Raw genomic sequence first — 40,679 nt, 5'->3', positions numbered from 1 at the left:
GCATCCGGCTAACACAGCCTTACCAAGCGGTCCTATAAGCCTTAATTTAGTTCCCACCTAAAAACAAGTGGGGACTTAATCCATGAACATGGATATATATTCAGCAACACCTCCTGTTGCTAAAAAACGCAGAACATACAGCAAAGAATTCAAACTCAGTATTGTCAATGCCTGTAAAAATCCTAATACCTCGATCGCTTCGGTCGCACTGCAACATAGTATTAATGCCAACCTTGTCAGTCGTTGGATCAGGATCTTCAGCCATCATGAGGGTGCCGTGCAGGATCCTACTCATGTGAATCCAGCATTTATTGCTTTGCCTTACACTGCTGCAATCAGCCAACCTATTGATGAGAGGATCACGTTGTGTATCACCGTGCCTCATACGAATAATGATATTCAGCTAAAATGGCAGACATCAGAAATACCTGCCTTGGCAGAATTACTCAAGGCACTGGCAACATGATCCGTATCAATGAAATTTGGCTCTCTACCCAGCCCATGGATATGCGAGCAGGAATGGATACTGTCATGGCTCAGGTGGTGAGAGCCTTTGGCTACATCAAACCGCATTGCGCCTACCTGTTCTGTAATAAACGTGGTCATCGTATGAAAGTGTTGGTACATGATGGACTGGGCATCTGGCTGTGTGCCCGGCGTTTGGAACAGGGTAAATTTCACTGGGCTCAAGTTCACCAAGGTGAAACCGTGGCCCTCAGCCCGGAACAGTTACAGGCATTAATCCAAGGTTTGCCCTGGCAGAGAATTGGATTGCAGCAAGTGGTGAATATGCTCTAAACCAAGCTCGACCATTCTGCCATCCTCCAAACGTTCTATTTCATTCTCTTCATGACCTCAGGCATACTGCGGTCATGAATACGCTGCCTGACTTAAGCCAACTGACCCATGAACAACTGCTGGAATTCACCAGACAGTTGGCGATGCAGCATCAGTCTCTAGCACAATCAAACCAACAATTGGATGCCAAAGTTCAACATCTTTCTATTCTCAATCAAAAATACGAGCATGAACTGGCGCTGTTTAAAAAGCACAAATTCGCCCAAAAGAATGAACACTTAACGGCAAAACAAATCCACCTATGGGATGAAGCGGTTGAAGAAGATATTGCTGCTGTTGATCTGGAATTAGAACGATTAAATGCAGATAAAACCGATGCAGCGACACAGAAAGCCAAAACCAATAAACCTAAACGTCGACCACTGCCAGATCATCTACACACCATCCGTATTGAGCATGAACCTGCATCAACCCAATGCACTTGTGGATGCCAACTCCGTCGTATCGGCGAAGATGTCAGTGAGAAACTGCATTTCAGACCGGCACAGTTCTATAAGGAACAGCATGTGCGTGGTAAATGGGTCTGTGATCAGTGTGACACTCTGACTCAGCAAGCGATGCCCGCCTATGTGATTGATAAAGGCATTGCTTCACCTGAATTGCTCAGCCATGTGCTGGTATCGAAGTATGCCGATCATTTGCCGCTGTACCGTCAACGTCTGATCTATCAGCGGGCGGGAATCGAACTTTCTAGATCAACTTTATCTGACTGGATAGGTCGCTGCGGTGTAGAACTGGAACCTCTGGCCAATGCCTTAAAAGAGGTGGTGCTGCAACAGCGGGTGCTGCATGCAGATGAAACACCGGTCACCATCATGCGGATGGGTGAGAATGAGAAAAAACCGAAGAAAGGTTATGTCTGGGCCTATGCCACCACACAGTACAATCCAGTTCAGGCGGTGATCTATGACTTTCAGGATAGTCGTTCAGGCCAGCATGCTGCAGAGTTCTTGAAAGGCTGGCAGGGCAATCTAGTCTGTGATGATTACAGTGGTTATAAAGCACGCTTTAAATCAGGCCAGGTCATAGAGGTCGGCTGCATGGCCCATGCACGTCGTAAATTCCATGAACTGCATGTGACCGGGAAAAGTCAGGTCGCTGAACAGGCATTGGTGCTGATTCAGAAACTGTATGCGATAGAAGCAGAACTCAGGAAAAAGACCGATGGTACAGCGGAAGACCGCCGCGAATACCGACAACAGCATAGTCAACCAGTGATGCAACAACTATATGAATGGCTCAACCAACATCATCTGACAGTGCCATCGAGTTCTCCCACCGCCAAGGCCATCAATTACACTCTGAAGCGTTGGCCAGCCTTAAGCCGCTATCTGGATGATGGCAATCTACCGATATGCAACAATTGGGTAGAGAATCAGATGCGTCCCTGGGCGTTGGGGCGCAAGAACTGGCTGTTTGCAGGTTCGCTGCGCAGTGGTCAGCGAGCGGCAAACATCATGACTTTAATCCAGTCAGCAAAGCTGAATGGGCTGGATCCGTATGCCTATTTAAGTGATGTGCTGAAAAGGTTACCGACACATAAAGTGACCCAGATTGAAGAGTTACTGCCGCACTGCTGGAAACCTAAATCGAATTAAAAAATAGGTATGGATTCAGCGACGCTTACGAAAAAATGGCATAAATGAGGTGAGCTCATGTAAGTCTTTGAGCTCTTTTAACAATTTAGAGCATTTAATTCAAAGTGTTCATAATGGCGAAACAATTTACATAATCGATGTTGGGCGAACTTCTTGGGATATTGAGCAACTAATGAAAAATCATATTAAATGAATATCATCTTTTATATGAATCCATTATTTTAGATAGAAAAAAGCCTAGTATATGAACTAGGCTTTTTTTATACATCATTATTTAATCAGGAATTCACTCAGCTTTAACTTGCTTTCTTCCATTTCACTTTTCAACCATCTTGGCATCTGTCCTCGTCCTGTCCAAGTGTTCTCCGGATCAGCCTTACTTCTATAACGTGGCTCAACAGTCTTTGTTTTTTTCTTTTTATTATGGGTTTTCCCAAATTCAATGAGCTGGTCTAAAGTCAGTCCAACACTTTTGGCAATTTCCTCTAATTGGCCAAAGGCTGCCACTTTCTCTTCAATTTCCCTTTTTCCTTTTTCAAGACTTGCAGCCTTGATCAAATCCTCTAGTTCTATTGATGAATAACCATCTAAATTAAATTCTTTCATCATTAATACTCAATATGTTTTAAAGTAAATATTTTAATGGAATGTTAAATTGATAATTGAGATTTAAAATATTTAATTAAATCCCCAACTACAATATTAACCGCAAGTTCGTTATTTGCTAAGTTTGTACTATAGGCTCCAGATCGAATAGGATCACTAATAATCTGAGTATAGTTTTGCATCGCAAAATTTACACTAAATAAATAAGGATAGAGTACTTTACTCTGATTACTTTGATTCAGTAAAGAATTTAATGCATTTTCATTTCCAACAAAGAATATTCGCTTGACCATGTCAATAACATAATCATTTTTGAATGAATCAATATTTTCGGAAAAATAATTAAAGTACTTCAAATTATTATTGGTCAATTCGTCAAAATTCTCTTTAGAGATATTTTCAAAGAACGTTGTTTTAGATCCTTTGATAGCTAAAGTAGAAATCAAAGTCGCAACAGATTTAGCAATTTTATTCACTGGATTATTGTAATCAGACTCTTGTGAAGTTTTGGGTATATCGCCTTTACCAACGGCACTTTCGTAGTTTGTTCTACTAGCCTTCACAACAACATCATCGACTTCTTCGCCTAAAATTAATGATGATTGCCCTTTACCATTTTTAGAATCAATCCAGCTCTTATCTTTAAATGCTGAACGGCATGCCCCGACAAAGTTAATTGTCTGGCCCTTTTTCTTCAATCCATTTATCCATTGTTTAAGACGCGATAGAATCGTATATATAGAATCATCTGTTAAACTATCGATATCATAATTTTCCGGCACTAACTGCTTAATACGGATTCGTAAATTTGTTGTATTCTCAGGTGGACTATCTAAGAGTGATTGCCATGCATGAGCAGCTTGTTCATTATCAACAAACTTATATTTTTTGAATAGTTTTATCGACTCTATTTTTTGACGCTTACCTCTTATAAAGTCTGTTTCAACTTCATATTCAAGCAATTCGTTTGCATTAAAATTTTTTAAAGCTGGTTTAAGAGTATCACGCAAGAAATAACGATTTTCTTCTACATCACCATAGCCTAGATACTGTTTGAATGTTTCGTATGCCAAAGTAATTGGCTCATCAGTTCCTTCCAGTAATTTATAAATTAATAATTCAATTTTTCCATTTCTTCCTGTTGATGTACTTAAAGACTGTATTTGTGTCCAACTAAATAAACGTTTTACTTTTTCAATCGATATAGAATCAGTAATAATTGAACTAAAAAAAGGAGGTAATGAATATACAATTTCAAGACTTTGGTAGTCTGGTTTGTTATCAGCTTCCACCTCTTCTCGATTAAGCATCATATTTTATTATAAATCGCAAAATCTTGAATAAAGCTGAATTGTGAGGAAGATGACTTTAATCCTTGTGCATTGAAGATATCGATTTGTATTTCAGCATCTCTTAAATTACTTAGTGATTTATTAATCTCCTTAAGTCTGTGTTGACTATTTGTTTTGAATCTTAATAGATCAAACGGTATTTTAAAATTAACAATAGGATGAGAACCATTATCTTGAAAATTTTCAAGAATTTCACAAGCATGATTCAAGAGACATAACCAAATCTTATGTTCAACTAATGAACATTCATGAGTCACATGAATTAATGAAACTGGCAATTTAAACTCTGTCTCATACTTAAAAGAGGCTAAATTTGGGTGCCCTTGACTAAGACTATTAGCTTGACTATAGCCCAGATCAGCAGGAGACAAGCTCTCTGCGTCAGAACTAGTCAATTCTTGTGATTGTACGTTCATTTGATCTAATAATGACGTTTGTTAGTAATGACAAAGTTATATCATAAAGAATGTGTGAGTTAAATAGAAATACCTCACATTTAGAACACTCAATGTGTGAGAAAAGTAAAAAAAACTCACATAAAAAAAGATCCCATGTTTGGGATCTTCTTATTTACACAACTTGATCTAAATAAAGTTGTGATTGATTTTTCTTATGTAGGTTTTCTTTAAACATCGTTTCAAAGAAAGGTGCATAATTAAAGCTGTAGAAAATCTGCCCATCTTTATCAAAAGAAACGTATTCACTAACGAGTTTGGTAGAAAACATATGTACAAATCTAAAAGATTCGCGGCCGGTCTTTGTATGACGAAGTAAGCGGTGTTGATGAGCACTCAAAGAACAGCTTGCTAAGCTTTTCATTCTTTTTTCAAACTCATCTAATGAAATACCAACAACTTTGGAAATTTCACTTGCATTGATAGTATGAGTCAGTTTGCTATCAAATGAAGTAAGCAAAATATTTTTTGCTTATAAGCCATTAAAACTTCATTAATTAAACACACAAAAGCTTGATCGGCTTTATCAATTTTAGTTTCAATAGTAAATCGATCTGATCCGACCATATATTCATATGACTTAGTATCAAAATCGAAATCTAAAAATGAAAACAATTTAGAAAATCTTTTTAATGGTAAAGCAGGTAAAGAACGTTCAACTACAGAAGGCTCTTGTACATCATCCAATAATGATAATTGAACAGATGACTGTTTTTCCACTCTGCCGGCTCATTCAAATATAATGAGTGAGCATAGGGCATAGATGCTAAATTAGTCATATCCTCACTCCTTTTAAATTGAAAATAATTTGCCATATTAATTTGAATATAAATATATCCATACCAAATTTTAGCATAGGCACATAGCGAATACTATTATGTTTACAAAAAATGCAAAGTTAACTCTTTGAATAGTTTTACAAAAACATAGTTTTTTTTAACTTAATTGAAATAAAAAAGCCGAACCAAAGATGTTTTCCAGATATTGAGCATATTGGAAATGAAACCTCACATATATATAAGACTTATCCACAGGCTTTGAAATGAAACCTCACATATCGGAAATGAAACCTCACATATATATTTTAATAATTAAATTTCAATACTTTATTGTAGGTGCCTTAATTGAAATGAAACCTCACACATCGGAAATGAAACCTCACATTTGTTGAAATGAAACCTCACACAAAATTTAATAATTTAACATTTTAAGACTTAAGTTATTGAAAATAAATTAAATAAATGAAATCTCACATTATTTGAAATGAAACCTCACACATTGGAAATGAAACCTCACATTGCAAGATAAAAATTAATAAAATCAATGAAATACAATTACCCCTATATAGAATAAATTTAAATTTATATTTATATAAATTTATATATATAGGAAGGACTTTCTTAGGTTTTTTGAATGTTTTATTCTTTAAAATACGGCTATATCTTTTTTTAAAATCATTTCCATTTTCCTTTTTTTGTTTTAAAATCATATTTCGCTATCCACTATTCTTTTTGACACCAGCTCATACAACAGAGCAATATAGTAGGTATTAACATGATTAAAAACAATGACTTGGATAATCTAAAAAATTTGAATAGAAATATTATTCAAAATAAACCTAATTCTGCTCCAGCTACTCCTCAAAGGCTTTTCGTTTATCTTGATGGTATCGCACAAAACAACGATGGCCATGATTATGCTTATGGAACAAACGTCCTAACCAATGAAAAAGTGAAAGTTAGACTAACAACAATTGATGAAAGAATTGATGACTTAGTTGACTCTGGTAGAGCAAAGAACAGACAACAAGTTGCCTCTCAAGTAACAAATCAGTATCAAAACTCTGCCAATCCTCGTCAATCTTTAAAAGCGCGACTGAACAGCAATGTAGTTGTACTTAGTTTTGATCAATCTTTTGAAATAAAGAGTGAAGATAATTACCGGTCATATCGTAGCCATTGGGCAGAATCAGTAACAAGCAATCCTAGTTCACAACTAATTACAGCTCCCGTTCATATCCAATTTGTAAATAATCAAAGACCTTTCGGACGTGTCGAAATTTTAGAAGAGAATTTTAAAATAGATATTGGATCCTCAAAGGAAAATATAAAAGATGCATTTTTAAAATCTCTTGTACATCAAGATGAGTTCAGCGCTGAAAGATCCGGATCTTTAAATTATATACTGCGTTATAAAGATACTAATGAACCAATCTATCAAGGTTCTTTGCAAACTTTTTTACAACAAGTATCTGTAGGTCCTGACCGATCTATCCGGATACCAGCGGATATTAATACTACTCTCAATAATTTAATGAGTAAGCCTTTAACCACGCAGGATTTCACACCTGACGATAGTATGATGTTTAATCATGATTTAAATCGAATATTGGTAAATAGATTTCTTGGTGTTGAATTTTCTCAAAAACTAGAAACTTCTAATCCACAATTACAAGATAACCTACGTCTTATTTCTGGAAAGTTGAAAAAGGGTGAAATTTATCTGATGCTTATTCAACTCAAAATATCTTTTTGGTAGAGATACACTTAAGACATATCAAGCTAAAGCAAATAGAAATAGCAGTCCATTAAAAATCTATACTGTTACTGAATGCACAATGAACAACCAGTTTATCAAAAAGGTTATATACATTCTTAGTTGCATTGATAGACATTCAGACACTTTAGCTCCTTTTGTCACATTTAGTTCTACTACTGATCCAATGCAGTATCAAAGAAAATTCAAGATTTAAATATTAATGAGGAAAATTTAAAGCGAACCATTTATCTAAAAGAAGATTCCAAAAGCATCCATTACCTAATAGTGCTGCTCCAGTTGTGGATAAGAAAGAGCAAGTATCAATAGAATTCGGGAAGAAATGCAAAATCAATCTAATAACTCAAATAAATTTTAATAATATTTAAAAGGATTAGATGATATGAGCGTTTTAGATAAAAAGGTTTTATTTGGGTTAATTTAGAATCTTTTGGATATTTAACTAGACCATCACGACGTAAAGAAAACAACCAAATCGGTATTGAAAAGTTGATCTCAATAATCAACTAGATATCGATAAATTAAGATCCTTTAATGTTCATGTTGAAAAAGTGAATAAATCAAGTGTTCTTGATGTTTACTGGTCAAGCATTTCAATTAAGGACTTTTCTAATTTTATTGGTGTTGATAACAACAATATTCCCTTTCAATCCATTACATTGGCTCAGCTTAATGCTGAGTTCAATAACTCTGTTCGTTCTCTTGCCCAACAAAGAGTTGACTATGCCATTAGACATGCGACATTAATTGGTCAAAACCTGAATAAACAATATGTTTATGCTACACAATATTCACGATTTTATTTGGATCAGCCTTTAACTGAAATTGCTAAGAATGGAACAATCTCAATTGATCCCGCGCAATTTGAAGCACGATTACCTCAAGAAGATTATTGGAAAATACTTAAAGTTGGCAATCAGCCAAAGTTTAAGCGAGCTAATATGGCACATTGTGCAAAAAGCTTTGCTAGTAGCATAGTTGAAGGAACAACAAACATTCATGATTCAGATGTTGAGTTGTTTTTAAAAAAAATATTAAACGACAACCATGATAGATCTTATTTGAATGAAATAAAGCCGACAATTAAGCAATTTTTCTATGAACAGCTTGAATGTTGTTTTAATAGTTTAAGTAATCAATTTAACGTACATAATTTCAATTCTTTTGAAAAAATTATTGAAATCCATAACAAACAACCAGTTAAACCGATCATTGGTATTTCTGAGCTGCAACTGCAACAATTTTCAACTCCTATAACAATTTCAGCAATATGTCAGAAATTATTATTCAATCCTGAAACTCTAGATACTGGAAAAACTCTACTTGAACCTACTATTGGTAATGGATCCTTAGTTGCTCATTTCATAAAAAAACCGCAACTTAAAATCGTTGGTGTTGAAATTGATTCGAATCGGGTGAAAAATACCCAGCTCTTTCTCGACGCAAACATTGAACAATCAAATCTAAGAGTAATTGAGGGAGATTATTCAAAGATTAAATTGAAGCAATTAAACAATAATGAATTATTTGATTTTACTATCGCAAATCCACCTTTTGGCAAAATCGATAAAACTTCACTTACTTTGAATCAAGCGGGATCATTAGAACGTTTAAATTTTTCTACTCAAAGGTTAGATCATAAAATTTTATTAGAGACACTTTCTTTGAGAAAAGACAAAGGAAGAAGTGTTTTTATTATTGGTTCAGACAGCTTTTATGAAGCTGGCGTAGTCAAGGGTGGAAGTAAAAATTTATTAAATTATCTCTATGATAATTACAATGTTGAAGCGGCCGTAGAGCTCGACGGGAGTTTATATAAGAAACAAGGGACTCGCGTCAATGTTCGTGTTCTTGTCATTGGTGATCTTCTGGAAAATAACCGTACTTATGAAGTTCCTCATGAGTTGCCCATCATAAATAATGTTCAAGATTTATGGAGATGGTCGGAAAATGTCCTACAGAAAGATTACAACCTGAGTTAAGTTACGATGGCCCTCCCCTTCTATTAATCAAAGTGAATCAGTTATATCGAAGCTAATTTGACCAGAATTTAGATGTGGTAGACGATGCTGATTTCTTAACAAGTGCATTGGATTCATATTTAAATGATCAAATAGTTCCGGATGAGTCCGGTAATGTTGGGGACTTGAATAAACCTGATGATGACGACTTCTTTGGTAATGAGGAAGAAGATACGGCTGTTAAACCTCTTTCTACTGGAGATGAACACCAGAACAATGAGATTCTTGATCTAGAAATAGTAGAGGATGAATCTCAAGCTCAGGAAATTATTTTTGAATCTAAATCATTGCAAGTTGCATATGTGCCAGTTTCACAACTAAGCTTGCCAGAAACAATGTTGCCAGCAGATCAAGCAATACTATTAAACAAGCGCAAATAATCAGATAAGAAGATCTTGCTTTTAGCTGAAGTAATCATGAATTGCAAAATCTATCGATTTAGCCAATAACAATCCTTTCGACGGCTTTCTACTTTACAAGCTACAGTATTCAGATCTTTCATCTCTTCTAAAGCTTCAGTGCTGAACAGGTTGATGCTGTTACTTCCGCAATATTAAGCATTGAAAATGACCGCTCTTATATTCTTGGTGATCAAACAGTATTGGTAAAGGTCGCTCTTTAGCTGGCATGTTGCGTTATTCTTTAATCAATGGGTTAGACCAGTATTTTTCACAAGGAAAGCACAATTATTTAATGATTTATGCGGATATCGTAGATACAGGAACAGATAAATTTATTTCTAATCCTTTTATCTGTAAGCATCCGGCTAACACAGCCTTACCAAGCGGTCCTATAAGCCTTAATTAGTTCCCACCTAAAACAAGTGGGACTTAATCCATGAACATGGATATATATTCAGCAACACCTCCTGTTGCTAAAAAACGCAGAACATACAGCAAAGAATTCAAACTCAGTATTGTCAATGCCTGTAAAAATCCTAATACCTCGATCGCTTCGTCGCACTGCAACATAGTATTAATGCCAACCTTGTCAGTCGTTGGATCAGGATCTTCAGCCATCATGAGGGTGCCGTGCAGGATCCTACTCATGTGAATCCAGCATTTATTGCTTTGCCTTACACTGCTGCAATCAGCCAACCTATTGATGAGAGGATCACGTTGTGTATCACCGTGCCTCATACGAATAATGATATTCAGCTAAAATGGCAGACATCAGAAATACCTGCCTTGGCAGAATTACTCAAGGCACTGGCAACATGATCCGTATCAATGAAATTTGGCTCTCTACCCAGCCATGATATGCGAGCAGGAATGGATACTGTCATGGCTCAGGTGGTGAGAGCCTTTGGCTACATCAAACCGCATTGCGCTACCTGTTCTGTAATAAACGTGGTCATCGTATGAAAGTGTTGGTACATGATGGGACTGGCATCTGGCTGTGTGCCCGGCTTTGGAACAGGGTAAATTTCACTGGGCTCAAGTTCACCAAGGTGAAACCGTGGCCTCAGCCCGAACAGTTACAGGCATTAATCCAAGGTTTGCCCTGGCAGAGAATTGGATTGCAGCAAGTGGTGAATATGCTCTAAACCAAGCTCGACCATTCTGCCATCCTCCAAACGTTCTATTTCATTCTCTTCATGACCTCAGGCATACTGCGGTCATGAATACGCTGCCTGACTTAAGCCAACTGACCCATGAACAACTGCTGGAATTCACCAGACAGTGGCGATGCAGCATCAGTCTCTAGCACAATCAAACCAACAATTGGATGCCAAGTTCAACATCTTTCTATTCTCAATCAAAATACGAGCATGAACTGGCGCTGTTTAAAAAGCACAAATTCGCCCAAAAGAATGAACACTTAACGGCAAAACAAATCCACCTATGGATGAAGCGGTTGAAGAAGATATTGCTGCTGTTGATCTGGAATTAGAACGATTAATGCAGATAAAACCGATGCAGCGACACAGAAAGCCAAACCAATAAACCTAAACGTCGACCACTGCCAGATCATCTACACACCATCCGTATTGAGCATGAACCTGCATCAACCCAATGCACTTGTGGATGCCAACTCCGTCGTATCGGCGAAGATGTCAGTGAGAAACTGCATTTCAGACCGGCACAGTTCTATAAGGAACAGCATGTGCGTGGTAAATGGGTCTGTGATCAGTGTGACACTCTGACTCAGCAAGCGATGCCCGCCTATGTGATTGATAAAGGCATTGCTTCACCTGAATTGCTCAGCCATGTGCTGGTATCGAAGTATGCCGATCATTTGCCGCTGTACCGTCAACGTCTGATCTATCAGCGGGCGGGAATCGAACTTTCTAGATCAACTTTATCTGACTGGATAGGTCGCTGCGGTGTAGAACTGGAACCTCTGGCCAATGCCTTAAAAGAGGTGGTGCTGCAACAGCGGGTGCTGCATGCAGATGAAACACCGGTCACCATCATGCGGATGGGTGAGAATGAGAAAAAACCGAAGAAAGGTTATGTCTGGCCTATGCCACCACACAGTACAATCCAGTTCAGGCGGTGATCTATGACTTTCAGGATAGTCGTTCAGGCCAGCATGCTGCAGAGTTCTTGAAAGGCTGGCAGGGCAATCTAGTCGTGATGATTACAGTGGTTATAAAGCACGCTTTAAATCAGGCCAGGTCATAGAGGTCGGCTGCATGGCCCATGCACGTCGTAAATTCCATGAACTGCATGTGACCGGGAAAAGTCAGGTCGCTGAACAGGCATTGGTGCTGATTCAGAAACTGTATGCGATAGAAGCAGAACTCAGGAAAAAGACCGATGGTACAGCGGAAGACCGCCGCGAATACCGACAACAGCATAGTCAACCAGTGATGCAACAACTATATGAATGGCTCAACCAACATCATCTGACAGTGCCATCGAGTTCTCCCACCGCCAAGGCCATCAATTACACTCTGAAGCGTTGGCCAGCCTTAAGCCGCTATCTGGATGATGGCAATCTACCGATATGCAACAATTGGGTAGAGAATCAGATGCGTCCCTGGGCGTTGGGGCGCAAGAACTGGCTGTTTGCAGGTTCGCTGCGCAGTGGTCAGCGAGCGGCAAACATCATGACTTTAATCCAGTCAGCAAAGCTGAATGGGCTGGATCGTATGCCTATTTAGTGATGTGCTGAAAAGGTTACCGACACATAAAGTGACCCAGATTGAAGAGTTACTGCCGCACTGCTGGAAACCTAAATCGAATTAAAAATAGGTATGGGATTCAGCGGACGCTTACTTTTATCTTTAATAGTGATGGATTCATTACGCATAAAGACAAGGTTGTTTATTCTCCTATGAAAACCAGTGATATCTATAATCTAGATAGAATTGGTAATCAGTTTGATATTATCTTTAGTACATACAGTCAATTTTCTGGTAGAAGCGGTAAGAAAGAAAATCTTTTTCTATCAAGTATTGATAAGAATACCCTATTATTTTTAGATGAATCGCATGTGGCTGCAAGTGGCGAATCGAATATTAGCCGGTTCCTTTCAGTCGTTAAAGAGCGTACAGGTCCTACTTATCATTCTTCAGCAACAGATAGAAAGAAAGCAAACAATCTACTTTCTATTCTGATATTTTCCCTGCATCTTTTAAAGGGCAATTGAAAAGCTTAATCGAAATAAACCATCTAATGAATTACTAGAAGCTATTTCTATGGCTTTGGTCAAAGACGGTGTTTCTTAAGACGTGAACATGATTTTTCTAAACTTGAATTCCGGACATATCACGCATCGACTCAGTATCAAACTGCTTCACGTGAGTTATCCGATCAATTAGCTCAGGTACTTTCAAAAATGGCATACCTTTCTGGTGATGTAGAAGAGAAAGTTGCCAAAATGAATAGTGAGATTAAACATAATCTTGAGCACATGAAGGAGGGAAGTTGGCAAGAGAATCGTATGCAAGTGAATTCGATGAACTTTGCTTCAAGAATGCACAATATAAGCCGCCAAATCCTTCTCTCAGTTACTACCCCTTTGATTATTGATCAAGCACTTGAGTCTCTCAAAGAAAATCGGAAGCCGGTTATTGGTTTGGAAAATACCGGTGAATCGTTGCTTAAATGTTGCTTCTAAAAGATTCAAAAGCATTTGAATTGCTGGACCAGATTAATGAACTCAAGGATTCTTCAGATTATGATCGAGCACTGAGTGACCTAAACTCAGGGAAAATGAATCAAATTGAATTTGATCAAGAGCCAATTATTGTAAAACTAAAAAAATTAGAACAGGATCTAGCTCAGTTCAAACAAGAAGATACTATTCTTGCAAAACCACCGACGATAGCTGACTTACTTGAGAATATGGTTCATAAGTTAGATATTATTCAAGTTCGTGACCGATATGGCCAAGTACGAAGTGAAACCATTGATGACGAAATCTATTCTGATTTCAAACAAGACATCTTGGATAATATTCGGAAATTACCAGACATTCCTTTATGTCCTTTAGATCTGATAAAAGCTGAGCTGGAGTCTCGTGGTATAAAGTCGGGGAGATTTCTGGTAGAGAGTATCAGCTCAAAAAAATTGATTCTAATCAAGGTTCGGTTTTTAAAGTTGAAGTACGTCAAGAAAATAATCCGACAGCAAAGACGAAAGCTTGTAATGAATTTCAGTCTGGCATTCTTGATGCAATGATTATTACGAGAGCTGGTAGTACTGGCCTTTCATTACATGCTATTCCCGTTAATGATGGTAGTCCTAGCCAATCAGATCATTTGAGGCAACGTGAGTTCCTTACAGGCCAGTCACCTCAAGCAATTGATGAATTCCTACAAATGATTGGACGTGTTGATAGAAAAGGCCAAGTTAGTGCGCCGATTATTTCCCAATTTGATACTGGGCTTCCAATTCAACGCAATTTCTAATGATGCATAATGCTAAACTTGCCGAATTATCAGCGAATGTCACAAGTAACCGTGAAAATGTTAATAAGCAGGTAACTGACGTCGATTTACTTAATAGTTATGGTGATGATGTTGCTCTGGAATATCTAGTCCAGAATCGCTCTGTAGCTCAAATGCTTGTCATAAATTTACCTAAAGAAAATGATAAAAATGGCGCTGAAGGTATGGTTAAGAAAATCTTTAACCGTCTTAATTTTGTTTCCATTTACCAGCAAGAGAAGATTATCGATGATTTAACTTTGCTTATAACGAAAAGATTCAGAAACTTAATGAAATGGGAATTAATCCATTCGTAGTTCAAGTATGTGATTGGAAAGCTCAAACTATCTCTAAACAAGAGTACAAAGTGGCTTGGGCATTATGTCGCATGTTTCTGATAGTGCATTTTTCGAACCGGCTTATTCCAAAAAGTTAGCTATAAATCTGAAACAAAACCTTTTCATGGCGATGATGTTATCTCTTTAATTGATAAGTCGAGACAGCTTACACGCCAGCAATTGTTCAAGCATTTATGTAATTTGATGATAATTTTGCTTCTACTATGGAAGGAAAGGATCAGGAGCTATCTTTATCTAGTTTAATTAAGTTCTACAATGATGCTCAAAAACAGATTCTCGAAAGAGAATTAAGAGAGTCAATTAAATACTCAGCTTCGCAATCTTTTTTCAAATCTAAAATTGATAAATATGAATTTACCGAGATTGAAAACTTTATTCTGAATAAACCCAATCTTGATGAAATCAAAGAATTCTTGAAAATATCTGCTGAAAATAATAATTTTCTTCATATTTATCAAGGGTTAAATAAAGCTTTAACTGTGGTGGAATTTGTAGAAAAGCTTCAGATCTTAGAAGAACATCAGAGCTTTAATATAAATTTCGCAATAAGCATGAAGGAATCACTTTGGGATCAGCATTACCATCGTGAAACAAATGAAAATGCTTTGATACGAGTTATGTTCCCGAAATTAGGCGCTTCTAGTCTTTTAGCGAGTAATTATGAAATTCGTTACGTTTATCCAAGTTCAGATTTTGTACACAGTAGTAAGCTCAAATATTTAATAGAAGATGCTGCTTTAACTCCTACTCTATTACGGAATGTTGGTACTCATTTATTTATTGATGGAAATAAAAAGGAAGAAGAGTTTTCATTTATGAAAACTTTAAATGAAATAGAGTACTTAAAAACTAATAGTCCCCTTTGCTTTCTTTCGATAAGTACGAACCAACCGCTATTGAGCGAACTGCAACCCTTTTAACTGGCAATATTATCAATGCCCTTAATGCTGCCTCAGTAGCTAAATTATCTTCTCAAATGATTAATTACACCGATGCTAGTGGAAATAGACAACGAGCAGTCATGCTATATGACGACTGTGAGTTGGAAGAAGTTTTAGACAAAGTTAAAGGTCTTTCAACAATACAAGAGGCGATTACTTATTTTGAACGTGTAAATGATGCTATAGAGATGAATGAAAAACCTACTCTTCCGGATTTCTATATTGTTCGTTCAAATTCAAATGGGAACCCAACTATTGAACTCAATCTAAAACCTCTAAATGATGAAACATATAACTTTGTTATTACTGGTAGCAGAAAACATTTAAAACAAGTTGCTGAGATGGATTCTATATTTGTACAAGCTGGCTCAGGAAATAGATCAGATAGTTTGAATTTAGTCCTTAAGGGAGATCTATCACAAGGAGCTCGTTCTAGCCAGACAGTTCAGGTCCCTATTGAAAAAGTAACTAAACTGCTAACCAACCTTTCCACTGAATTTTCTACTGTGAAAATTAATAATCTTGATCCAGACGTCTTAGATCAACTTAAACCGAATACGTCGAATAAACTTACTCAGAATCTCATGTATTAGAGAGGAAAATATCATGGACAATAAAGAAGAAATGAAAGCAGCTCCACAAGCTTTAAACGAAATGGACTGGAAAGATGAAATCGTCTTTGATGATCTACTATCTAAAGTAGGTCCCATAACACCACCAGACACCACTTTAAAATCGAGTGATTTGGAAGCTTACGGTTATCAAAGCCAAGTGATGCTACCAGTTAGCGAAGCAAGAGCCAAAGAGCTATATGAAAAAATTGAATTATATCGATTATATGAAGATGGAACAGAAGCGTTAGTAGAAGATCTTGCAGACCTTAATAGTCATGCACAGAAAGATGGACTATTTGGTGTTCAGGAAAAAGATTGGAGAAATTATCAATTAAAAATAGAAAAAAACAATGATTCCGAAAATAGTAATGATCTTGAAAACTATCAGTATTTTTCGTATCCAGCTTTAGCTCAATCTATAATTAAGCGTGAAGGTGACCAATTTTTTGCAAATTATGAACTATCTCGAAGCTTGGGTTCTGATGAAGATAAAACGATTTTGAATAAAGAGTTTTACGAAGAACACAAAGCAGACTTAGACATTTTGTTAAACGAATTAACTATATCTGAGCAATATGAACATCAAGGCTATGCTGTTTTATATGCAACCAAGAGTAATTTATCTGCCCTAAATAGTGATGAAGAAATAGAAGCAGAAGCAAATGAGATTAAATTATTTTTAGAAGGAAATAATGATGATCCAAAATATGCTTATGTATACGATACTCTTTATGAATTGAGCGCAGAAAACGTGTTCAATGAATTTAAGGCACTTGAAACTAGAATTGAAAGAGACATGGATTTAGAAGAAGGCAATTTTGATTTACCATTCCAGCATGCTGTAGAAAAGACTATGGAAACTTTTGATAATAACGCCCCTATTTCTAACCTTCCCTTTGATAGTTTAAAAGAGCCCGAAGGATTTATGGAAGATATAGAGCAGTACTCTTATGCAGAGGATCAAAATTTTAGTTCTTCATTACCTATCAATAACGAAGAAATGATCCAAAAATCTGAAGTAAAGGAAGAAAAAGAAAAAATTGATGTTAACGATGTGGGGGTGCCAGAACAACTCATAATCAATGGTAAAGAGTTCAACTTTGAACAATTAGATCCTAATGATATAGAAAAGCATGAGCAATTAAGAGCAGCTTTGTCGCAGTTATTGGGTAATACCAATGCTTCAACTTTTCAAAGTCCAAGCCAAATAAATCCAGTTACTTCCACTCCTTTGATTCCTCCATCAATGCCAGATTTTAACGAAAATTCGGCACAGCCTTCTACTGTTAAAAATTATTCGCTTTTTCCTAGTTTTGCGAATCTTAAAAAGGCGACTCCGGATAATGCATTATCGTTATTACAAGCTGAACAACTTCTACAAACATCACAAAATATACAAGCTCCAGCTTCAGAAAATTCTGGTGCTCATATGAACACACAAAATGTTCAACATATGCTTTCAAGTCATTTAGCAAGCTCAAAATATAATGATTTGGTAAATTCACATAAAAATTATTCAGACTCAATAAATGAGTTCTGGAAATTTGACAAATTTGAGGATTTTCGTGGAACCCTAATTGAACGTGGACAAAAAGAAAATAAGGATTTGAAAACATTGATTAATGAAATGAATACAGATCCTAATTCACCATATCGCAAAGAGTTTCAAGATCTTATTGTTAATGTTGGTAGTACTGAGAAAGGCAAAGCTTTATTGAGTAAATTGAATAATTCACATCAAGACTTTTTGTCGCGCTCAGATTCAATGTTTGAAGTTATTCAAAAATCAGAGCTTTCACCTGATGATAAGACAAAATTTGAAAATAAGCTAAGTGAGGTTGTTGAAAACCAAGCTGAATTATCCTCTACCCTACCTAATTATATTAATGATGACGGGGTACGTATTAGTCTTGCGGATGAAATGAAGAAGTATGCAGAAAGTCTCAAGAAGGCTCTACAAGTTGTTGTGGACTTTGTTAAATCTAAAGTGGGTTTATCTGTAGATGGCCCTACAGAACAGTCCTCTAGCTCACCGTCACCTTAACAATGTATTGATATAGAGGTTTTTATGAACATGAGCACTTTCCCCCACCCTAACATATATGAAGATGGTTGTTTTGCTGGGGCAGCAGAAATGAACTGGCTAAAACCAATTTTTGAAAAACAGATATATGTTAAATTTAAAAAAATTCCTTTTCTCCTTTTTTTCTTGATAAGGTTAAAAGTGATTATTACTGTGAAGCAGACATTTCCGAAATTGAGAAAGATGAAGTTTATATTGTCTATATAAATTATGGAGAAACAAAGCTTTATGAGAAGGAGAATCAATATAGCCTTATATTAAAAGTAAAAATTATTAATGGAGAGTATAGGGAATATGTAGAAGGTTGCTCACTCAGGGGTGAACAGATGCCGCTTGAATCTATAAATTATAGCTTGAGGGCAATTTTCGACTTTAATTGAATATAGTCGAAAAACCCTCTAAAATTAAGCCTACTGATAATGCAAATACCCCTGCGGGGATTTGGGATAATAAAATGGAAAGTTTAGTTGAAAGAAGTGCCAAACAAGATTTGGATACTTTCTTACGTTTTATATGCACATATGCCTTAAATGATACATATGTGTCTAAAGATCTTATAACGGAAAGTCTTAAAGACTTACCGCAATCCGTTGTGACGTTTGTATACTTACTTGAGTTTTCTCCAAACGATCAGATCAGTTCTATCACTTCTATCTCAGATAGTGTTTTAAAAACATTGTCAGAGCTTATTCATAATTTTAGAAATGAAAGAATTAATTCAAACGGTTACTCAATAATTTTTGATTTTTTTTCCGCAAATCCTTTCAGTTATTTCATTTATTTTTTACGTAATGTGATTACAGCAAATATTGATGAGTTACCACTTGTTGTTAATTTGAATATCACAGATTTCTTTCAGTTTTTACTAGATCGTAAAAGTTCAGTATTTCACTCAAGAATTTTTTATTTTATACGGGCTTGGCAAACTGTTTCTGTATATAACGAAGCAAATATCAGAGAGCTAAAAGAAACAATGCTGTATGCCAGTCAAAATAAAGTCTTTCCAAACATTTCAGTTTCATCTTGATCAGGTGGTGGTGGGTTATGCATAAACGTACATCAGCTTTAAATAAAAATCCGCAGAAATTAAACTCTGTAGAAAAGAAACATTCGTTTAAACCAAAATTAGGTTTTACAACGGGTATTGTTCTTGGTGTGTCCTCAGCAATTGCATTGTCGACCACTGCAAGTGTCGGTGATGGTTTATCAACTATTCAATCCTCATTGAACCAAACTTCTAATACCTCAACAAACATTACGAATAGTTATACGAATACAACAACTTCTACTATTCCGACCTTATCAGCTTCTCCATTTGCTGCTAGTAGTAATGCTACTGCTGCCCAATCTGCAATTGAAGCTTCTAGCGTGGGTTGTGGTGATGCTTCACAACAAGGTTCAATTGCTTGGACTCAACAAGAAGTAATTAAGAATCGTCAGATTTTAAATACGGCACCAGTTGACATCGATGCATTGTTCAACGGATCTAAGGGTTCTTCTTCTGGTAGCTGTTTTTCAGATATCACGAAGATTATTGACTTGAGTGTAGCAATTCCCGATTGGGGTGGTATGCGAGCTGCTGCTATTGCTGCTTTACGTCAATATGCACAACGTAAAGTATGTACTATGGTTAATGAAGCAACCAAAAAAGCGTTGGAGCCACTCAATAATGCTATTGATATTATTAATAAAAATGGAACCATTGATTTGAATGGAGCTGTACAAGGGGCTATAACTGGTGGTTTGGGTAAGTTAGATCCAGATTTAGCAAATATATATCAAACACAAGCACCTCAAGGCGAAACTGTTAACATTTTGATTCTAATCAGACTACTTTTAATACTGATGTTGCTAAAGTTCAAGATCAAGTTAATGGTGCTATTAATCAAATTGGCACAATCGGAACGAATACCGGTAGTACTGGTTCAACGAATCCTACTGGAACTTCGGGTACTACATGGTCTAATAATACATCTACGCAATCTATACCAAATTTGAGCGCTAACACTTCTAATCAAACACAACAGAAGGCTCAACCACAAGAAGCTTCTCGTTCTTCAATTTTTGATGCGCTTTTTGGCGGTAGTTGAGGTGGCAATGAGTAAGCTTGTTAAAGTTGCCTTGAGTACTGCGATAACAATGAGTTTAATTGGTTCTAGTTATGCTCAGATTGCTCATACAACGTACAACCAAAATACGAGAGATTTAACATCTGCCATAGGTGTTTTGACTAAGCAAGAAGGTCTGAGCGCCCAGCAACAGGCAGAATCCGCAATGATCTCTTCTAAAGCACTAGCTACTGCAATTGGTGCGATAAATATGTCTGATCGTGTATTACGCTTTATTGTTGACGATGCTGGGAGACTCGGTAGTACGCAAACCACTACTTGTACTGTTTTTGCTGAACAGCAAGCGGAAAAAATAAAGATTCTTCAGTCATCTATTAATGCGGCCAATATGGTTAGTAATTATATGAAAGTTATGATGTCTAATTCAGTTGAGTCTGAAAAGGACAAAATACTTCGTCATGAAAATTACTGTTCTATTGCCGAAGCAGCAATGGGTACATGCACACTTCTACCAAATGGTTTACAAGCGGCTGACTCAAATTATGCATTAGTTTTCTCAAAATCTAAGCTACAAGATGACACTTTTAATGCGGCTACAGATTATATAGCGAATATTACTGATTCGCGTTTTTCTGCTCAAGATATCTGTTCAAACACTCAGTGTATGACTAAACAAATCGATTTTTTAAACAAGACTTCAGGTAATAGTCTTGCAGCGTTTGTATTGAGTAATCAAGTTAGTGATCGACTTTCTTATTCATTGAATGCTAATTCATCTGGAGCTAACTAAATGAAATATAAATATTTATGTGTAGTTGCTGCCCTCCCCTTCTTGGGTCTTAGTTTTAAGGCATGGGCTGCGGCAGATGTATTGTATGGAAGTGTTGCACCTACCTTCCATCAAAACGTTCAAACACTTAATAGTAAGATGGTTTCAGAATTCGCTTCTACTCAAGCAAATTTGTTGAATGCAATTCAAGAAAATACTCGTCAATTGCAGAGTGCACTTAGTGTTTCTATTGCTCAATCAAGTGCTGGAACAACACAAGTAATTGATGCACGTAAACGAGCTGGACAAGCTCTAGCAACTGCTTATCAAGCAATTGAAATGCAAGATAAAGTGATTGATACGGTATTGAACTATGGATCTACTGGACAAGGTTACAATACATGTAAAGTACTAGTTAGTAACGCAACACTGAGTAAAGGTAAAGAAGTTTCGAGACAAACTGCTGCCAAAATGGTGAATGAAACTAGTACTGGTACTGGTCGTGTAGTACATGATTTAAACCAAGTTCAAAAAGAAACGGTTCAAAAGCACCGTGAGTTATTTTGTACCCAAGCTGAGGCAAGTCTAGGATTATGTACGGTAAGTAAGCTGGCTGGTGGAGATACTAATGCGGCTTTACTTTTCCAACCTGCTAAGCCTAATTCATTAGAGGCTGAAGCGAGACGTACATTAAGAGGAAATATCTTAGGTTCACCAGATGTCGCTTTAAATGCTGTTAATGGTATGACACCTAGAGGTCAACAATATTTATTTGCTTTAAACCGTAAAACAGCTTTACAAGCCTTCCCTGCTTATTCATTGGCTGCTATTGATGCAGCAAACTTACAAACAATCAAGAATGAAGCTGGTGAACTGCGATCACCTAATCAGATGATTGATGAGACTATTGGCCGTTATTACGGTACTGACGAAGCCAAAAAGTTTCAGGCAACAATGATGAACCAGTCAGCTCGTGGATTGCTAGTTGAGTTGGCAAGACAGCGTGGTGCGGCTATTTGGTTACTCAATGAGGACTATGAACGTGGTTTACGTCTTGAAGGTAATTTAGCCTCACTTCTCTTAATTAGTGCTGAAGAATCAAAGTCGAAAATGCGTGATTCTTATCGCACAATGGCTGGCCGGAGCTAATTATGAAAAAGAAAACGACGTTTTTACTATTATCAGTTTTTAGTACTTCTGTAATTGCTGCTTACTGTCCTCCTTTTTCAAATCCATTGATACTCAGAGATTTTATAAGCGGTTTTCAGCAATTAAATGCGACATTCACGACTGGACTTAATACTTTGGATCAAAGTGTTAGTGCAGCTTTAACTACAGAACGCCAATTACTTTTAAATGCAATTGCTTTGAAGACAACACAAGAAGCAATGAATGCTTCCTCAATTGCTCATGCGGACCAAGAAATTGCAAAGGCGACTGCTAATGCTATTGGCGCTGTTAAACAATCAGAGCGTTTAAAAGAAACAGCTATTGATTTTGGAGCTGCTGGACAAGGCTATAACCCATGTAAGGTTCTAAATGAACGTAGAACAATTACTGAAACTCAAGTAAGGGATAAAGAAAATAGACCAGATTTAATTTTTAAGGAAATTTCAGCGGGAACGGGAAAATATGCAAATCCTGTAGTTGCTCAAGAACAAACACTTAAGCTTCATCACGATTATTTTTGTACATCAGAACAAGTATCAGCCGGCTTATGTATGAGCGTAGGTGAAATGTCTGGTGCAAATTTGCAAGCCTCTACTTTATTTGAGTATTCATCAGCGAATGATAAGTATGCTATTGCAAAAACTAGCTTCATTAACAATATGGTTGGTTTGCCGGATGCACCCTTATCTGCTAATGCAGCCAAAACGCCTCGTGGTAAAGAATACATGAGACAGAAAGTTGAAAATGATGCAGTTATTTCACCAGCTATTAATAGTTTAATGGCAATCAAATCTGAATTTACTGAAAACCCTAATGGTGGTGAGTTTGGTCAACCTGTTAAACCATTGCGACAACAATATCGGGAACAAGTAGACCGTTATCTTGGTCATGGTGAAGAATATAAGAATTGGAATAGAACATTAGTTGCTGCACCTGAGCGTGGGGTACTTGTAGAGATTCTTAAAGAAGGTGCATTAGAGCTTGCAATCATGGGAAATAAACATGCTCAAAACGAACGTATTGAAGCAAATTTAGCTTCTTTAGTTGCATTAGAAAATAAAAAGGCAAACTCGCTTAATAAATCTAATATAGCTGGTTCTGCTAAAGCTAAATAATACATAGTTTTCATAAATGAAAACTTTTAGTTTGAACTATTCTTGCTAGAAGTTTTCATAAATGAAAACTTTTTTATTGGGTAAGTTTTCATAAATGAAAACTAATCTAAAAGTGGTGATGATATGAAATGGTTGAATTTATCAGAATTCGGACTGCATCTAGGGTTTCGAAAAGCAACAAGCTTTAGAGATAAAGTTGCCGTACTGACTGTCAATGATTTAAATACTTTATCACGGTTCATTCATTTAGTTGATTTAAGTGAAAAACTACAAGCAATAGGATTTAACCGTGTCAATTCAGATGACGGGAATGCAAAGTTTGTAAAAGCTGATAATTCAATCAATCCAAAACAATTAGCTTCAATATTGCCAATCACAAATAAACATTTACAAGAAATGCCGGAGAATGATGCTAGAGCGAAATTTCATGTAGATAAGCAAGCATGGATAGATTTGACTGCAAAACTAGCTCAACAAGGTTCAGTTTGGAAACTAGATGAAAATTATTACAATGAAGCAGGTATACACTGGAAAAATAAAATTAGTGAAAACTACCTAGATCTATCTACAAAGCAAGATGAAAGATACATAAATTTAGCTTTTGAAAGCCCTTTACCAGTAAATTTGTTAGAAACTTATAAATATGATTCAAGAGCATTGGGTGTACTAACTACTAATAAGGAAATACTGATAAGAAAAGGCGTGCCAGAAGAGGCTTTTACAGAAGTACAATTAAACTTTATGTTGCCATTATTATCATTAGAAGATGAAGTTCATATAGTTCTAAATGATATCCGTGAAGTACCAGAAATATTAGAGTTGCATCCAGATATATGGCGTCAATCGATCAATAGTTTTGAATCCTTTTTAACAAGATCAAAATTATTAGAAAAAATAAATAATCTTTTGATAAATGATGAATTCTTGGACAAATCAAATGAAATTGTAAATGATATAAAAGTGTTTTATGACACGTATAACAAATGCTTACTAAGTAAAGAAGAATTTTCAAATGATGATGATTTAACAAATCACCGTATTCAGTTGTTGAAAAACCAAATTATAAAGCTCGATAAATTTGGTGTGATTAATGAAAATTTATTACCAAAGCTTGATAACATCTATGACTCTTCAATTGAAGAAACTGTACTAGAACCTGAAAAGGAAAATAAGTCCCTTAATGAAAGAATTGAGGACTATGGAGAATATGTTTTCGGAGCTAGAAAACATTTTTATCAGAAATCTAAAAATGCACTTTTCGAAGAATTGAATAGTTCAAAAGACCTATCTTTAGATGTTCTCATAGATAAATTCCAAAAACGAAATTTATGGTCATTCAAAAATGAAACCATGAGCCAGATTGAAGACAACAATGTGATCTTTTTCTTAGCTCAATCAGTCTACAACATGATTCCTTCTAAAATCTCTTTCTCCAAAGATGAGAGAAAAGACTCTGAAGAATGCATTGATAAGTTAAAAAGCTATATGTATTCAGTTAACCATTTTAAAGAAATGGTCCATACGGCTATAGAATTAGACAAAAATGAAAGAATGCCTATAGCTAATTTTGTCAATCAAATGGTTAACTATAGAAACGTCTTAAGAGGTTATGCTCAGGATCCTCAGCAATTCTTATTTGATGAATTAGATGAGGACCGTTTATTAGCAGATAGGATATATAAGGTTGTAAAAGGTACGACTCTTAGAGGAAGTCCTTTATTTCAAATTATGAATAATTTGGATACTGTCAAAACACAGTATTGCAAAATGATGTTTAATGAAGTCTATCCAGAAACTAAAGAAGTCTCATATGATCAATTTCAAGACTATGTTGAGTCCGGCGGTCACATATATGATGGTAGTGCAATAAAACAATTTATAGACGCAGCTAATGGTAAGTTAGATTACACATATCTTTCGCGCCAATTTGAGCGTTTAGAAGATAGCTTGGGTCAGGAATTATTCCTAAACATGATTGTTACAGGAAATAAGCCATTTTCAGATGCTTTATTTAAAAATGTTGAAAAGATTTTAGAAAGCGATAAAAGCATTAAAACACCTTTAGATTTCGAAAAAGATGATTCTAAACTTAATTATCTACTTTCTTTATATCGTTTTAAATTCGATTCAAAGTATTCAATTCCTGATATCTATATCAAAGATGAAAACCAACATACTCAAGTTATCACTGACTTGAGTTCAACTGATAAATTTGATGGCTTAGTTAGAAAGATATTAAAAGACCAAGAGCCTAATCGACTTGATTTACGCTATCCATCAATTGTATCTGGTCTTGCACATGAGACATCAAAAAATTTTCGGCATGGTGAAAATGTAAATCCAGAACAATTTAGTAATGTATTTGGTTTTCGAGCAATACAGTTTGGAAACTGGGTGACACAACAAGAAAGACAGCATTTATTGAATATCACATTTGATGGTCTAAGTGAGCTAAGAGATGCTCTCGGATTTGATTCAAAGAATATTTCTTTAAATGGTACTTTAGCTATCGCTTTCGGTGCGCGGGGGCAAGCTGGACGAAATGCAGCATCAGCTCACTATGAATATGCTAGCAAAATTTTTAACCTAACCAAACAAAATGGAGCAGGTTGTTTAGCACATGAGTGGTTCCACGGGCTTGATGCATATATGGCCCAACTAGTAAGAAAAGATGTAGAGAAATTGATTTATAAAAGTGGAAATTTTGAATCTGTAGAAAACAACTATTTTTTAACACATTTAATGTCAGACGTTGACTATAAAACATGTAAAACAGTTATAGATAACAATCCATTATTGAAAAGTGTTTATGAGCTTCAATTAAAACTGAATGGAAAAATGCATAGAGATGAAATTTTTAGTGAAAATGGAAAAGAGTTAATAGTAAATCGTATACATGAGCTAGTTGATAGCAATTTAAAAAAAGTAAATGTATTAATGGATGCAATTTCAAAGTCTTTGGAAAAGCAAGGTCTTAGTAGAGTAGCATCATTGTTAGATGGAGTGACAACAAACCATGTAGACAATGTAAAAAAATTAAAAAATCAAGAATTAACGAAGAATATTAAGAATTACTTGGTAGATAATGATCTGCATATAAAAAGAGACCAAATGTATAGTGCGGTGAAAACAATCTATAAAGAATTGCAAAATAACAATGCGCCAGTTGGAAAATATACAATTGCGAATCCAATTACCCGTGAATTCAATTCATTGGTTCGTGGTTCACAAGTCAATGATGATCTTGCGAAATCAGAGAAGGAAATATTGAAACATCTAAGATCACATAAGATTATTAAAGAAATGGAAAAGTTACTTCATGAATCAGTATTCTATTTAGTACAAAGACAAACATTACCTTTGTTTATAGATCAAGTGAATTCTATAGGTGGAAATAAAATAAGCATTCTAAAAGGGGTTGCGCTAGATCACTACCAGTCTTATATGGAAAAATCATTTCAGACAGGGAAGGGGGTAGCAAATAAACTTGATTTAGACCTTGTCTTTAATAATAACAATTTTGCAAGCCAGTCAAAATTACTGGATAAAGACAAGAAGCAATATTTTTCATTAGTTGCAGAAAGGTTCGCACGATGTGGAGAAGCGCTGGTAACAGATTTACTTGCTGAAAAAAGCGTACAAGTAGATTACTTAGTAACTTGCATGGAGGATCCACAAACAGTAGGGCAACGAGCTGGTATCACTCCATCTGGTAATGACCGAACTGAAATTTTAAAAGCTTTTAAATCAGTGATTGAAGCTTGCCGTAGTTATGCTTTTAATCTGGATAAAGATATCAAAGAGGAAAATGAAGTTAATCAAAAATTGTCTACTACACTGTCATTTGGAGCTAATTGATGAAACTTAACAATACCTTTGTACAATTAAAAATATGCTTATATTCATTTTGCAAAAAAAACGATTTGGATTTTAAGTATATGAACACGAGTCTAGATCACCAGACTGCTGCTGAGTATATCTATCCGTTAATTTGTCACTTGTGTGAGTCTGAGTTTATTTATTATTTCCATAGAGAAAAGCTGGAGGATTTAGAAGCCCTTTTTATGTATAGTAAGAATACTACAGGGTCAATTTTTCAACCTTATAAGGTAGAACCTACAAGTTTACTTTCAACCATTTCATTTAGCCTTATTTCTCCTTTTTTCTTCTTTTGGATGAAGAACTTAATTGAAAATTATGCGTCACAACTTGAGCTAATGTATATACATTTTCCAGACTCATTTATTTTTAAAAATTGACAGTTTAAAATTTTTAAAATACGATGAATTATAGCTTTTGCGAGAGTTGTACCATGAATGCATCACAAACTATCCAGACTGTACAATTTGGTTTGGATCAATACTCTAAATTAGTAAAAGATCTCAAAGTCTTATCCGGCATTGATGCATTCTATACAGCTAAATGCTTGATAGAATCATTTCCCAATGTAGTTAATGATGAATTTTATGGCTATGATTTTTATGCTGATGAAAAGATCTTAGATATTTCAAGCTACATACATATTGATGAAAATAAGTGGTTTAACTTAAATTGTCTAATTGATTTAGAAGAAAAGATTGTCTCAATAAATTTAGCTTCAGAAATGGAAAATGGTGAGATTTTTCTCTTTCGCACAGATAAAAATTATCAGGTGGCTGTAAATTATAATTATTCATTCGAAAATTTCTTCTCACTCCAAAGTAACTTCGAATATAGTCTATTTGATTTAGTTCTTTCATCGATGGGTTTATCTTTACTGCCGAAAAAAATATTTAACAGCTTTGAGCTGAAGGATATATTCTTGTTCTCAATGTCGATAGTTACTGGCAGATATAAAAACTATATTCCAGATCAGCTACTTTTTAACTCAATACACAAAAATATTGTTCTAGATTTAAAAAGTGATGAATTAGAATTACCATCACGATTAATTAATTACAGAGATGAGATAGATCTAAAATGGTAATCAGTGATGAAAAAACTTTTTTAAATTATCTAAATTTAAATCAAAGTTCGGGTTTGTCATCGAATGAATACAAACAGCTTCTTGAAATTAAATCAGTAATAGATAAGAAAAATGATAAAATAAACTATGTTTATACTTCCATTTTAAAAGACAATTTCGTTAAAATTTTAACCCCTTTAAATGATAATGTATTTCAGGAAGTAAAAAAGCAGAAAAGTGTGATTAAACATATTAGTCTTTTTTTTAATTCTGAGGTGATGAACTCATTATTTATCAATAACCTTATAGATGAGTTGTTAAAATTTAAATTTGTAGATCTGTTATCAATGACTAATACATTTATGAGTAAAGTATTAGATTCCACAAATACGTCCGGAATAAGATTAAAGATCGAATTTAGTTATGAAGGGGAAGAGTATAATTTTTATCTTATAACAATATTACAAACACTTAATTACCTCATCGAAGACAAGAAAGATGTTTCTTCTCTTAAGAAAATGATTCTTCTACCTGAATTCAAGCTCATAACATATTAATATTTAGATTAATTACAAATTTTCTCTAATTTTTTTTTGCTCCTATATTATCTTCTATAGGCTATATTGTAGAATTAGCAGATAAGCTAAAGATTTGGAATTTATGATGAAAAAATCAATGAGTAAGGCTGATTTTGAAAGAATTAGAGCTCATGACTTTGTAGTTCTAAAGGGAGTCAACAATAAGCTTATTGTTGGTCAAGTTTCGTTTGATAAAAGTTGTATATTCTTATCTCTAACAAATAACGAACTTAGTCGTTTAGCTATGATTCCTGAATTAATTTTAGAGAATTTAGGTAGTATCGTTGAACTCATGAAGAAATACAAAGAAGTTTTTTTTCGGTTAAATGATGTTATTGAAAAGTCCAATTTGCCTGAATTAAATGAGTATAAGAATGATTCACTATTTAAAATTAAAGCTTTATATGCTTTGAGAGAATTATTGGATTCTGCTGAAGTGAACGAAGATGTAACAACTGAAACATTAGAAATAGCTGTCAAAAAGGCATTAGATGAATGTGTTTATATTCAAGATGTTCAGTTTACACTGTCTTACTATATTTTAAATCGACCTAAGCAAAATACACAAATGATGTAGTTTTCAATATAAGCGAGTAGGGTGGCAAGAATGCGTATATTCAAATATGAGCTCGAAGATGCTCTACAATCGCTTGATAATAGTGTTAGTTATGCAGGTTTTATTAATAAATTATTTCCAACGTTTATATCTAAAGATGTTGATAACATCAATACCATTACCATAAACATTCTTCTGAAGAAAATTCAAGATTTATTATCTTCTGGTTATTACTCCGTATTTATTAATTATAAAAACTATATGACCAATGGCGAGAGGGTATGGGGTATACATCATTTTTGTATGTGTATTTACTTACATGAAAATTTTGAACCATTTGGTACTTATTCATGGGATGCATCTTCACATCCTCAAATGATATTAGATTTTTGGTCCTTGACATCTTCAAATAAATACGAATTACATGAAGTGGGTTTAACTTATAATCAAGTTAACAATTCAGATCATACAGAAAGGATGAACATCGATATTGAAATGGCTTGGGAAGAATTAGTTATATTAAATCCAACTTTTAATTTTCCTTTCTTTAGGAACTTTTTTTACTTAAGTTGTTTATCAATTTTTAATATTTCGGAGTACCAAAAGTTTGGCAAGTTGCTTTCATTAAATTATAGCATTGATCATTTACTTGACCAGTTGAGACATAATTTATTTAATTTTTTAGACTTACTTGATGACTATATGCTTAATATAGATTTAAGTGAGTCAACATACTCTTTTACTGATAGCACTAGTTTTACAATGTTTGCTGAAGTAAGTGAACAGGACTTACTCAATTATGACTTCTCGTTTGTTTCTGACAGTTCTAGTTCTGAAGATTCTACAGCTCAACAGAGCCAAACATTTTCTACATCAGATACACATTCGGCTCCTTCACGTGTAGACAGCTCTTATCTATCTTTTCTTTCAAAGCAAGATATTCACGAAGAGATCACTTCTAACTATGTTCGTGAGCTTATAAAACAGTTCTTTTATAATTATTCTAAAGTCAGCTTTTCTATTCATAATACGTCGATACCAAGTGGATTCGTCGCTGATTTTCTTGATTACTTAAACCGATCACTAGAGCAAATATTTATTAAGGTTGAAAGTTTAAAAGTCAATTATTTGAAGCTTCAATGGCAGAGTAAAACTTGAAGTGCGACATAAACCACCTAATTAATTTAAAGGGTTTATGGAGTATATAAAATTGTCATACCATCATCTTAACTTTGAAGATCGTACTGCATTAATGCTTGAGTCAAGAAAAGAAGGCTTTTCAGCCAGAAAATTTGCTGAACTTATTAAAAGACATCCTAGTACGATCTATCGTGAGCTTAAAAGAAATAGCATCAATGACGTTTATCAAGCTCAATATGCTTCTGATAACACTTTTGCTAGACGTAGACGTGGTCACAGAAAACTCAAAATCGATTCAATCCTCTGGAAATTTATTGTTGAAGCGATCCGTTGTTTATGGTCTCCTCAGCAAATAGCAAAGCGTTTAAAGACATTTCCTGATTTGGATCAAACAATGAATGTAAGCCATACAACGATTTATTCAACGATACGAGCATTACCCAAGGGTGAGTTGAAAAAGACTTATTATCCTGTCTACGTCATGAAAATAAAAAGCGAAAAGCTAACGGTGAACCTAAAAAAGATTCTATATTACAGGATATTAAAACTATTCATGAGCGCCCAGCCGAAGTTCAAGAAAGAAAAATACCGGGTCATTGGGAAGCTGATTTAATTAAAGGTAAAGACAATAAAAGTTCGATAGCAACACTTATTGAACGAAATACACGGCTCTGTATCTTGGCAACATTACCTGATGCAAAGGCAGAATCAGTGCGCAAGGCTTTAACTGAAGCTCTGAAATATTTACCTGCAGAACTGCGTAAAACGTTGACCTATGACCGTGGACGTGAGATGTCAGAACATAAAATACTCGAAGAAGATTTAGGCATAGATGTATATTTCTGTGACCCACATTCACCCTGGCAAAAAGGCACATGCGAAAATATGAATGGTTTAATTAGGCAATATTTACCTAAAGGGATTGATTTAAATCAGGCAGATCAGCATTATTTAAATCAAGTTGCCATGTCACTGAATACTCGTCCTAGAAAGGCGTTAGATTGGCTTACACCATTAGAGAAATTTGCTCAGCTTGTTGATTATCATATGGCTTTTGAAACTGTCGCACCTCATGTTTGAATTCGCCAATTTATTTACCAGACTTCTCATACTTTATCGAGTATGTATTTTTATAAGTATATAGTTGATAACTATACTTCTATTTTTATCAATATTTCTGTACCGGAAAGCCTAAAAAAAGAAGTTTTAGTTAAGGTGAGATCTTTATCAATTTTTATTAAAAATAAGATTAATAAATTAAATGATGTTCTCGTTCATGATCCACTTTTCATAAATGTTTACTCTTTAGTCTTTTTTTACCTAGATAGTTTTTCACAATCTTTAAACTATATTCGATGTTCTGGAGGGGAGCTAGACAAAGATAGATTAGATTTAATATATAATAATGAATTGGAGTATATCGATGCTTTGGATTTTAACTTTTTTCAATACTTGGCGCGAAGATTACCACGCCAAGTATATAGATTGCCTTAATATTTAAAAGAAATTATTTAAATCAATTTCATTCGTTTTGTTGTTACTTTCATTTTTCTGCTGGTTAAACTCCTGCATAGATTCTGCCGATCTTTGTTTGATTTCCTCAATGATCTGCTTTTGAATGTCACTCTGAGGTTGGGTAACTGTATTCATGGCCAGTGTAGAAGGGGAAGGTTGTTTTGGATCTGTAAATCCATACTCAGGCATAGACATCTTGCGAATAAGTTCTTCAGCTTTTTGAGGAAAACTGCTAGTAAAGAAGTTATTTGCTAGTTCACTAAGTACTTCTTTATTTAATTTCGGTTCACTGATAATTACTTGCTGAATATTATCTATTCCAAGTCTATTAAAAATATTGCTTAAAGCTCTTCGTTGGTTATTAATTTCAGGAATTTCAAGCTTTACACTTTTGTGTAATGTATTTAATAAAGGACTTTGATTTAATATTCCCGTTAAGGGAATGATCTTTGAACACTCAATTGAATTTTCACTTTTCATGGCGATCCTCATTTTTTTATCATGCTGTCCAGCAGTCATGATTATCTTGGATTGAAGCTGTTAGGAATATTTGATTCTAATACTACTTTATTTGATTGAGTAGCTGTACGTTCAATTTCACGTTGCTTACTAATTATTACTCGTTCAATATCATTTCTTTGTTCTTCTGGAACAAACGTAAGTACACCTTCTTTCATGTTCCGGATTAGATCAATTTTTAGCGAACGTTCGCAATGCAGATTTTTGATTGTATTTAGAGAGCTCTTTAATTTTTCTTCATTCAATTCGATTTGATCCGGATTGCGCGAAAATTGTAATGCTGTATCAATGATGATGCTGTTAATGTCTTGGAGAGTGGCACGTTCTCTTTTAAGATTCATTAGAACTTTGTCATTAAAAATTTCGTGCTTCATTCCCATATTTTCAATATTGAACCCTTTAACACCATTAAGTATTTGGTCTTCTAGAAGACGATTCAGTTTGTGATCAGGACCATTCTTCATTGCATGGTTAATGATTTGATTCGCTTGTAATTCTTCAAGAGATTGGTGCTCTTGCATATGAACAATAGAAGCATACAAATTGCTAAACGATTTTGTGCTACTATACATACATACCTCGAAAACAGCGATATATCTATCAAAATCAAAGGAAAAAGTTAACGTTAACTTTTTACATTAAACACCATAATTAATGTGCTAACAATGCATTCTACCTTTATTTTTTTTGCGAATCTTAATTTATTGTTATATGTGTCCGAATGATAGTCAATTGCATTTTGTTTTTTAAAAATTGTCTATTTCCATTTTTTAAATTAAAATTAATTGTGCTTTGAAAACTAATATTTTGACAGCATTCCGAATAATTTAAGACAAGATAGTTGAGCTACTTGTTTAAAAACCTAACAGACCTGTGGTCCTTGTTAGAAATAAAGGATAAGAGTAATGAGCATATTTTGCCCTTCGCAGACTGACAGTACATGTCAAAACGATGCAGCAATAGACCTGCTGGGAAAAATTTTTGGTGATGGGTTTATTCAAGCATTCGTGCTGGGTAAGTCCGCTGCTGCAACTGCACCTGCTACGGGTGAATTAACGCCTGTACTCTTTGGTGCATTAGGTCATTTAGCCTTAGTGTTTGCCGCTTTTCTTTTTCTCTTTCTAGTTTTTACTTCCGTATTACACACTGCACGAGATGGTGAAGTCTTTGGTGCTGGAAAGAAAAAACATTGGGTAATACTTCGTATCTTGATGTCTGGTGTCATGATTCTACCCACCACATCATTATATTCAGTTTCCAGTGTGGTACTTATGATGGTGGTATTAGCCTCGAATGGTGAAACTAACAAGGCATACAGAGAATTTTTAAATACTGTTGTTATGAACCCATCGCCATCCTTTGCTTCAGTAGACGGTTTAGATCCGTATGGCTTTCGCGCATACGCAATCCAAAAGCTTCGGCAATACACATGTGTACGTGTTTTGAATCAGAATTTTGCGGCTGAAGGTGTTTCTGTCGGTGAAAAAAAATATTCGGATGGCCAAACTTATTATGTTTCTAATATTGGAGGAGAAAGACAATTTAACAGCTCTCTAGTTGACAGAAATAATGTCTTAGATCAGGGATATTTCGGAGCAATATGTGGTACATCCTCTTACATTGTAGCTAATGCTGACTCTGTTGATTCGAATTTTAAATATTTAACATCTGAAAATCCGGATTTAGAATCATATAAAGATTTCAAAAAACGCTTATTACTCAATATACAAAATCTTAAATTTCAGGGTATTGTTCGATTAAATGAAGCAGTACTTGCATATGTAAATAGATTGCCATCTGAAGCGATTAGTCCTGAAGAGTATGCACGTAATTTTAATCAAGCTTTTAATAATGAAGAATTTGATAAAATTATTACTGATGAAATTAGACGAACTGATGCGTCTATTAACTCCCACTTACAGTCAAATCAAAATAGTTATATTAATAAAACAATTCAATATTTTGCTGAACGTGGTTGGACACAAGTAGCTCTCACTAAGAAGAAACTTGGTGAATTCCAGCGTGATATTTATGAGGCTCGCGCAAAAACCATTTATGAAGGTACGAATCCAGACTTACAACGTCTTAACAGAGAAGGCGTTGCCAGTGAAAAAGAACGTATGATTTATAACGTTCTAGTCACACAGATGGACTCTACTGTAAACAATTACCTCAAGACACCTCAAGTAGTAACAACCCTATCAACTAACGATATTCAGAATTTAATTCCTGAAGATATAACTAATTCAGATGTTTCATTTAAGCAGATCTCTAAAGATGTTGAAGCTGCAAATACCACACTAGTTTCAAATACCATGAGAATCTTTATTGAGACTTTTACTGGCACTGGACAAGCTGATGGCGTAGATGCTGTAACTCGTATGCAGAACACGGGTAATGTACTTCACATTGCTTTAACGGCTGTAGATACTACTCTAACTGGTGTGAGAACTGGTTTATCTGCTGCTGGCGCCACTGGTGCTGTTTTCTCAGATAATATCGGTACTGCTGCTGAAATTGTCATTGGGCTTGTTGACTATTATTCTGAAAAGCTAGGCAAAATCATGGTGATGGGTAAGCTCGTTGCCTATTATCTTGCTGTAATTATCCCGACTTTACCGTTTGTATTCTTCTTCTTCGCTGTTATTGGTTGGATTATTCATATCATTCAAACGATGGTTGGCTTAATTCTTTGGTCAGTAATGCATATGATCCCTGAACAAAGTTTTGTCGGTAGCCAGACACAAGGTTACTTAACGGTAGTTGCCTTATTCTTTAGGCCGATGCTATCGCTAGTCGGATTCTTCTTGGCTTTTATTATTTCTGATCCTTTATTAACATTTACTACTGATGGTTTCTTCGCAATCATGGGAGCTGTACAGTTCACTAATAATGGGTTTATTGCTGCTTTAGCTCAGTTCTTCTGGCTAATGGGTTGGGTAATTTTATATTGCTTAATCCTTTTACCAATTATTTATTTGATTTTTGGATTACCTAGTTCGCTTGCGGATAGTGTATTAGCTTGGTTGGGTACTAATTTATCTCGATCACTTGGCGAGACAAATTTAGGTCAGAATGTAGGTCGTGCTGCAAATCCGGCTGCTGGTTACTATAATACCTCTGGTGGTGGACGAGGTGGCTCTGGCGGTGGTTCCGGTGGTAACGGTGGGGGTGGTAGTCCTGCTGGTGGCGGTGGAGCCGGTACACGTGGTGATGGATCAGTATTGATGAATAAAGGGCAGCCTAATGAACAATCATCGGGAGCTCAAACTCACTTACCTAATGCTACCCCAAGCTCAAGTAATTCTAATTGGCAGTCTGCGGCTGCTGCTGGAGCTAGAGAGGGCGGTATAGGTGGTGCTATTGCTTCGGGTGTTAGCTTCGCGGGTAGACGGGGTCTTCAGAATGAAGCTTCGGCCGGAACAAGCGTCCTTTCCGATGTAAATGCTGGTGCTAATCAAACAGGTTATGTTCCTACAGAATATCGTATTGTTCCAGCAACTACCTCCGGTGCAAATAGCGTTGTACCAGAACCAAAAGATCCTAAACGGTAGTTAATACAAATTGAAAAAGCCATTTCTTTCGAAATGGCTTTTTTTTTGACATATTAAACTTTTTCGTATTTTGATAACCGCGCTTCAAGGTCATCAATAAGTCCATCTAATCGTGTAATCGTACTATTACAAGTATGTATATTACTAATAGCTTTTTGCAAATTTGAATCTAAGCTTTGGTTTTGTTGCTCTAACTGCTTAATGTAATTGACTAACTGAATAACATATTCTTGAGAGTAAGATTTTTGCTGTACAGGTGTATTAATATTTCTTGTGAAATTACGAATACGTGCAACGGCAGCCGGAGTATGATCCTTCATATATTGATCAAAATCACGGGCATTTCTGTCTAAAACATGTGGAGCAAATAAGCCATTATCAATGCCGTCATTTGAATATCGCATATTTGACATACTCAAACTCCTTTAACATTCTTATATATATCTTGATTTAATTATAAATTAGCATTCACAAGGATCAAGCTATTTTATGTAAGGAATTTTTAAAAAACTGATATATTCAAAAAATAAAAATCAGAATCAACAAACTTGCATAATTTTAAGGATTAGAAGAAAATTAGAGGTAGAAAATTCAGATGGTTTACCACTGAAAAAAATAACCTACCTTTAGGGCAAACGGTAAAATGATAACACTTGGTTCAACAAAACTAAGGCTTCTTGTCTTGATGATGTCTGCTGCTGTTATTGCAGATTTACATGCTTCGGCCACCAACTTTGAATATGCCAAACCGTCTGGTCAAACTGGTAAACCATCAAATTTAGATGCCGGTGATTTTCCTTTAACTGGTAATCTTCTCGTTACATCACGTTTTGGTATTACTCGATTTCGATCGGATGGATCACCGCGGTCACATTCCGGTTTAGATATCATCAACTCAAATGGTAATCATAGTCTGTACGCAATTGCGGATGGTGTCGTTATTGCGAATGGATGGATGACCGGTGGTGGTAATTATATTCGCGTTAAAAGGAAAGAAAATAATGACGTATATCAGTATCTTCATTTAGCTACGCGCTCCCCTTTAAATATCGGTACTGAAGTAAAGAAGGGGCAATATTTAGGGACAATGGGTAATACCGGTATATCGTTCGGTACACATTTACATTTTGATTATGCAATTCCACAAAAAGAAGGATCCCGTGCCAGAAATGCATGGCTTGGTAGTCCAAAGGGAAGCGCTAATGCGAATCCATATCAGAATATTCAGACAATAGGTCTAAGTAAGAATGGAATCGAAGGATACTACGTAACTGATCCGACACCATATTTAAAAGATGATATAAAAATAACGGATAGTACCTATAAAAACTATCTCGGTTCTACTATTAGACAACAGTTTAATATCCTCTATGGAGCTAATTTGCCAGTAGGAGCTGGTGCAACACAGCCAAAATTTGCTGGGGTTCAGTTTAAGTTACCTCAAGGATATGGAGCTACTGATGAGCAACTAGCAAAAGTAAATATTTCTGTCATTGAGGCTAGACAAAAAGCTCTTGAAAATGGTGAGATCACTGAAGCACAAGCTTACGATCCAAACATTACTTATCGAGAAGTAGAAGATATTTTTAAAGATTCAGGGCAGGTGGGGAGTTCTGAAGAAACTAAACTTGATATTGGTGATGATGGATCAGTAAAAGGCCACATTGAAAATTTAGCTTTCAAACGTTTCGCTTCTGCTGGCTGGGCTCAAGATCTGGTAAAAGCTTCAAATCGATCTTTATGGGTCGAATTTTTAAATATTGAAATTGCTAAAAACCATCTTAAAACACAACTTTTAAAGCAAAATGAACGCATTGAAGCACTTTTTGCAGCTTACGCAATTGCAAAGGCACGAGTCTTACAAGGTAAGATTGAAGAGTTAAGACAGGCTATTGAAAATGGCCGTAATATTGCTTTAATCAGTCGCCTAGAGCTTGAAGATCTTCCACCGATTGCTTCAGATACTGAAGTAATGAATGCAACAGTTACAAAACGTAATGGAAGTTATGGTTTAACTGGTGATAAGAAAGCTGCAATTATTGCAGTCGCTCAGGCAATTGGTGCAAACCCTAATGACTTAGCTGCTGTTATTAGTTTTGAAACGGCTGGTTCATTTAGTCCAAGCATACGCAATCCAAAAGGGTCTGCAACCGGTTTGATTCAATTTATGCAGTATACGGACGGAACTGGAAATGATAAGACGCCGCGAGATCAATGGGATTATTGGGGCATGACACGTTCACAATTTGGATCATTATCATTTACAGAACAAATGAAGTATGTTGAAAAGTACTTTAAAGATCGTGGATTACGTGAATCTAAACCAGTTAGTTTAGCGACACTTTATGGTTTAGTTATGGGCGTGCCGAAGGGAGGATATACGATTGCAAGACATTCGGCTGTCTTCAGAGATAACCCAGCATGGGATGTGAATGGAGACGGTGTTATCACGGCTGCTGAAGCTGTAAATGGATCAAAATTTAAAGCTCATATTCGAGTTTATTTCCCTGATTTCCCATAATAAGGAGTAAGAAAGTGTTAACAAAAAATATTTTATTAGCCATTACTTTGGCCGGTTCAATTGGTACAAGTTACGCAGCCGATTTGAATGATCAATTCTATCAAGTAATGGATGAAGCAGATGCAAATCCTATCACGTTAAACACTAAGGAAGACGATAAAAACTTTATTTCGCGTTATACAAAATTGAATCAAAAGCTGGCTTCAATTAACCAGCAAAAGAACGCAAAAGTTTATAGCCAATATAAGGCTAGAATTGAGCAAAATTGTTCAAAGCTTAAAACTAATGGGACTGAGTCATCGAGTTCAGCCTATTGTAAATATATTTTGAACTATTCGATTTTTAACATGCTGTGATTAGGAGCCAGAAATGAAAAAATTAATCTTGATATCTTTAATTCTAGGTGCTTCTGTAACTGCTAATGCGAACTCCAAGTTTCAAAATCAGTTCAAGCAAGTCGAGCAAATGACAGATAGTTGCGGTGAAGCAACCTATGGAGATTCGCTTACTTGTTATAACGAAGTTATAGCTAAGCATGCCCAACTTGCTGAAACAATTAAGGGTCATTCACCGGAAAAATCCAAAATTCCTGCATGGAATAAAGCCGTTTCGGATCTATCATCGATTAACAATTTATGCAATCAGATTGGCCAAATTCAGACCGGTATGCAAGGTGCAGCAAGTTTAGGCACCGGTGATTACTGTAGAGCTAAAATAATGGGCTTAACTTCATATAAGGCAGCTCAAATTTTTGGCAGTAAATAAGGCGCATATATTGAATAACCTGAATCCAATAGAGCGAAGTGCGCTGATGTCTGTATCTGAAAGTTTAATCGCGATCAGGGTAATTATAAGAAGAGCACAAGGCAATGGTGGGTTATCAGTTAAAGATATTCAAAATATTGAATCATTAGCTGATGCTTGCCATAACATACCTTCAGTTATTGCCAATAATGAGTCGGAACAGCTCAAGTTTTTGCTTGAGTCGGGTACAAGAGAGGCGAAGATGATTCTTGCTCAAGGAGCTGTATTTTAATCTGATCTGAATGGCGGGCTTAAATGGAAGAATTAAATAATACAAGAATTGAAGATGCTGGAGAAAAATTCGAAGGTGCGCGTAAAGATGCGGCTTCTCCGATCTTCAATCAACCATTTAAGCTAGGAAAAAATGACAGCAAAATAACCAAAAAAAAGATATGGCCTTCACCGAATTTTAGAGAAGACGTTCATAACGGAATTAAAACTAAAGAGCATGCATTACTTTTTATGCTTGTGTATGAAGGTTTATGCAATAAGCCTTTAAACGGGGGGTGGTTCAATATTAGTGGCCAATCATTTGAAAAAGCGTATGAAGATACATTGAATTTTTTGAAAGAAGCTTATGAAAAAAAAACTTATGAAAATAGAGATGTATTAGTTCAAGACTTCAACGATTTTATGAAAGCGAAATATTCTGGTAATGAGTTGTATGCTGCTGGTAGAAGAAAAGGGCGGGTTGTCCAGCATCCATTATATTTCAATTTACATTCTAGAATTCGTTTTAAAAATCTACTTAATATTGGCTGGCCACATAAGTTAATTCTGGATTCAGATTGTTTTGGAGCTTATGAGTTTTCGGATAATGATTCAAAAAAGCTATTTTGGTATGCAATAGAAGGCATCAAGGAGCGGAGGATCCGGAGCTTAGATAATTGGACCAAGCATGATCATTATGAGGCTGCATTACAAGTGGCCAAATCTGAATTCAGAAGTATTATTCAAAAAAGGAAAGAAGAGCAGCCAGACAATAACTCAAAAGTGCGTTCTAAGCCTCCAAAACGCCCTACATTTAATCGACCATTTGTACGGGTAGGGGAAACATATCGTCAATCAAATATTTCAACTGAGGAGTTTTTGAGTACCTTTA

At 35.4% G+C, this 40,679-nt stretch carries 41 protein-coding genes and 3 pseudogenes (1 of these 44 only partly in view); 36 read left to right on the top strand and 8 right to left on the bottom strand.

Annotated elements, in window-relative coordinates:
- The first annotated feature begins 82 nt into the window (after positions 1-82).
- The 3 genes from EGS71_RS01435 (at position 83) to EGS71_RS01425 (ending at position 2,456) form a co-directional block, all read left to right on the top strand.
- On the top strand, positions 83-466 hold the full coding sequence (locus EGS71_RS01435) for a transposase (RefSeq protein ID WP_001055589.1): 384 nt from the start codon (positions 83-85) through the stop codon (positions 464-466).
- Complete coding sequence (gene tnpB / locus EGS71_RS01430; RefSeq protein ID WP_000619347.1) at positions 463-798, top strand: IS66 family insertion sequence element accessory protein TnpB; 336 nt, start codon at positions 463-465, stop codon at positions 796-798. Before EGS71_RS01435 ends, tnpB begins: the two co-directional genes overlap by 4 nt.
- 74 nt (positions 799-872) lie before the next feature.
- Entirely contained in the window at positions 873-2,456 is a 1,584-nt protein-coding gene (locus EGS71_RS01425; protein ID WP_001094424.1) for an IS66-like element ISAba25 family transposase, read from the top strand.
- A 270-nt stretch (positions 2,457-2,726) separates the two neighbouring features.
- Here EGS71_RS01425 and EGS71_RS01415 read toward each other — a convergent pair whose 3' ends face one another.
- The 5 genes from EGS71_RS01415 to EGS71_RS22710 form a co-directional block, all read right to left on the bottom strand.
- Complete coding sequence (locus tag EGS71_RS01415) at positions 2,727-3,065, bottom strand: H-NS family nucleoid-associated regulatory protein (RefSeq protein ID WP_000974111.1); 339 nt, start codon at positions 3,063-3,065, stop codon at positions 2,727-2,729.
- Between the two features lie 41 nt (positions 3,066-3,106).
- On the bottom strand, positions 3,107-4,354 hold the full coding sequence (locus EGS71_RS01410; protein WP_228201085.1) for a hypothetical protein: 1,248 nt from the start codon (positions 4,352-4,354) through the stop codon (positions 3,107-3,109).
- Positions 4,355-4,371: 17 nt separating this feature from the next.
- Positions 4,372-4,830, bottom strand: coding sequence for a hypothetical protein (locus EGS71_RS22720; RefSeq protein WP_228201084.1), 459 nt, complete (start codon positions 4,828-4,830; stop codon positions 4,372-4,374).
- A 154-nt stretch (positions 4,831-4,984) separates the two neighbouring features.
- A complete protein-coding gene (locus tag EGS71_RS22715) occupies positions 4,985-5,329 on the bottom strand; it encodes a hypothetical protein (protein WP_228201083.1) in 345 nt (114 codons plus the stop codon).
- Positions 5,302-5,589: a hypothetical protein gene (locus EGS71_RS22710; RefSeq protein ID WP_228201082.1), complete on the bottom strand. Its 288-nt coding sequence runs from the start codon at positions 5,587-5,589 to the stop codon at positions 5,302-5,304. The genes EGS71_RS22715 and EGS71_RS22710 overlap by 28 nt, the downstream gene beginning before the upstream one ends.
- A gap of 834 nt (positions 5,590-6,423) precedes the next feature.
- On the opposite strand from EGS71_RS22710, the gene EGS71_RS01395 reads away from it, so the two are divergent.
- The 27 genes and pseudogenes from EGS71_RS01395 (at position 6,424) to EGS71_RS01300 (ending at position 31,744) form a co-directional block, all read left to right on the top strand.
- Positions 6,424-7,407: a hypothetical protein gene (locus tag EGS71_RS01395; protein ID WP_228201081.1), complete on the top strand. Its 984-nt coding sequence runs from the start codon at positions 6,424-6,426 to the stop codon at positions 7,405-7,407.
- Positions 7,408-7,976: 569 nt separating this feature from the next.
- A complete protein-coding gene (locus tag EGS71_RS22705; RefSeq protein ID WP_228201080.1) occupies positions 7,977-9,407 on the top strand; it encodes an N-6 DNA methylase in 1,431 nt (476 codons plus the stop codon).
- A 74-nt stretch (positions 9,408-9,481) separates the two neighbouring features.
- Positions 9,482-9,826: a hypothetical protein gene (locus tag EGS71_RS22700; protein WP_228201079.1), complete on the top strand. Its 345-nt coding sequence runs from the start codon at positions 9,482-9,484 to the stop codon at positions 9,824-9,826.
- A gap of 457 nt (positions 9,827-10,283) precedes the next feature.
- Positions 10,284-10,666 (top strand): annotated as a pseudogene (locus EGS71_RS22695) (transposase).
- A gap of 9 nt (positions 10,667-10,675) precedes the next feature.
- Complete coding sequence (locus EGS71_RS22865; protein ID WP_265936746.1) at positions 10,676-10,810, top strand: hypothetical protein; 135 nt, start codon at positions 10,676-10,678, stop codon at positions 10,808-10,810.
- The gene (locus tag EGS71_RS01380) at positions 10,807-10,992 is read left to right on the top strand and encodes an IS66 family insertion sequence element accessory protein TnpB (RefSeq protein ID WP_125275248.1); all 186 of its coding nucleotides are present in this window, start codon (positions 10,807-10,809) and stop codon (positions 10,990-10,992) included. The genes EGS71_RS22865 and EGS71_RS01380 overlap by 4 nt, the downstream gene beginning before the upstream one ends.
- 74 nt (positions 10,993-11,066) lie before the next feature.
- Positions 11,067-12,640 (top strand): annotated as a pseudogene (tnpC, locus tag EGS71_RS01375) (IS66 family transposase).
- 88 nt (positions 12,641-12,728) lie between these two features.
- Positions 12,729-13,043 (top strand): hypothetical protein, encoded by a 315-nt coding sequence (locus EGS71_RS22690; RefSeq protein ID WP_228201077.1) that lies wholly within the window; start codon positions 12,729-12,731, stop codon positions 13,041-13,043.
- A gap of 189 nt (positions 13,044-13,232) precedes the next feature.
- Positions 13,233-13,514, top strand: coding sequence for a hypothetical protein (locus EGS71_RS22685; RefSeq protein WP_228201076.1), 282 nt, complete (start codon positions 13,233-13,235; stop codon positions 13,512-13,514).
- Complete coding sequence (locus EGS71_RS22680) at positions 13,502-14,077, top strand: hypothetical protein (protein ID WP_228201075.1); 576 nt, start codon at positions 13,502-13,504, stop codon at positions 14,075-14,077. The genes EGS71_RS22685 and EGS71_RS22680 overlap by 13 nt, the downstream gene beginning before the upstream one ends.
- Entirely contained in the window at positions 13,966-14,307 is a 342-nt protein-coding gene (locus tag EGS71_RS22675) for a strawberry notch C-terminal domain-containing protein (RefSeq protein ID WP_228201086.1), read from the top strand. Before EGS71_RS22680 ends, EGS71_RS22675 begins: the two co-directional genes overlap by 112 nt.
- Complete coding sequence (locus EGS71_RS22670; RefSeq protein ID WP_228201074.1) at positions 14,307-14,642, top strand: hypothetical protein; 336 nt, start codon at positions 14,307-14,309, stop codon at positions 14,640-14,642. Before EGS71_RS22675 ends, EGS71_RS22670 begins: the two co-directional genes overlap by 1 nt.
- 245 nt (positions 14,643-14,887) lie before the next feature.
- On the top strand, positions 14,888-15,604 hold the full coding sequence (locus EGS71_RS22665; RefSeq protein ID WP_228201073.1) for a hypothetical protein: 717 nt from the start codon (positions 14,888-14,890) through the stop codon (positions 15,602-15,604).
- A complete protein-coding gene (locus EGS71_RS22660) occupies positions 15,547-16,218 on the top strand; it encodes a hypothetical protein (RefSeq protein WP_228201072.1) in 672 nt (223 codons plus the stop codon). The genes EGS71_RS22665 and EGS71_RS22660 overlap by 58 nt, the downstream gene beginning before the upstream one ends.
- Before the next feature lie 13 nt (positions 16,219-16,231).
- Positions 16,232-18,283 carry a hypothetical protein gene (locus EGS71_RS01365; RefSeq protein ID WP_002011620.1) on the top strand — a complete coding sequence of 684 codons (2,052 nt, stop codon included), beginning with the start codon at positions 16,232-16,234 and terminating at the stop codon, positions 18,281-18,283.
- 493 nt (positions 18,284-18,776) lie between these two features.
- On the top strand, positions 18,777-19,349 hold the full coding sequence (locus EGS71_RS01355) for a hypothetical protein (protein ID WP_000445286.1): 573 nt from the start codon (positions 18,777-18,779) through the stop codon (positions 19,347-19,349).
- Positions 19,350-19,366: 17 nt separating this feature from the next.
- Positions 19,367-20,320, top strand: coding sequence for a hypothetical protein (locus tag EGS71_RS01350; protein WP_228201071.1), 954 nt, complete (start codon positions 19,367-19,369; stop codon positions 20,318-20,320).
- 69 nt (positions 20,321-20,389) lie between these two features.
- Positions 20,390-21,181, top strand: coding sequence for a hypothetical protein (locus EGS71_RS01345; RefSeq protein WP_001211405.1), 792 nt, complete (start codon positions 20,390-20,392; stop codon positions 21,179-21,181).
- Positions 21,182-22,309, top strand: coding sequence for a hypothetical protein (locus EGS71_RS01340; RefSeq protein ID WP_000875973.1), 1,128 nt, complete (start codon positions 21,182-21,184; stop codon positions 22,307-22,309).
- Positions 22,310-22,311: 2 nt separating this feature from the next.
- Entirely contained in the window at positions 22,312-23,445 is a 1,134-nt protein-coding gene (locus EGS71_RS01335) for a hypothetical protein (RefSeq protein WP_000730798.1), read from the top strand.
- A 123-nt stretch (positions 23,446-23,568) separates the two neighbouring features.
- Entirely contained in the window at positions 23,569-27,303 is a 3,735-nt protein-coding gene (locus EGS71_RS01330) for an LPD1 domain-containing protein (RefSeq protein WP_000871698.1), read from the top strand.
- A gap of 80 nt (positions 27,304-27,383) precedes the next feature.
- Complete coding sequence (locus EGS71_RS01325; RefSeq protein ID WP_001097951.1) at positions 27,384-27,704, top strand: hypothetical protein; 321 nt, start codon at positions 27,384-27,386, stop codon at positions 27,702-27,704.
- 53 nt (positions 27,705-27,757) lie between these two features.
- A complete protein-coding gene (locus EGS71_RS01320; protein WP_000994248.1) occupies positions 27,758-28,411 on the top strand; it encodes a hypothetical protein in 654 nt (217 codons plus the stop codon).
- On the top strand, positions 28,405-28,947 hold the full coding sequence (locus tag EGS71_RS01315; protein WP_000236941.1) for a hypothetical protein: 543 nt from the start codon (positions 28,405-28,407) through the stop codon (positions 28,945-28,947). Before EGS71_RS01320 ends, EGS71_RS01315 begins: the two co-directional genes overlap by 7 nt.
- A gap of 103 nt (positions 28,948-29,050) precedes the next feature.
- A complete protein-coding gene (locus EGS71_RS01310; RefSeq protein WP_002015162.1) occupies positions 29,051-29,545 on the top strand; it encodes a hypothetical protein in 495 nt (164 codons plus the stop codon).
- Positions 29,546-29,575: 30 nt separating this feature from the next.
- Positions 29,576-30,682, top strand: a complete 1,107-nt coding sequence (locus EGS71_RS01305; protein WP_002011559.1) for a hypothetical protein — start codon at positions 29,576-29,578, stop codon at positions 30,680-30,682.
- Between the two features lie 94 nt (positions 30,683-30,776).
- Positions 30,777-31,744: pseudogene (locus tag EGS71_RS01300) on the top strand (IS30 family transposase).
- A gap of 417 nt (positions 31,745-32,161) precedes the next feature.
- Here EGS71_RS01300 and EGS71_RS01290 read toward each other — a convergent pair.
- Positions 32,162-32,698 carry a hypothetical protein gene (locus tag EGS71_RS01290; protein WP_000123889.1) on the bottom strand — a complete coding sequence of 179 codons (537 nt, stop codon included), beginning with the start codon at positions 32,696-32,698 and terminating at the stop codon, positions 32,162-32,164.
- 2 nt (positions 32,699-32,700) lie between these two features.
- The gene (locus EGS71_RS01285) at positions 32,701-33,270 is read right to left on the bottom strand and encodes a hypothetical protein (RefSeq protein WP_000287493.1); all 570 of its coding nucleotides are present in this window, start codon (positions 33,268-33,270) and stop codon (positions 32,701-32,703) included.
- 333 nt (positions 33,271-33,603) lie between these two features.
- Here EGS71_RS01285 and EGS71_RS01280 point away from each other — a divergent pair, with 333 nt between their 5' ends.
- Positions 33,604-36,252 (top strand): DotA/TraY family protein, encoded by a 2,649-nt coding sequence (locus tag EGS71_RS01280; protein WP_000021504.1) that lies wholly within the window; start codon positions 33,604-33,606, stop codon positions 36,250-36,252.
- A 53-nt stretch (positions 36,253-36,305) separates the two neighbouring features.
- On the opposite strand, the gene EGS71_RS01275 is transcribed toward EGS71_RS01280, so the two are convergent.
- Positions 36,306-36,665 carry a hypothetical protein gene (locus EGS71_RS01275; protein ID WP_000069170.1) on the bottom strand — a complete coding sequence of 120 codons (360 nt, stop codon included), beginning with the start codon at positions 36,663-36,665 and terminating at the stop codon, positions 36,306-36,308.
- 230 nt (positions 36,666-36,895) lie between these two features.
- On the opposite strand from EGS71_RS01275, the gene EGS71_RS01270 reads away from it, so the two are divergent.
- The 5 genes in view from EGS71_RS01270 to EGS71_RS01245 are tightly spaced (at most 23 nt apart) and all read left to right on the top strand, a layout consistent with a single transcriptional unit that may run on beyond the window.
- A complete protein-coding gene (locus EGS71_RS01270) occupies positions 36,896-38,773 on the top strand; it encodes a M23 family metallopeptidase (protein ID WP_002011509.1) in 1,878 nt (625 codons plus the stop codon).
- Positions 38,774-38,787: 14 nt separating this feature from the next.
- On the top strand, positions 38,788-39,129 hold the full coding sequence (locus EGS71_RS01265) for a hypothetical protein (protein WP_000956387.1): 342 nt from the start codon (positions 38,788-38,790) through the stop codon (positions 39,127-39,129).
- A 13-nt stretch (positions 39,130-39,142) separates the two neighbouring features.
- Positions 39,143-39,538 (top strand): hypothetical protein, encoded by a 396-nt coding sequence (locus EGS71_RS01260; RefSeq protein ID WP_000733607.1) that lies wholly within the window; start codon positions 39,143-39,145, stop codon positions 39,536-39,538.
- 10 nt (positions 39,539-39,548) lie between these two features.
- Positions 39,549-39,809 carry a hypothetical protein gene (locus EGS71_RS01255; RefSeq protein WP_002016355.1) on the top strand — a complete coding sequence of 87 codons (261 nt, stop codon included), beginning with the start codon at positions 39,549-39,551 and terminating at the stop codon, positions 39,807-39,809.
- Positions 39,810-39,832: 23 nt separating this feature from the next.
- Positions 39,833-40,679, top strand: the 5' portion of a protein-coding gene (locus EGS71_RS01245) for an LPD1 domain-containing protein (RefSeq protein ID WP_002015123.1). Its footprint extends 812 nt past the window's final position; 847 of the gene's 1,659 nt are visible here — the first part of the coding sequence; it begins with the start codon at positions 39,833-39,835; the stop codon falls past the right edge of the window.

The organism is Acinetobacter sp. FDAARGOS_559, from assembly GCF_003940475.1.
GTDB classification, from domain to species: Bacteria; Pseudomonadota; Gammaproteobacteria; order Pseudomonadales; family Moraxellaceae; genus Acinetobacter; species Acinetobacter baumannii.
The sequence above is the reverse complement of the archived record's forward strand: the minus strand, read 5'-3'. Positions and strand labels throughout refer to the sequence as shown.

Bases quoted from the DNA above. Each gene is read 5' to 3' on its own strand.
- EGS71_RS01365 (WP_002011620.1), top strand. From the start codon at position 16,232: ATGGACAATAAAGAAGAAATGAAAGCAGCTCCACAAGCTTTAAACGAA.
- EGS71_RS01345 (WP_001211405.1), top strand. From the start codon at position 20,390: ATGCGCTTTTTGGCGGTAGTTGAGGTGGCAATGAGTAAGCTTGTTAAA.
- EGS71_RS01290 (WP_000123889.1), bottom strand. From the start codon at position 32,698: ATGACTGCTGGACAGCATGATAAAAAAATGAGGATCGCCATGAAAAGT.
- EGS71_RS01320 (WP_000994248.1), top strand. From the start codon at position 27,758: ATGAATGCATCACAAACTATCCAGACTGTACAATTTGGTTTGGATCAA.
- EGS71_RS01395 (WP_228201081.1), top strand. From the start codon at position 6,424: ATGATTAAAAACAATGACTTGGATAATCTAAAAAATTTGAATAGAAAT.
- EGS71_RS01380 (WP_125275248.1), top strand. From the start codon at position 10,807: ATGAAAGTGTTGGTACATGATGGGACTGGCATCTGGCTGTGTGCCCGG.
- EGS71_RS22720 (WP_228201084.1), bottom strand. From the start codon at position 4,830: ATGAACGTACAATCACAAGAATTGACTAGTTCTGACGCAGAGAGCTTG.
- EGS71_RS01275 (WP_000069170.1), bottom strand. From the start codon at position 36,665: ATGTCAAATATGCGATATTCAAATGACGGCATTGATAATGGCTTATTT.
- EGS71_RS01340 (WP_000875973.1), top strand. From the start codon at position 21,182: ATGAAATATAAATATTTATGTGTAGTTGCTGCCCTCCCCTTCTTGGGT.
- EGS71_RS01325 (WP_001097951.1), top strand. From the start codon at position 27,384: ATGAACACGAGTCTAGATCACCAGACTGCTGCTGAGTATATCTATCCG.
- EGS71_RS01435 (WP_001055589.1), top strand. From the start codon at position 83: ATGAACATGGATATATATTCAGCAACACCTCCTGTTGCTAAAAAACGC.
- EGS71_RS01335 (WP_000730798.1), top strand. From the start codon at position 22,312: ATGAAAAAGAAAACGACGTTTTTACTATTATCAGTTTTTAGTACTTCT.
- EGS71_RS01350 (WP_228201071.1), top strand. From the start codon at position 19,367: ATGCATAAACGTACATCAGCTTTAAATAAAAATCCGCAGAAATTAAAC.
- EGS71_RS01285 (WP_000287493.1), bottom strand. From the start codon at position 33,270: ATGTATAGTAGCACAAAATCGTTTAGCAATTTGTATGCTTCTATTGTT.
- EGS71_RS01415 (WP_000974111.1), bottom strand. From the start codon at position 3,065: ATGATGAAAGAATTTAATTTAGATGGTTATTCATCAATAGAACTAGAG.
- EGS71_RS22865 (WP_265936746.1), top strand. From the start codon at position 10,676: ATGAAATTTGGCTCTCTACCCAGCCATGATATGCGAGCAGGAATGGAT.
- EGS71_RS01260 (WP_000733607.1), top strand. From the start codon at position 39,143: ATGAAAAAATTAATCTTGATATCTTTAATTCTAGGTGCTTCTGTAACT.
- EGS71_RS01425 (WP_001094424.1), top strand. From the start codon at position 873: ATGAATACGCTGCCTGACTTAAGCCAACTGACCCATGAACAACTGCTG.
- EGS71_RS22690 (WP_228201077.1), top strand. From the start codon at position 12,729: ATGAAAACCAGTGATATCTATAATCTAGATAGAATTGGTAATCAGTTT.
- EGS71_RS22680 (WP_228201075.1), top strand. From the start codon at position 13,502: ATGTTGCTTCTAAAAGATTCAAAAGCATTTGAATTGCTGGACCAGATT.
- EGS71_RS01280 (WP_000021504.1), top strand. From the start codon at position 33,604: ATGAGCATATTTTGCCCTTCGCAGACTGACAGTACATGTCAAAACGAT.
- EGS71_RS22670 (WP_228201074.1), top strand. From the start codon at position 14,307: ATGATGCATAATGCTAAACTTGCCGAATTATCAGCGAATGTCACAAGT.
- EGS71_RS01270 (WP_002011509.1), top strand. From the start codon at position 36,896: ATGATAACACTTGGTTCAACAAAACTAAGGCTTCTTGTCTTGATGATG.
- EGS71_RS01355 (WP_000445286.1), top strand. From the start codon at position 18,777: ATGGAAAGTTTAGTTGAAAGAAGTGCCAAACAAGATTTGGATACTTTC.
- EGS71_RS01315 (WP_000236941.1), top strand. From the start codon at position 28,405: ATGGTAATCAGTGATGAAAAAACTTTTTTAAATTATCTAAATTTAAAT.
- tnpB (WP_000619347.1), top strand. From the start codon at position 463: ATGATCCGTATCAATGAAATTTGGCTCTCTACCCAGCCCATGGATATG.
- EGS71_RS22665 (WP_228201073.1), top strand. From the start codon at position 14,888: ATGGAAGGAAAGGATCAGGAGCTATCTTTATCTAGTTTAATTAAGTTC.
- EGS71_RS01330 (WP_000871698.1), top strand. From the start codon at position 23,569: ATGAAATGGTTGAATTTATCAGAATTCGGACTGCATCTAGGGTTTCGA.
- EGS71_RS01305 (WP_002011559.1), top strand. From the start codon at position 29,576: ATGCGTATATTCAAATATGAGCTCGAAGATGCTCTACAATCGCTTGAT.
- EGS71_RS01310 (WP_002015162.1), top strand. From the start codon at position 29,051: ATGATGAAAAAATCAATGAGTAAGGCTGATTTTGAAAGAATTAGAGCT.
- EGS71_RS22685 (WP_228201076.1), top strand. From the start codon at position 13,233: ATGGCATACCTTTCTGGTGATGTAGAAGAGAAAGTTGCCAAAATGAAT.